Annotated in this window: 48 protein-coding genes and 1 pseudogene; 17 read left to right on the top strand and 32 right to left on the bottom strand. The window is 60.2% G+C overall.

Annotated features, from left to right (window positions below; genetic code table 11):
- Nucleotides 1-226: 226 nt before the first annotated feature.
- From FJ941_RS29710 to FJ941_RS26165, 4 genes are all read left to right on the top strand, one after another.
- Nucleotides 227-784 carry an SH3 domain-containing protein gene (locus FJ941_RS29710; protein WP_140510191.1) on the top strand — a complete coding sequence of 186 codons (558 nt, stop codon included), beginning with the start codon at nt 227-229 and terminating at the stop codon, nt 782-784.
- A gap of 237 nt (nt 785-1,021) precedes the next feature.
- Nucleotides 1,022-1,510 carry an invasion associated locus B family protein gene (locus tag FJ941_RS26180; protein WP_140510190.1) on the top strand — a complete coding sequence of 163 codons (489 nt, stop codon included), beginning with the start codon at nt 1,022-1,024 and terminating at the stop codon, nt 1,508-1,510.
- 924 nt (nt 1,511-2,434) lie between these two features.
- Complete coding sequence (locus tag FJ941_RS26170; protein ID WP_140510186.1) at nt 2,435-2,968, top strand: sigma-70 family RNA polymerase sigma factor; 534 nt, start codon at nt 2,435-2,437, stop codon at nt 2,966-2,968.
- A complete protein-coding gene (locus FJ941_RS26165) occupies nt 2,955-3,740 on the top strand; it encodes a hypothetical protein (RefSeq protein ID WP_140510185.1) in 786 nt (261 codons plus the stop codon). The genes FJ941_RS26170 and FJ941_RS26165 overlap by 14 nt, the downstream gene beginning before the upstream one ends.
- A gap of 659 nt (nt 3,741-4,399) precedes the next feature.
- Here the strand turns inward: FJ941_RS26165 and FJ941_RS26160 are convergent.
- From FJ941_RS26160 to FJ941_RS26125, 8 genes and pseudogenes are all read right to left on the bottom strand, one after another.
- A complete protein-coding gene (locus tag FJ941_RS26160; protein ID WP_140510183.1) occupies nt 4,400-4,612 on the bottom strand; it encodes a hypothetical protein in 213 nt (70 codons plus the stop codon).
- 374 nt (nt 4,613-4,986) lie between these two features.
- A pseudogene (locus tag FJ941_RS26155) lies at nt 4,987-5,286 on the bottom strand (SOS response-associated peptidase family protein); the annotation flags it as partial.
- Nucleotides 5,287-5,574: 288 nt separating this feature from the next.
- Entirely contained in the window at nt 5,575-5,775 is a 201-nt protein-coding gene (locus FJ941_RS26150) for a DUF982 domain-containing protein (RefSeq protein WP_246674014.1), read from the bottom strand.
- An 11-nt stretch (nt 5,776-5,786) separates the two neighbouring features.
- Complete coding sequence (locus FJ941_RS26145) at nt 5,787-6,023, bottom strand: hypothetical protein (RefSeq protein WP_140510180.1); 237 nt, start codon at nt 6,021-6,023, stop codon at nt 5,787-5,789.
- 412 nt (nt 6,024-6,435) lie between these two features.
- Nucleotides 6,436-7,359: a VOC family protein gene (locus tag FJ941_RS26140; RefSeq protein WP_140510178.1), complete on the bottom strand. Its 924-nt coding sequence runs from the start codon at nt 7,357-7,359 to the stop codon at nt 6,436-6,438.
- Entirely contained in the window at nt 7,356-8,258 is a 903-nt protein-coding gene (locus tag FJ941_RS26135; RefSeq protein ID WP_140510177.1) for an SMP-30/gluconolactonase/LRE family protein, read from the bottom strand. The genes FJ941_RS26140 and FJ941_RS26135 overlap by 4 nt, the downstream gene beginning before the upstream one ends.
- Nucleotides 8,259-8,262: 4 nt before the next feature.
- Nucleotides 8,263-8,706: a cupin domain-containing protein gene (locus FJ941_RS26130; protein ID WP_140510176.1), complete on the bottom strand. Its 444-nt coding sequence runs from the start codon at nt 8,704-8,706 to the stop codon at nt 8,263-8,265.
- A complete protein-coding gene (locus FJ941_RS26125; protein WP_140510174.1) occupies nt 8,703-9,173 on the bottom strand; it encodes a DoxX family membrane protein in 471 nt (156 codons plus the stop codon). The genes FJ941_RS26130 and FJ941_RS26125 overlap by 4 nt, the downstream gene beginning before the upstream one ends.
- A 270-nt stretch (nt 9,174-9,443) precedes the next feature.
- Between FJ941_RS26125 and FJ941_RS26120 the strand changes: the two genes are divergently transcribed.
- The 5 genes from FJ941_RS26120 to FJ941_RS26095 all read left to right on the top strand — a co-directional run bounded on the left by FJ941_RS26120 (nt 9,444) and on the right by FJ941_RS26095 (nt 15,850).
- On the top strand, nt 9,444-10,253 hold the full coding sequence (locus FJ941_RS26120) for an SDR family oxidoreductase (protein ID WP_140510172.1): 810 nt from the start codon (nt 9,444-9,446) through the stop codon (nt 10,251-10,253).
- Nucleotides 10,254-10,259: 6 nt separating this feature from the next.
- Entirely contained in the window at nt 10,260-11,825 is a 1,566-nt protein-coding gene (locus FJ941_RS26115; RefSeq protein ID WP_140510170.1) for a GMC family oxidoreductase, read from the top strand.
- On the top strand, nt 11,822-13,273 hold the full coding sequence (locus FJ941_RS26110; RefSeq protein ID WP_140510168.1) for a glycosyl hydrolase: 1,452 nt from the start codon (nt 11,822-11,824) through the stop codon (nt 13,271-13,273). Before FJ941_RS26115 ends, FJ941_RS26110 begins: the two co-directional genes overlap by 4 nt.
- The gene (locus tag FJ941_RS26105) at nt 13,270-14,574 is read left to right on the top strand and encodes a glucoamylase family protein (RefSeq protein ID WP_140510167.1); all 1,305 of its coding nucleotides are present in this window, start codon (nt 13,270-13,272) and stop codon (nt 14,572-14,574) included. Before FJ941_RS26110 ends, FJ941_RS26105 begins: the two co-directional genes overlap by 4 nt.
- Nucleotides 14,575-15,238: 664 nt before the next feature.
- The gene (locus FJ941_RS26095; protein WP_140510163.1) at nt 15,239-15,850 is read left to right on the top strand and encodes a TetR/AcrR family transcriptional regulator; all 612 of its coding nucleotides are present in this window, start codon (nt 15,239-15,241) and stop codon (nt 15,848-15,850) included.
- Nucleotides 15,851-16,513: 663 nt separating this feature from the next.
- Here the strand turns inward: FJ941_RS26095 and FJ941_RS26090 are convergent.
- The 13 genes from FJ941_RS26090 to FJ941_RS26025 all read right to left on the bottom strand — a co-directional run bounded on the left by FJ941_RS26090 (nt 16,514) and on the right by FJ941_RS26025 (nt 33,982).
- A complete protein-coding gene (locus tag FJ941_RS26090; protein WP_140510161.1) occupies nt 16,514-18,049 on the bottom strand; it encodes an FAD-dependent monooxygenase in 1,536 nt (511 codons plus the stop codon).
- A gap of 2,704 nt (nt 18,050-20,753) precedes the next feature.
- A complete protein-coding gene (locus FJ941_RS26080; RefSeq protein WP_140510157.1) occupies nt 20,754-21,956 on the bottom strand; it encodes an FAD-binding domain in 1,203 nt (400 codons plus the stop codon).
- Nucleotides 21,957-22,122: 166 nt separating this feature from the next.
- The gene (locus tag FJ941_RS26075; protein ID WP_140510156.1) at nt 22,123-24,420 is read right to left on the bottom strand and encodes a glycogen debranching N-terminal domain-containing protein; all 2,298 of its coding nucleotides are present in this window, start codon (nt 24,418-24,420) and stop codon (nt 22,123-22,125) included.
- A gap of 179 nt (nt 24,421-24,599) precedes the next feature.
- Nucleotides 24,600-25,325 carry an ABC transporter ATP-binding protein gene (locus tag FJ941_RS26070; RefSeq protein ID WP_181169996.1) on the bottom strand — a complete coding sequence of 242 codons (726 nt, stop codon included), beginning with the start codon at nt 25,323-25,325 and terminating at the stop codon, nt 24,600-24,602.
- Nucleotides 25,326-25,330: 5 nt separating this feature from the next.
- Nucleotides 25,331-26,065, bottom strand: a complete 735-nt coding sequence (locus tag FJ941_RS26065) for an ABC transporter ATP-binding protein (RefSeq protein WP_140510153.1) — start codon at nt 26,063-26,065, stop codon at nt 25,331-25,333.
- The gene (locus FJ941_RS26060) at nt 26,062-27,009 is read right to left on the bottom strand and encodes a branched-chain amino acid ABC transporter permease (protein ID WP_140510151.1); all 948 of its coding nucleotides are present in this window, start codon (nt 27,007-27,009) and stop codon (nt 26,062-26,064) included. The genes FJ941_RS26065 and FJ941_RS26060 overlap by 4 nt, the downstream gene beginning before the upstream one ends.
- On the bottom strand, nt 27,006-27,869 hold the full coding sequence (locus tag FJ941_RS26055; protein ID WP_140510149.1) for a branched-chain amino acid ABC transporter permease: 864 nt from the start codon (nt 27,867-27,869) through the stop codon (nt 27,006-27,008). Before FJ941_RS26055 ends, FJ941_RS26060 begins: the two co-directional genes overlap by 4 nt.
- 29 nt (nt 27,870-27,898) lie before the next feature.
- Nucleotides 27,899-29,110, bottom strand: coding sequence for an amino acid ABC transporter substrate-binding protein (locus FJ941_RS26050; RefSeq protein WP_140510147.1), 1,212 nt, complete (start codon nt 29,108-29,110; stop codon nt 27,899-27,901).
- A gap of 183 nt (nt 29,111-29,293) precedes the next feature.
- On the bottom strand, nt 29,294-30,568 hold the full coding sequence (locus FJ941_RS26045) for a TRAP transporter large permease (RefSeq protein WP_140510145.1): 1,275 nt from the start codon (nt 30,566-30,568) through the stop codon (nt 29,294-29,296).
- An 11-nt stretch (nt 30,569-30,579) separates the two neighbouring features.
- The gene (locus FJ941_RS26040; RefSeq protein ID WP_140510143.1) at nt 30,580-31,131 is read right to left on the bottom strand and encodes a TRAP transporter small permease; all 552 of its coding nucleotides are present in this window, start codon (nt 31,129-31,131) and stop codon (nt 30,580-30,582) included.
- A gap of 74 nt (nt 31,132-31,205) precedes the next feature.
- Nucleotides 31,206-32,192 (bottom strand): sialic acid TRAP transporter substrate-binding protein SiaP, encoded by a 987-nt coding sequence (locus FJ941_RS26035; protein WP_140510141.1) that lies wholly within the window; start codon nt 32,190-32,192, stop codon nt 31,206-31,208.
- A 45-nt stretch (nt 32,193-32,237) separates the two neighbouring features.
- On the bottom strand, nt 32,238-33,032 hold the full coding sequence (locus FJ941_RS26030; protein ID WP_246674010.1) for a GntR family transcriptional regulator: 795 nt from the start codon (nt 33,030-33,032) through the stop codon (nt 32,238-32,240).
- Nucleotides 33,033-33,268: 236 nt separating this feature from the next.
- Nucleotides 33,269-33,982, bottom strand: coding sequence for a Crp/Fnr family transcriptional regulator (locus FJ941_RS26025; protein WP_181169990.1), 714 nt, complete (start codon nt 33,980-33,982; stop codon nt 33,269-33,271).
- Between the two features lie 227 nt (nt 33,983-34,209).
- Here FJ941_RS26025 and FJ941_RS26020 point away from each other — a divergent pair, with 227 nt between their 5' ends.
- The 4 genes from FJ941_RS26020 (at nt 34,210) to FJ941_RS26005 (ending at nt 39,149) form a co-directional block, all read left to right on the top strand.
- A complete protein-coding gene (locus tag FJ941_RS26020; protein WP_140510136.1) occupies nt 34,210-35,565 on the top strand; it encodes a substrate-binding protein in 1,356 nt (451 codons plus the stop codon).
- A 152-nt stretch (nt 35,566-35,717) separates the two neighbouring features.
- On the top strand, nt 35,718-36,593 hold the full coding sequence (locus FJ941_RS26015) for a branched-chain amino acid ABC transporter permease (RefSeq protein ID WP_140510134.1): 876 nt from the start codon (nt 35,718-35,720) through the stop codon (nt 36,591-36,593).
- Between the two features lie 10 nt (nt 36,594-36,603).
- Complete coding sequence (locus FJ941_RS26010; protein WP_140510132.1) at nt 36,604-38,454, top strand: branched-chain amino acid ABC transporter ATP-binding protein/permease; 1,851 nt, start codon at nt 36,604-36,606, stop codon at nt 38,452-38,454.
- Complete coding sequence (locus tag FJ941_RS26005; protein ID WP_140510131.1) at nt 38,451-39,149, top strand: ABC transporter ATP-binding protein; 699 nt, start codon at nt 38,451-38,453, stop codon at nt 39,147-39,149. The genes FJ941_RS26010 and FJ941_RS26005 overlap by 4 nt, the downstream gene beginning before the upstream one ends.
- A gap of 221 nt (nt 39,150-39,370) precedes the next feature.
- Here FJ941_RS26005 and FJ941_RS26000 read toward each other — a convergent pair whose 3' ends face one another.
- Complete coding sequence (locus tag FJ941_RS26000) at nt 39,371-40,588, bottom strand: cation:proton antiporter (protein WP_140510129.1); 1,218 nt, start codon at nt 40,586-40,588, stop codon at nt 39,371-39,373.
- Nucleotides 40,589-40,823: 235 nt separating this feature from the next.
- Between FJ941_RS26000 and FJ941_RS25995 the strand changes: the two genes are divergently transcribed.
- The 3 genes from FJ941_RS25995 to FJ941_RS25985 are packed head-to-tail and all read left to right on the top strand — an operon-like array spanning nt 40,824 to nt 44,595.
- On the top strand, nt 40,824-41,573 hold the full coding sequence (locus FJ941_RS25995) for a gluconate 2-dehydrogenase subunit 3 family protein (protein WP_140510127.1): 750 nt from the start codon (nt 40,824-40,826) through the stop codon (nt 41,571-41,573).
- Nucleotides 41,574-41,578: 5 nt separating this feature from the next.
- Nucleotides 41,579-43,345, top strand: a complete 1,767-nt coding sequence (locus FJ941_RS25990) for a GMC family oxidoreductase (protein WP_140510125.1) — start codon at nt 41,579-41,581, stop codon at nt 43,343-43,345.
- Nucleotides 43,342-44,595 (top strand): cytochrome c, encoded by a 1,254-nt coding sequence (locus tag FJ941_RS25985; protein WP_140510124.1) that lies wholly within the window; start codon nt 43,342-43,344, stop codon nt 44,593-44,595. Before FJ941_RS25990 ends, FJ941_RS25985 begins: the two co-directional genes overlap by 4 nt.
- Nucleotides 44,596-44,874: 279 nt before the next feature.
- On the opposite strand, the gene FJ941_RS25980 is transcribed toward FJ941_RS25985, so the two are convergent.
- The 10 genes from FJ941_RS25980 to FJ941_RS25935 form a co-directional block, all read right to left on the bottom strand.
- On the bottom strand, nt 44,875-45,597 hold the full coding sequence (locus FJ941_RS25980; protein ID WP_246674009.1) for a DUF4396 domain-containing protein: 723 nt from the start codon (nt 45,595-45,597) through the stop codon (nt 44,875-44,877).
- Nucleotides 45,598-45,734: 137 nt separating this feature from the next.
- Nucleotides 45,735-46,199, bottom strand: a complete 465-nt coding sequence (gene cyoD / locus FJ941_RS25975; RefSeq protein ID WP_140510122.1) for a cytochrome o ubiquinol oxidase subunit IV — start codon at nt 46,197-46,199, stop codon at nt 45,735-45,737.
- Nucleotides 46,196-46,903, bottom strand: coding sequence for a cytochrome (ubi)quinol oxidase subunit III (locus tag FJ941_RS25970; RefSeq protein ID WP_140510120.1), 708 nt, complete (start codon nt 46,901-46,903; stop codon nt 46,196-46,198). The genes cyoD and FJ941_RS25970 overlap by 4 nt, the downstream gene beginning before the upstream one ends.
- Nucleotides 46,900-48,903 (bottom strand): cytochrome o ubiquinol oxidase subunit I, encoded by a 2,004-nt coding sequence (cyoB, locus tag FJ941_RS25965; protein ID WP_140510119.1) that lies wholly within the window; start codon nt 48,901-48,903, stop codon nt 46,900-46,902. The genes FJ941_RS25970 and cyoB overlap by 4 nt, the downstream gene beginning before the upstream one ends.
- Nucleotides 48,893-49,906 carry a ubiquinol oxidase subunit II gene (gene cyoA, locus FJ941_RS25960; protein WP_140510117.1) on the bottom strand — a complete coding sequence of 338 codons (1,014 nt, stop codon included), beginning with the start codon at nt 49,904-49,906 and terminating at the stop codon, nt 48,893-48,895. Before cyoA ends, cyoB begins: the two co-directional genes overlap by 11 nt.
- A 158-nt stretch (nt 49,907-50,064) precedes the next feature.
- The gene (locus FJ941_RS25955) at nt 50,065-52,161 is read right to left on the bottom strand and encodes a pyrroloquinoline quinone-dependent dehydrogenase (protein ID WP_140510115.1); all 2,097 of its coding nucleotides are present in this window, start codon (nt 52,159-52,161) and stop codon (nt 50,065-50,067) included.
- Nucleotides 52,158-52,532 (bottom strand): hypothetical protein, encoded by a 375-nt coding sequence (locus tag FJ941_RS25950; RefSeq protein WP_140510113.1) that lies wholly within the window; start codon nt 52,530-52,532, stop codon nt 52,158-52,160. Before FJ941_RS25950 ends, FJ941_RS25955 begins: the two co-directional genes overlap by 4 nt.
- 161 nt (nt 52,533-52,693) lie before the next feature.
- On the bottom strand, nt 52,694-53,521 hold the full coding sequence (locus tag FJ941_RS25945) for a DsbA family protein (RefSeq protein WP_140510111.1): 828 nt from the start codon (nt 53,519-53,521) through the stop codon (nt 52,694-52,696).
- A gap of 4 nt (nt 53,522-53,525) precedes the next feature.
- Nucleotides 53,526-54,506 carry a manganese catalase family protein gene (locus tag FJ941_RS25940; protein WP_140510109.1) on the bottom strand — a complete coding sequence of 327 codons (981 nt, stop codon included), beginning with the start codon at nt 54,504-54,506 and terminating at the stop codon, nt 53,526-53,528.
- A 1,485-nt stretch (nt 54,507-55,991) separates the two neighbouring features.
- Nucleotides 55,992-56,648 (bottom strand): GntR family transcriptional regulator, encoded by a 657-nt coding sequence (locus FJ941_RS25935; RefSeq protein WP_140510108.1) that lies wholly within the window; start codon nt 56,646-56,648, stop codon nt 55,992-55,994.
- Between the two features lie 280 nt (nt 56,649-56,928).
- Here FJ941_RS25935 and dctP point away from each other — a divergent pair.
- Nucleotides 56,929-57,671: TRAP transporter substrate-binding protein DctP (gene dctP, locus FJ941_RS25930; protein ID WP_140510106.1), on the top strand; the 743-nt coding region annotated here is incomplete at its 3' end.

Below are 57,671 nucleotides of genomic sequence, written 5' to 3'. Positions count from 1 at the left end.
GCGCATGTCACCCGTAAAACCTGATCTGAGGCCCGTGGTGACTTGAAGTGCGGTGGCCCGAGCCAGACGCTACCTGGACGACGAATCGTGCATCTTCTCTCGGCATTGAAATCAGCTCGCCTCAAAGCGCGGCGGGCTTCTACAAGAGCATAGGACGGCGTCCGGCAATCAACGCTCTCGTTTGTTGCTATGCGAGATTGCCGTTCCACATTCCGTGGCAGATTGCATGAAGTCGACGGCGAATCTCGGCCCGAACGTCCTCAGCAAGGCCGGGCATCACTGGTCTATCTCTCTTGCTCGGTTCATCCTGATAGCTGCATCGCTCGCAGGATCCGCGACGGCGACTGGACTCCGCTCCAAGGCTAATCTTCTCGTTCTGCCTCGCTTTGCCACGCTTAGAGCCTCATCAGCCAACCTTCGTGTCGGGCCTGGCATGGGGTATCAAGTTGAATGGGTCCTTATGCGCCCGGGAATGCCGCTGGAAATCTACCAACAGTATGACAATTGGCGACGGGTCAGAGATTGGGATGGAACTAGCGGATGGATTCATGGAGCGCTCCTGTCAGGCCGCAGGGCGGCCGTTGTCGCGCCCTGGGCCAAGGACAACGTTGCGCTGCGGGACAAACCGTCCACTGGCAGTTCGGTTGTGGCCTGGCTGCAGCCTTGCGTGCGGGTAGAACTGACCCGATGCGACGGACAATGGTGTGCTGTTGGACTGGGCCCCAAATCCGGCTTCATCAGGCAGACCAGTATGTGGGGCGTCTATCCCGGCGAGGTGCTTTGAAGCGACCCGCACGGGTCGAGTGGCTTGCGGACGATCACAGGCAAGCATTCCAGAGGACGGATTGTTGAGCGACCCCTCTTGTGAACAACGTGCTGCCTGTTGCGGGCCCGATCCTTCCACTCACCATTTCGTGAATCGTGGTGACGGCAGTCACGAACTCTCGAAGAGCCGAGAGCGAGATTTTTTCCGGGCGAAGGCCTCGGGGACACTATGGCGCTGCTAAGCTGGAAGGAAATAATGGGCATCAAATCAGTTGGAGCGGGCATCGCATGTTTGCTGGTTTCTACCACTTGGGTGCAGGCTGCCCCAAGACTCCTCTCGCGGCACGGCGCTTGGGGCGTCTATTCTTATCGTGCCGACACGACAAGGTGCTATGTCTTGAGTGTCCCCGTTTCCAAACTGCCGGCCGGTGTCGATCATGGCGAAAATTTTGTAACGGTCTCGCGCACACCGGTCGAGGAACAGCCCGAGGCAATCATGGGGTATCGGCTCAAGCCAGGGTCGAATATCAATGTGGTGATCGCAGACCAGCGCTTCTCAATGTTCACGCAAGATAACAAGGCCTGGCTTCAGAACGCCGGTGAGGATCGGTCAATGATCAGTGCGATGCGAGCCGGAAGCAACATGAAGCTGTTCGCCACGTCCTGGAGGGGCACCCAAACCCAGTACGTATATTCCCTGATGGGATTGAGCGCCGCATTGCAGGCGAGTAGCGCTTGCAAATAGAAATTCCAATGGCCCTGCTTGGTACTGCCAGAGGCCTTGCTGGCTCGACATCGAATAGGAGCGACTGCTCAGTCATCAGGCTCACTCTCACCATCTTGAATGGGAACCCATGAGAGAGATTTTGAGGACTGCTATCGTAATCGCATTGATCGCGGTCGCAGTTGTCCTGCTTTTGCTGGCACCAAGAGGTTTTCGCGCCGGTCCGTCCGATCCGATTGTTAGTTCCGGTCATTCTCGCTTGCGGCTTGCAGACATCAGCCTCGGTTTGCCGGCAGCCTCGGATAGAGCGGCCTGAGCTGGTCTGATCTTCAGCTTGGCGCCACCCATTCACACCCAATGCCAAGCGCGACCCCTTGAAGCTCTCGGGGCGCTAATCTCTTTAGCACCCGCGCCGGCCTCCCGTCCCCGAGAAGGAGATACAGCTGTGATCCGTCGCGGCCTTTGGGCGGGCAAAAAATCCGGCGGCCTTGGAATAGTTTCCGGTGCTGTCCGGTATAGTCCAGGACAGGCAAGCTAGTCGCCCCTCGCCTGTCAGGCCCAGCAGGCCCCTCCTTGGTTGTCCCTTAACTGCTGGGCCTCCCTCGCCGAAAGGATCATCCATTGTCTGGCGCCAGGAATGACACGGCCGGCCACGAAGGAGCGGATTTGCAGCGCTCGGACCTGCGCGCAGCCTTCATGTGGCGAAACGCGCTAAGTGTGCCACTGACGCCAAAAACTGCAGACGGGCTGGCAACTCTGGCGAGCCGGATGAATGTCAGTCGCGATGATCTCATTGAGAGAGCTCTGAGCGAGTGGCTGGAAACACGGTTGATGGATTCAGTCCCAGGCGACGATTTGATCCCATCGACAGGATCGGACCAGCGGTCAAGCAAATTGAAGTCAGTGGGGTTGGAATAGTTTCGGCTCCCGGTCAGTATATGGGCCATGAAGGTGAACTTCGACATCACTCCACACTTGGAGGACCTGTGGCGCTATAGCAGGGTGCTCACAAAAAATGACACCGACGCGGATGATCTGGTGCAGGAGGCGCTTGTTCGGGCACTCGGGTTGTCGCGCACCTACGACGCCTCGCGCCCGCTGATGCCGTGGTTGATCACGATCGTGCGGAACACATTTTTCACCAGCGCTGTCCGAGTTGATGCTGAGCGCCGTCGCTTGGCTGCTTATGCCCAACAATGCGACCCGTTGCTGATGCCATCGCAAGAACACTGCGCGGAGCTTTCCAACGTTCAACGGGCGCTAGAGGGACTACCGCCTGACCAAGCCGAAGTGCTTCATTTGGTCGCCGTCCTAGGCTTCACCTATTCGGATGCTGCCGCGGTGCTTGGGATTCCCGTGGGAACAGTGATGTCTCGTCTGAGCCGCGCCCGGACTGCCCTGAAACACGATATGGAAAAGACGAACGATGCCGCACGAGCTCAATTGAAAATAGTGGGAGGCCGTGATGTGGCCAAGTGACCGAATTTCCGAAGAGGAGATAAACCGGTTTCTTGACGGCGAGCTGTTGCCGTCCCGGAGGTCTGAACTCCAGGCGCGGCTTGCCCGCGAGCCGGAAGCAGCGGCGGAGGTATTCGCGCAAGCACAGCGCATGGAAGCGTTGCGCAATCTACAGCCCCAGCGGCTGTTTCCACCTCGAGCAAGCCTGGACGGGGCCCGGGACTTGGAGAACGCGTTCCGACGAAGGAAAGTATTTGCCGTGTTCAAGTTGCAGCTGGCTGCGGCGGCGCTGGTGTTCTTAGGCTGGTCAGCCAATTCGTTGACCGAGCCGCTTCGCCAAGGCGGTCAAAAGGCGGATGAGACGTTCATTCTCGCCGCGCGGGACGCCTTACGGGTCGCCCAGCTCAATGCCGGCCCTGAGAAGGGCAGCGAGCCGAAGCAGGATAAGATCGAACGGCTGATCGGGGCGGTAAACATAAGCATGCCCGCTCTTCCGACAGTCTGGCGGGTGAAGGACGTTCAGGTTCAACCCTGGAATGGGAAGCAGAGCCTGGTGGTGACGGCGGACACCCCAAGCGTTGGCCGTATTACGCTGGTGGCAGTTCCCATGAACGGCGAAGACGCCGTCCCCCCAACTCCGGCCACTGACGGTCGAGTGCCCACCGTGTACTGGCAGTCGGGTGGCACGGCATATGCGCTGATGGGTTCTGCCACGCCAGATCGCCTGGAGAAGGAAGCAAAGGACATGGAAGTGGCTAGCCGCAGAAATGTCGCCCCCAACGTCAGAGGTTAAGCTGCTGGCCGGCCGTAGCAGCGACGAACGGATGTCTCAGGAGCACGGCGTTGACGGCTTTGGACGCTCGACAGTAGGTGACTGGGAAATTCGAATTTGCGAGCAAAATCGGCTTAGTTTTCGGCGACATGAGCTTGCGCCGACAAGAGGCCTTGCAGATTCAGCGCATCGGTCGGGGCGCGCCAACGAATACGGTTGCCGCGGCGTTGCTGCTCTAAGCCATATCGATCGAGGAAGTGCGAACGCGTGAGGTCGCCGTGTAGTGCTTCAATGCCTTTGATGTAATCTGACGCCTGACAGACGCAGCTAGAGTCGTCAGCCCGTTGGCATACTCACGATCGTTCATCTCGGAAGGGCCGGGCCCTCCGCCCACGCTGCTTTCCGGGCTCGTTTTGTATCTAGCCGTTGTTGAGCGAATTGCTGTCGGTTTTGTTCGGACGACGAGAGCCCGTTTTCTGGAGCCAGGCTTTGAATTTGTCGGCATCGACGCGCACTCTGATAGCGGGAACGCCTGGCGGCGTTGCTCAGCTTCAGACGCTTTGAAACTTCCCGCCAGTCCTCCCAGGTCGGCCGCAGATCACCAATTTCCGAAAGCTCGAGGATAAGTGCGTAATCGCCAGGACTGTAGACCGGAGCGGCCGGCCATTGACTGGTGTCGGTCATCGCCTTGCCTTGCGCCACCCGGCCGACAGTACTTCGGCCTCGCTGCAGAACCAGCGCTCGCCTTTTAAAAGGCTGATCCGCGTCTCCGAGTAATATTCCTGGCCGGGGACATGATAGATGCGCCCGCCGCCATTGTAGCTGATGTTGCCCTTAATGTTGCAGCTCGTGAACTCGGGACCGATCTGGATCGCCAGGCCAATACCGAGCATTGTCAGCAGCGCTAGAACCCCCGCCCACCAAGGTGCGCGGGCCGGCGGCCGCCTATGGCCACATTATTGTCGGCGGTTGTACTCGTTGTCTGCAACATCGTGGTACCGCTTCCCTGCGGGACGACCATTCTGGGCTTTGTGTGGTCGCGAGCCCATTTACTTTGGACTGTTGCAGGCGATGCCGTCGTGATTGGCGTCCAGCCTGTTCGTATCGGGGCCGGAGATGGGCGCATTCGCCGGGACCACCGGATTATTTCCCTTCCCGCCGGCGCAGTCCAGATCCACCGCCGAATAGCCGCGGCGCCGACAGGCGTGGTGCGCCTAAAATGCCTACACCCAAATCGCGGCAGCATTCAGCAGCGCACCGCCTCACATCACCCGACCTGCTCAACGACCAGCGTCCCCGCCTGAAGCGGCTTGATCAAGGATTTGGCGGATACCAAGGGATCAAGCCAGCTCGCCCAATCCTTGCGCTCCAGGATCACGATCTGCCGATCGTGATATGGGGCGATGTCCGGACCGGGTTCCATCGTGAGCATGGTAAACGCCGCCCCGACATCGTCGGTTTCGCGCCAGATCCCGCCGATGCAGAAGATCGGCTCGTCACGCTTGGTGAAGAGCCACTTGTCCTTGCGCTTCTTCCCCTTCTCTGTCGGTTCGGTGAATTCGTAAAAAGCCATCGGCTGGGAGCGAACCGATATGTTGGCCAAAAGGTTGATAGCACGCGTGAGACTAGCGTCGCTAAAACTCGCTCGTTGGTCGGGCTCTGGTGGCACCAACTTCTCGCCAATCGTGGCTGCCAGAGCTCGGCCCATGGGCAGACCCAACTCGGCGCTGGTCCACCCACCACTAATCGCCGTTGGCGAGATCACAGCACTCTCAATCCGCATTGCGAAATGTGCTGGTAAGATAAAGAACTTGCGGCATTGCTACCACGGCCTGCCGCAATTTCCCTAGCCGTCTCAGTGGACATTCTCCCACAGCACACCCGCCTCCTTGGCTGCGAGACGGAACAGCCGCCGGGCCTCTTGCGGGGTCGCTTGATCGGCAAGACAGGCCATGCAGGCGCGGACTGCTTTCTCCCAGTGGGGGCCGCGTTTGTTCCATTTCAGTAATTCGGCAGCGGCGCCCTCAACGTTGGAGCAGTGATACGTGGAGCCCATCTCACCCGTTGTCACAGGGACTGCAGGGCTAAACCATCTGAGTGCCATCGGGGAGGTTCCTCGTAGAGGCTGGTTTCTTCTGCATGGTCCAGCCGTTCAAGGAGTTCTTTGAGTCTATCCGGGATCGTTTCGTCAACGCGGAAGATGGGCAAGGTCGCCGTGTAGTGCTTCAATGCCTTTGAGCTAATCTGACGCCTGACAGACGCAGTTAGAGTCGTCGGCCCGTTGGCATTCTCACGATAGTTCATGTCGGATTTGTCCCACAATATCCGCGGCCCAACACCTGAGCCGGCGAATCGTTCCGAAATTAATCAAAATTGTGGCAAGGACCCCGCCGCGACTGACCAGCGAAGAAGGCCGACTAGGCCAAGAGCCCAATCGACCTCCATCTTCGCGGGGGACTTGGAGGGGACCAGTCCACCCGGTTCGAACCTTCATTAAGCTCTATCTAAAATAGATCGGCAACCTACACCTTTGGATGGCAGCGCTGTCATTCTTCTCGATCCATGTCCCTCACAGTCCGTACCAATTGGCAGCGTTGTCACGGCAGGTCTGCGCAACGACGATCGGCCCTTTGAGTTGAACTTTGGAGACCACGCGACCTCCTCTCTATTCACGCTGATACCATATTCTTGCGTGGAGACTCGATCCTTCGCCAGCTTACCGCCTGCCGCTACTTGAGGCCACCGAAACGTCCGGGCGTGACGGCTCTATGACGTAAGCATGGTCATCCGGGTCGCGCATGGCACGCATTCTTACATCGTTATCCGCAGCGCTCCAAGGCCTGCCAATTTCGTATACAAGACGTGTGCTGGCAATATCATTGGCTTTTCGGCGAAATGCAGGATCGGCAAGCGGGCCCTGGTGGGGCTTGCGATAGCATAGCAACTCCAGATGCGGGGCGGGGCTAACCGGTGTGAGCGCGATGACGTCGACCTCGGCACCTTGTACATCATCGAGGCTTTCCTGCGCCGGCCCGTGGTTGAAGGTGCACGCGGACACGCTAAGGCCGAGGTTCTCGTAGTAAGCAACGCTGACGTGGGTGTCGGAGACCGTTATCGCCGAATGATCGATTCCCAGACAACATTCGTCAGGCGAGATTGTAGACCAACGCGAGTCGGCGGCTCCGGGGAATTTGAGCAATTCGAGCGGATGGCCGTCCGGATCTCGGAATTTGTACGCAGTAACACCACCGGACGACGCGGGCAGACGCTGTGGCCCGCCCCTGGAGATGGGCGTCCACCCCGCCACTGTTGAAAGGCGTTGAAAGGCTTGGCGGATGTCGGTGACGACGATCGCAAAATGCTGGAAGACAAGGTCTGAGGCAGACGATGCGAACGGATACGGTTCGCCCGGTAGCTCGAACTGCAGCAATTCGACGGTCTGATGTCCAAGGCCAAGTGTGATGCGATCCGCGGCACCGCTAACGCCCATCAGCCGCTCGAAGTGAGGGCCGCCGAGGCGATCCTTTGCTATCCGGCGACAGCCGAAGGCTTTTTCGTAGAACCGGGCGGCGCCTTCGGCATCGGCCGTCGTAAGGCTGAAACAGGCGATCCTCTCGACGGACGGCACCTCGGCGGTCATGGCCACGACACCCCGCGGCGATTGAGGAAGATGGCATAAAGCGTGTGAGAGCCGGCGATAAAGAGCCTGTTCCGGAACGGGCCACCGAACGTCAGATTGGAAACGCGGTAAGGGACGAGGATCTTTCCGAGCAGTTTGCCGTCCGGCGCGATGCAGTGAACACCGTCCGCCGCGCTGGACCAAAGGTTGCCGTCTCCGTCGACGCACAGGCCGTCCGCATAGCCGGGTTCGATCTTATGGAAGATTTCGCCGCTACCGAGCTCGCCGTCCGGCGCGACGTTGAAGGCCATGATGTATTGTTTAGGATCGTCGGTGGTCTGATCGCCGGTTTCGGTAACGTAGAGACGACTTTCGTCAGGGGAAAATGCGAGGCCGTTCGGACCGTCGAAATCGGCGGACATGACGGCGATCCGCTTGGTTTGCGGGTCGAACCGATACAGCGCCGGCGGCTGCTCGGAAGGCTGGCGGCCGCCTTCATAGTCGGTCTGAATGCCGTAAAGCGGGTCGGTGAACCAGATCGAGCCATCCGACTTGACGACCACGTCGTTCGGCGCGTTGAGGCGCTTACCGTCGTGCCGATCGACCAGCCGCGTGACCGTGCCGTCCCATTCGGTCCGAAGCAGGCACCGCTTGCGGTGCGAGCAGGAGATCAGGCGGCCCTGTGTGTCGCGCGCCTGCCCGTTGGCGTAGCCCGACGGAGCGCGATAAACGGATACGCCGGCGTCTTCGATCCAGCGCATGGTACGGTCGCGCGGCAGATCCTGGAACAGCAGGCAGTTTGCGTCGCCCATCCACACCAGCCCCTCCACCCAGCGAAAGCCGCCGGCGAGTTCCTCGAGCGGCGCATTTTCGAGGATATAATGGGCAAATCGCCGATCGATGATGTCGAAGCTCTTCATCACACTATCTGAATTGGCAACGCAGGAATGGTGCCGGCGCATCTTCCAATTGAAGGACCATCAACACGGCGGGCGTATCGCCGACCGTACCGGACCGATGTCCGCGCTTGTCTTCGATCTGCCGGCAGTTCTGATCACCGCCGAAAGACAATTCGCCTGGTCCCATTTCGACGCGCTCGCCGTCCATCGACTCGACGAACCAGCGGCCCGAGAGCGGAACGATCCATTGCGGCTTGGGGTTCTCGTGCCACGTGCCGATCCAGCCGACAGGCAGCACTGTGACAAGCGTCGTCATCTGCCCGGTCAGCCGTCTGCCCTGCCATTGCGGATCGGCAGGCGGCTTTATCGACGCCAGGGCGAATTCAGTGAGCGCGCAACGTGTCTGCCGGCTGACCCCGTCGCTGTCCGTCCAAAGATGCCAATAAGAAACTGTTGGGCTTGCTGTCATCCCACGTCTCCATGGGTCATCCGATAGGGATGTGACGAAGCAAGCGGATGGCGCAGGAAATGCTCGACGTCAGTGGTGTTGGAACCGAAGGCGAGGAGAAGAAAGCCGCCGGCAAGTGCGAAGTTCTTGAGAAATTCCCAGAATACGTCCCTGCCGCTGTTGTTGCCCTTCAGCCGAAAGCCGGGCTCGCGCCAGAACTGTTTCCACAACAGCGCCGTGATAAGGCAGTAGCCAGCCAGTATCAAGGCTGCAAGCCGATCGGCGACCCCCCCCAAGATCGCGAGCGACATGCAGACTTCGAGGCAAAATCCGACAGCGACTAAAGCCGCCGCCAGCAGGCGGTTTGGAACCGCCTGCGACGCCTGATCTATCGCCAGCCTGAAGTTCAGAGCTTTGTCCAACGCGCTGAATGGTAGAAACAGAGCTACTAATAAACAGCGCACCGCGAGAGCGATCAGGACGAGCATCGAACAACCTTTTTCGGTCACCGGCCGACCAACTGCGGACGCCCGCACCGTCACGTCGGACAGAGAACCCGATCCCTAGGGCAACGGGCCGCACCACGATGAATATACGTTCAAGCACCCAATTGGTTCGGAACCGCGCATCACAAAATTGTTCCTGAACGAGTACCCCGATGTCACGGAAACGAGCGGACCTTTTGCACTTTCGAGGCGTTCATTAGCGTCCGCGCAGTTTTCAGGGTCTGCGATTGCCGTCCGGTCCGAAAGTCCGCCATGCCCGAATTCAAGCCATTAGCCAGGCAAAAAGCCATCGTAACGGGGGCCAACTCCGGTATCGGCGAGAGCGTCGCCATCGCCCTCGGAAATGCGGGCGCCGATGTGGTGGTGAACTATGTCGAAGGCGACGATGCCGCGAACGCCGTCGCGGATCGAATTCGTCGGAGCGGCAGCAAGGCTATCGCGCACAAGGCTGATGTGTCGGCGGAGAACCAGGTCGAGGAAATGTTCGAGCGCGCCAAGCGCGAATTCGGCACCATCGACATTCTCGTCGCCAATGCGGGCCTGCAACGCGATTGCGCCTTTGCCGAGATGACGCTGGAAAAGTGGAACAAGGTCCTCGGTGTCAATCTGACCGGACAATTTCTCTGCGCCCGGGCGGCGACGCGCGAATTCCTGCGCCGCGGGGTCGTTTCGTCCGTTTCGCGCGCGGCCGGCAAGATCATCTGCATGAGTTCTGTGCATCAGGAGATACCGTGGGCCGGCCATGCCAATTACGCCAGCTCGAAAGGCGGCATCAAACTGCTGATGGAAAGTATGGCCCAGGAGCTTGCACCCAAACGCGTACGCGTCAACGCCATTGCGCCGGGCGCGATACGGACACCCATCAACACGTCTGCATGGGACACGCCCGAAGCCCTGAAGAGCCTGCTGACGCTGATCCCCTACGGGCGGATCGGGCTGCCGGAAGACATCGCACGGGCGGCGGTCTGGCTGTCATCCGACGAGTCCGACTACGTCGTCGGCACCACGCTCTTCGTCGATGGCGGCATGACCCTCTTTCCGGGCTTTTCGACCAACGGTTAAACGGCGATGACAGAACATTTTGACGTCATCGTCATCGGTAGCGGTCCCGGCGGGGCATCGGTCGCGCATCGTCTGGCGCCGACCGGGAAGCGCATCTTGCTCATCGAGCGCGGCGGCTATCTGCCGCGCTCGCGGGCCAACTGGGATGCGCGGACGGTTTTCGTGGATGCCGCCTATCAAGCGGACGACATCTGGTATGACAAGGACGGCAGGAGTTTTCGCCCCGGCCTGCACTACTATGTTGGCGGCAATTCGAAGGTTTATGGCGCAGCGCTCTTTCGAATGCGCGAACGCGATTTCGGCGAGCTCCGCCACAAGGACGGCATATCTCCCGCCTGGCCACTGGGATATGAGGCGTTCGAACCCTATTACGCCGAAGCCGAACGGCTCTTTCACGTTCACGGCCAACGCGGTGAAGACCCGACCGAACCGCCGTCGAGCGGCCCGTTTCCCTATCGGCCCGTTTCACACGAGCCGCGCATCCAAGCGCTGCACGACGCTTTAGCCGCCGGCGGATTGCGACCGTTTCATTTGCCGTTTGGCATCCTTCTCGATGAGGAGGATGGCAAGGTCACGCCGACCAGCACGTGCATTCGCTGCGATGCGTTTGACGGATTTCCCTGTCTCTTGAACGGCAAAGCGGACGCGCAGGTCGCATGCGTCGATCCGGCGCTCAAGTGGCACCCCAATCTGATGCTGCTCACCAATGCCTACGTCTCCAGGCTCGGAACGGACGCGACTGGCAGGAAGATCAATGACGTGGCGGTGGCTCGCTACGGCGAGCTAGAGCATTATACGGCCGACATTGTGGTGGTCGCTTGCGGCGCGCTATCTTCGGCGCTGCTTCTGCTGCGCTCCGCGAACGACAAGCACCCCAACGGCCTGGCCAACGGCTCCGGCCAGGTCGGTCGCAACTACATGCGGCACAACCAGTCCGTGCTGATGGCTCTGATGCTTGAGCCGAACGAAACCATTTTCCAAAAGACTCTCGCCGTCTCCGATTTCTACTTCGAGTCAGAGGATGACTGGGGCTACCCGCTCGGCCTGATCCAGATGTGCGCGACATCGCATGGTGCCCAAATCAGGGGCGAAGTACTGCCGCAGTGGCTGGAGTGGATGCCGAAGATGCCGTTCGACGAAATGGCGCGGCATTCGATGGATTTCTGGCTGTCGAGCGAGGATCTTCCGCGCCCGGAGAACCACATTCACTACGATGGCGGGCGAGTGGTGCTGGACGTTGCCGACGGCGACCTGGAAGCCCATCGCCGGCTCCGGCACAAGCTCAAGCAAATCTTGGGCAGGACCGGGGCGCATCCGCTGCTGTTGGAACGCAAGCTCTATCTCAGCCAGGACATCCCGATCGCGGGAACCGCGCACCAGGCCGGCACCGCGCGCTTCGGCACTGATCCTGCGGCGTCGGTCCTCGATGTCGACTGCAAGGCGCATGAGCTCGACAATCTCTACATTGCTGATGCGAGCTTCTTTCCGTCGATCGCCGCAGTGAACCCCACACTGACCATCATCGCCAACGCCCTTCGCGTCGCAGACCTTATCAAGGAGCGGCTCCCATGACCGCTATGTTCTCGAGCGACCTGAACGGGCCAGCGACCAATTTTCCGCACTTCTGGGAGCACACCGTAGGCAGCGGCCATGCTACGCTTGCGCTGCGCGCCGACTGGCGAACTCAGTTGAAGCAAACGCATGACGAGCTGGGCATGCGGCATGTCCGCTTCCACGGTATTTTGTGCGACGGCATGGGGACGCTCGTCGCCGAAGGCGACACCTTCTTCTATTCGTTTTTCAACGCCGACCAGATTTTCGACTTTCTTCTTTCCAATGGCATGAGACCCTTTGTCGAACTGAGCTTTATGCCATCCGCTCTGGCATCGGGCGATCAAACCGTTTTCCATTATCGTGCCAATGTCACGCCACCAAAGGATCACGCGCAATGGGCGGTGCTGATCCGAAAGTTAGTGAGCCACTGGGTGGACCGCTACGGCCTGGACGAGGTGCGGCAGTGGTTCTTCGAGGTCTGGAATGAACCGAACCTCACTGCGTTCGGCAGCGGAAAGCAGAGCGACTACTTCGAGCTGTATCGCTACACCGTCCAAGCGATCAAAGGCGTCGACAAGATGCTCAAGGTCGGCGGGCCTGCGACGGCCGATAATGCCTGGATCGAGGATTTTCTGACTTATTGCCGGACCAGCAATCTTCCAGCCGATTTCGTCAGCACCCATCACTACCCGACCGATGACTTCGGCAAACCGGGCGACGACACCGAGGCACAGCTCGCCGCGAGCAGGCGCAGCGCCTTGCGCGATGAAGCGCGTATCGCACGCAAGCAAGCGGGCGACCTGCCCCTTTACTATACGGAATGGTGCACATCGTCCAACCCGCGCGATCCCATGCACGATGATGCCTATGCCGCGGCATTCATCGTCAAGACGGTTATGGAAGCGAGAGGGCTGGTGCAGGGGTATAGTTACTGGACGTTCTCAGACGTTTTCGAGGAGAACTACTTACCTTCGGTCCCCTTCCAGGGAGGGTTCGGACTGCTCAACATTCACGGGATCGCCAAGCCCGCCTATCGCGCATTCCAACTGCTGCACGAACTGGGCACGCAGTTGCTGCCGGTCGAGGGAAGCCATGAAACCGTCGATGCTTGGCACGTGCGCGGCGACCGTGGCTCCACCGTGGTGCTGACGAACTTTGGACTGCCGCGCCACCCGATTGAAACGGAGCAGGTTCTCTTCGCGCTTGAATCTGCGCCGTCCGCGATGGTCGCCTCGGTTCAGCGCATCGACATCGAACACGCCAACGCAAAGCGCCGCTGGGAACAATTGGGCAAGCCGAAATATTTGGATGCGGCGACCGTCGATGAACTCAAGAGACTGTCAGAGCTCCACGCCGAGCCGGTTGAGATCAAGAGCGACGCCAACACGGCGCGCTTCGAGATTTCGATGCCGCCGCAAGCGGTCGCCGCAGTGACGATTGGTCTTCCACCCAGGCTGGTTGAATGAAGGCCGCCCCGGACCAGACGACGCTCGGCGACGACCTGCTGGCGGCGCTCCAGCGCAAGTCATTCGCCTATTTCCTCTACGAAGCAAATGAGGCGAACGGGCTGGTTGCCGACAGATCGAGAGCAGGCTCCCCCGCCAGCATCGCGGCGGTCGGCCTTGCGCTCACGGCATATGCGGTCGGCGTGGCGCGGGGCTTCATGACACGCGCGCAGGCGTGCGCCAGGACGCTGACCACACTGCGCTTCTTCTGGACGAGCAAGCAAGGAACCGGAGCGGATGCCACCGGACACAAGGGGTTCTATTATCATTTCCTGGACATGGAGACGGGGCGGCGCGTCTGGCGCTGCGAACTGTCCACAATAGACACGGCGCTTCTGATCGCCGGCATCCTAACGGTAGGCGCGTATTTCCGGGAGAACTCCAAGGATGAAAATGAAATCCGCACCCTGTCTGAGGCGCTTTACAAGCGCGTCGACTGGAATTGGGCTCGCAATGGCGGCGCCACCGTGACGCATGGCTGGACACCGGAAAAGGGCTTCATCGGCTACCGGTGGGAAGGGTACGACGAAGCCTTGATCCTCTATGTACTCGGTATCGGCTCGCCGACGCATTCCCTGCCGCCAGAAAGCTACCAGGCGTGGCTGTCGACTTACCGCTGGAAGAACATCTACGGCCACGAGTTGGCCTATGCAGGTCCGCTTTTCATCCATCAGTTGTCCCATGTCTGGCTCGACTTCCGCGGCATTCGCGACAGCTTCATGCGCGATCACAACAGCGATTACTTCGAGAACAGCCGGAAGGCGACTTATGTTCAACGCGAATACGCGTCCCGCAATGCGATGGAATTTGCCGGCTATCACGAGAACAGCTGGGGCGTGACTGCCAGCGACGGGCCAGGATGGCAGACGCGACGGATCGGGGGTATCGAGCGGCGGTTCTACGGCTATCGTGCTCGTGGCGTGCCGTTCGGACCCGACGATGGCACTCTGTCGCCTTGGGCAGTCGCGGCATCACTTCCTTTCGCTCCGGAAATCGTCCTGCCCGCGCTGCGCAATTTTCACGATATAAAGCTCCACCTTAACAATCCCTACGGCTTCAAGGCGAGTTTCAACCCGACGCTTGCGGCAGATAACGGAGATCCGACCGGTTGGGTGGCCCCAGACCATCTTGGGCTGAACCAAGGGCCCATCGTGCTGATGGTGGAGAACCACCGATCCGCTTTTCTTTGGCAGCTGATGCGCGGCTGCAAACATGTGGTTCGGGGCCTGCGCGCAGCCGACTTTCGTGGCGGATGGCTCTAAGGCTGTCTGCCAGCAGGTCGACCATCGGAGAGTTAATGAGACCGTGACTCAGCCGCTGCTCAATGAGCTAGTGCCCGACTTTGTCCACAAGCACCCCAATTCGGGCGGAGGCGCGACCCAGAAAATTGCTTCCGGTGCGCAGCCGTTTGCTTGCGAAGCGCCGAAAGGCCTCGAGACAGGCCTCTTCGAAGGTCTCGCACCATTCATCCGCGCCGTCATAGCCGAAGGTCGGCCTGCTATAGCGACGCTTCTCATGTCGCTCTTGGTGGGTCCGGATCGAAGCAACGGACGGCAGCCCGGCGCAACGAAAGTCCAGCGTTGGACCGACGGTCCGCTGGCCCAAGAAGCAATTCTTCATCTGGCGGGCGCCGATGTGGACTGAAGTCTCGGGGACGCATCGTGGGGACATTCACGATTGAATCACTCAGAGGACCGCAAAGCGTGCGTCATCAGGAGGAAGGCGACAGTCGCCTTGGGCAGCCCGACGCATGTCAGAAAATTCGCGGACTGCACGAAGCATGCATAAAACTGGGCGGCAACTAGTAACCGGCCCGGAAAGCGGCGAGAACATGGACCGATTGGCCGCCATGAAGAATATGCATGGACGTCTTTCCGTTTGAAAATTTTGCTATTACAGCAGGAAAAATTTCATCCTGGGAATTGAATGACGAAAAGGCCCTATGTGAGCGAGTTGCGCGCAGCTGCGGCGGCGCAGAAGCGCGATCACGTGGTCGAAGCGGCTCAGCGCCAGCTGAGGGAGGCAGGCATTGCCGGTTTTTCGCTGGACTCGGTGGCGAAAGCGGCAGGTGTTACGCGGCTCACCGTCTACAATCACTTCGGTTCCCGGAGAGGCTTACTCGAGGCCGCGTTCGACGAGATCGCACAGCGGGGTGGTTTGTCGCGTCTGAGCGTCGCCACCGGTAATCCGGATGGCCGTAAGGGCGTCGAGCAGCTCGTCGACATCTTTTGCGCTTTCTGGGGCAGTGATCCCGCTTTGGCGTCCCTCCACGCCGCAATGGCCATTGACGACGAGTTCGCGCAGGCGTTGCTCGAGAGAAACGAGCGTCGCCGAGGTAATTTGTCCACCTTGGTAGACCGCATCTTGGACGGGGGTACCGCCAAAACGGCGCGCGCCGAAGCGATCGACCTGATGTTCGGCCTAACGAGTTGCGCGATGTACGAGCATCTCATCAAGGGAAGGTCGAGCAGGGCAGTGGCGACGATTATCAAGAGGGCCTGCAACAACGCCATCGACCGGCTATTAGGCGCGGCTTGATCCGAGCCCAACCGGCCCGGTTCTCAACCCGCAGGTACCGGGCCGCAGCACATTGCTCGGTCGGGCTAAGGGCCTGCGGCAGCCTTGCTCGAATATGTCAGCCCTATTAGGGCCGCTATGCAGCGGGGCCGCCGGTGCGTGATTGTTGAAGACGCTGTCCTCGGAGCGGCGCGGCATCAAGAGATCGGCGTGTATAGCGGGGAGTGGGTTCGAGATCAGAAATAGCGGCGCCCTGGAAACAGGCTCGGGATCTGCCGATGTTCGGAGGCGCGTGAGCCCGATGGTAGGCAGGACTCGGGCACGGCAGAGCGAGTTACTTCCGAACAGCTATTGCGACGCTTGGTGCTGTACGAACTCGCACGGTGGCTGATAGCCGGCGCACTGCTGCCGTACGCACGGGCCGTCGAACGTTTCCCGCTGCCCGAGCGTTTTCTCAGAGCCATCTCGAGACACTATCGCTGAACTAGGCAGCGCCTGACGTCCATCCACCGCCCGAGCATCTTTAGACTCAATTTAACATAGTGTATACCTGAATTCGCGGCTGGTCGGATCTCGCTTGAATTGCGGATTTTCATCGTCCTGCTAGCGGCCGATGTCGAGCGCGCCACTCTGCCACGACCGCGGCAGGCTGAGCGCGCGGCGGCGCGACGCCTCACATCGACATCAATGGTTCTTCACCTGGAGATGAGCACCCAGCCAATCGATTGCTTCGGCGACGCGGGAGATCGGCCCGACCTTCGCGACATAAGCGTCAGGCCGAATCAGGACGAAAGATTTCTCCAAGTCCTGGTGCTCGTCGCAGTGCACAGACCGTGCGCAGATCAGTTGGGCAATCTGCTTGGGAACAAGCGCTGCGATGCTCGCACCCAAGCTGCTCACGTCGCTGTACGAAACCAGAAGGAGCTTGAAATGCGCTCCATCCAGCAGCGAATAGAGCGGCCTGGTTCCCTCACCTTCCAATTCGACCTCGGCATCCGGCATCCGGTCCCCGGCCGCCAATCCTTCCAGGAGGCGCCCGCGCCGATAATTGATGCCGATCTGACTTATTGTTTTGCGTGCGACGCTTTGTACCAAGCGGGTGCGAGCGAGCGGCGGTACGATTAAATTGCGGGCATACGGCAACGGCGGCGCTCGAAGCGACACCATTTTGGTGAGGATTTCCGTTTTGCGCAGAACGCCTTGCTCCACAGGATACCGCTCCGACTGGTAGGTATCGAGCAATTCAGGCGCGGCGTCGCCCCGCAGAACGAACGCCAGCTTCCAGGCAAGGTTCAAGGCGTCCTGTATGCCTGTGTTCATGCCCTGCGCGCCGGCCGGGCTGTGGATGTGCGCCGCATCACCGGCAAGGAATATGCGCCCTGGTCGCAGTCTCGTCGCCAGGCGACTGTTCACTTGGAAGAAAGACGACCATCGCAGATTGGACAAGGTCACCTCGACCGCCGTGCGCTGTGCCGCAATCTCCTGGAGCTGCGACAGCGTAGGGCCGGTGGCAGAGGCAGTGGGCTCTTTGGGCGTTTCTGCGATCAGCCGATGCCCGCTGCGCATAGGAAAAATTGCCATCAAACCTTCTGGCGACGTAAAGATATGGAATTGATCGTTTGGCAGCTGCCATCGCACGTCGAGGTCTGCCAGCATGAATTTCTGGCGCAGCGTTTTCCCGGAAAAGCCGAGATCTAGACCATGCCGCGTAACACTATGCGCACCATCGCACCCCACCATATAGGCGTAGCGGCTGGCCACTGGTCCGGCCCCGCTCTGAGAGAGCTGCACATCGACGCCCTCGTCGTCCTGCTTGAACGACAGCAACGCGACGTCTCGTTCGATCTGCACTCCCTTTCGAACAATCGCCTCCGTCAGGAGGCGCTCTGTTTCCGTCTGCTCGAGCAGGAGAACGAAGGGATAGCGGCTTTCCAGACAGCTAAGATCGAGATGAACGAGTTGGCGCGACTGTGCGTAGATATTGCCGGCACGTGCGCGAAGACCGAGTGAGACGAAGGTTTCAGCCAAGCCGAACAGGTCGAGGAGTTCTAAGGTGCGGGCCTGAATACCTATGGCTCGTGAGGTGGTCGAAGGGGCGGCCTTGCTGTCGACCAAGCGGACCGGAACTCCTGCCGTTGCAAGGCCGAGCGCCAAGGCGAGCCCCGTAGGGCCCGCTCCTACGACCAGCACCGTCGATCGTGGGCTCAATAACGCGGGCATTGCGGCCTTTCCTGATTCATGACCCTCCGCACGTCAGGTCACGCCGTGACGGGCGCAGGAGCCGTTTGCGATCCCGCTCATTTCAAAATCACGACCTTCAGCACGATGCGGGGCCATGCGGCTTTTACAGGCGTCAAACTATTACACTATACATATGGTATATCCAAATGCTCGCAAGCGTCTGATCACAACTCCCGCTGCCGTGACATCCCTCGCCGCCTTCGGATGTCAATATATGTTGTTGCCGCTGGGTGCTCTGGTCCTGCGTTGTCTGAGCTCGCCATCGGCTTCCTGTGGGGCTGCGCTCGGCGGCAGATGAAGTCCGCTTTAGGGACGTCGCCGAGACACCCTGACCGGCCGACATGGTGCGCAATCCTACCGGGCCGTTTCTGACGGGAACGGATCCGGAGGGTGGCAGCACGAACTTTGCTCTTGGGCTTCTCGGTCGGTGTGGGAATGCGCATAGTCACGCTATAGCGGGTTTATTTCAATCCCGGCGCCGCTCGTATTTGCACGGTGGCTAATATTGAGCCATGATCCGTTCTGCCGGGAGGAACTCCGGCATGGGCCGGTTGCCGGCCCCCAAGCCAAGCACACCCCCGGCAACCGGGCCGCCCGTCTATTAGCAACAGCTTGACGTAGCCACCCGCTGCGCGGAATCATCGTATGGCCAAGGGCAGCATCAAGGTTGGCGAGGAGGTCGCCATCACCGCGACGATGCGCAGGCGAGTGACTGAGGATCGGGTGAACGCCTTAATCCGATCAAGCAACCAGACACATTCCATCGTGGATCGAATATCGAAGTTGCCGAGGAAAGCCGATCTAGGTCTAGTTCCGCCGCGTCGATGACGACACGGTGACCTCTCGCCTGATGCGGTGCGGCTGGAGCGAAGTATGTGCGGCCGAAGCGTAAGACGCCGCTGGGCCAACGAGCCGACGTGAGCATTTGGAGCAAAAGGATTGCAGGTTCGCAGTAGGCGCCTGGCCTGGGACTGCGGTATGGCTGAATTTTTTTATCCGAACGTTTCGTCCGTTAGCAACGAGGCATATATTATCAGCCAGCCGGCGGCCCGTCCCCCGCCCCCGCCGGTTAGGCCCGGCACGTTCCTGGTCCCCACCAAAGATGCCGGGCCGCTTTGCTGCCCACGCCGATGAAGCCGCGTCCGGCTCTCCGCTATGCGCGTCGAAAACGGAATTACGCCGCGCTCAAAATTGGGAACGGAAATGGGCCAAGTTTGGAACTTTTCATGACGCAGGCCCCAAAAGCCCGTTGCCCGATAAAGCCGACTCGAACTGGCCAAAACAAGCACGTTCCTTGCCCGCCTGGAGTTCTCGCGATTTGAAACAAAGGTACCGTTCGTCGCTCCTTCGGAAGACGCCGCCAGTCAGGCCGGCGACTAGCCCCCTCAGTCGCCGTGCCGTAGTATTTCTTCCGGGGTGGCTGACGCCTGCTTGCTAACGATCCAATCCATAGGGCAGCTTCGACGCGCTCGCACCCGGTGAACTCGTGGACATCCGAGCGAGAGCGCGGGGACACTTTGGCGCCCTCGTCCCAGACCAATCTGAGACGTTGCATCCGCACCTACATCGAGAGGCTTGTGGGGTTTGCCCGAACTTTGTTGGGGAACACATCCGGGACGCCGAAGTTCCCGATGCAATGCAGATGCAAAATGGAATGCCCAAACCTGGGACCAAACGCGAGGCGCTGACATGCCGTGTACCAGTGATGATGCCAACCTTGGGCCCGCTACTCGCAGGTATCATCATCATCGTCGCGAGCTTGCCCTTCGGCATTTGGGCCGCAGGAGGACATCGTTTCATGAAAACGCCTGTGGGCGACTACGTGATCGCATGGGCATTGCCCAAGCCAGGCGAGGTGGAAGCCACGCAGTGATGATCCAGGCCCGGCGCGACGAGTCTCGAGCGATCTGCATAAGCAAGCGGAGGCAGACCGCGCCGGCCGCTTTCCCCGAGGGTGTTAGCGCATGCGGCGACTACAGCAGAAGTGGGGTCATTCAGCTCATTGCCCGAGACGCTTCAGCAATGCCAAGCCACCGCGTTGGACTTCTCGGCAGCATTCCCGCTGTGTCAACAACGGCTTGCCGTCTCCGGTTCTTCGTTGATGCAAGCCACCAGAGGGATGTTCCGCGAACCCACAGCCCGGTCTCGGGCCTGAGAAAGCCACAGCTGTCTGTACTCCTGGGAGATACCTTTCATTACAGAGCGCGCGGCGCCGGTGATTTCGTAAGCCCCGCAAAGGCCGCACTGGAATTCGCACAATTGCGGAAGGAGATCGGCTTCGAGTGCCGTTCCCGCGCAGACCGGGCAAATAGACGAGTAATATCTTCTGCTTCCGAGCACCGTATCCATGGTCAAGCTGCCCATCTGTTCACTACATGCGGACCGGCCCAGCGGCCAGGGAACAGCCGCTGGGCCTGATAGGAGCGCGCTCCTCCCAAAACGCGAAGCGCTGAGCTACCGAAGACTTAGCCCGCGCTGCCACTCCTTGCGGCCGCCGATGGCCCTCGAGGCACATCGAAACTTACTCGCACCCCATCTACTGAGCATGTCGGGAAACTATTCCATCCTGAAAGCCTGTTCGGGAATGTGCCGCGGCGGGCACTTACCTTGCTCGCGTTTGAAAGTGAGCTGAAGCGGCTTGATCGGGCAGCTTGAACATGCCGATGCGCAAGTCAGGCTCCCGTCAATCCACAGCGGCCGGCCACGGATAGTCGGGCAGTTCGAGCGAATCGGCAATTTCCCTGCTGACCGCCAGACGCGCCAGGCCGGGGATTGCAAATATTCTTATCACCAGATTCCTGAACCACAGGCCCACCTGCGTCTTGGGAGCAAGGGCTGTAGCAAACCGCTCGGCGCCCTGCTGTTTTCTCCCGATATAGTCGCGCAGGTATGCTTCGTATTTGGGGAAGGCTTCCTCATGACGTCCCTCAGCCCTCAACAGCTCGCCCGCCAGCACGTAGGCGGAAATCATGGCCAGGGCAGACCCTTGTCCCGCCAAAAGAGACACGCAAAACGCGGCGTCGCCGGTCAGGGCAATGCGGCCGTTCGTCCACCTGTTCATCCTGATCTGGCTGACGCTGTCGAAGTAGAGTTCGGTGGTTTTATCCAGCTCCTCCAGAATGCGAGGGCATTCCCACTTTGCATCGCGATAACGTTGTCGAAGCATGGCCTTTTGTGCGTGAAGCCCAACGGGAGTGGGGTCATCCTGCGAGGTAAAGACGAACAGAAACAGGCTGCGGTTGTCGCGAAGCGTAAAGCGTCCGACCAATTGCCCGGGTCGGCCGTACATCACATACGCGTCCTCCTCGCGGGGACGATAATCGTGCGTCTCGAAGGCGGCGACCGCATAGCCGAGTTTCTTCTCGAACTCGTGTTCGGAGCCGAAGGCAAGCCGACGAACGGCCGAATGCAATCCGTCGGCGCCGATCACCAGATCGAACTGGCGCTCGCCGCCCCGTTCGAGCCGAGCGCCCACACCATTTGCCAGTTCCTGAAGCGCGAGGATCTCCTCGTCAAAAATAACTTCGGTCGTGCGGCTGATCTTTTCGAACAGCAATCGCGACAGGTCACTGCGCCCGAGGGTCACATAACGGCCATCAGTCACCTCGCTGAAGACTCTGGTGCCAAAACCCGTAATCCGGCTGCCGTGATCATTGACGATGCGCACCTCGCGCACATGGTAGCCAACGCGCTCTATATCCGCGCCAAGCCCCATGCGTTCGGCGATGCTGTATCCGAGGCCCCAGAAATCGATAACATATCCGCCGGTGCGCAGAGTTGGCGCTCGTTCAATCAAGGTTGGCTGGAATCCGGCTGCATTGAGCCAAAAGGCCAGCGCTGGCCCAGCAATTCCGCCACCGGAGATCAGTACGGTACGGGTGGTCATGATCGGAAGCTAGAGGCTGTTGCATCCTGGACAAGAGGATCAATCCACCTCAGCGGTTTCGCTCGGTGACCGACCAGGCAGGAGCACTACCGAGTCCGGACCAGTTTCGAGCCAGAACAAAGCACAGTGAGAGCTGTGTCCTTGCTTGAGCCGACCGGATTGTAGCTTATCCCTCGATGTGGACGGCGAGATCGCCGCTGACCCGCAGGACCTTCGCCGTAACTGCATCGGCGGTCCTCGTGAATTGCAGATCGACGCTCTCTCCACCGACGCGCAAGCCATGCAGCTCGATGCGGCTCACAAAAGTGGGAAGGCGCGGTCGTATGATCCGCAAAGTACGGGACAATGCCTCCGGCTGCAGCCCAAGGCAGGTGGTCAGGAGAAATGGTACGGCTCCCGCCGCCCAGGCCTGCGGATGGCAGGCGACGGGATAGTGAACCGGTACCTGAAAATCCTCCCGTCCAAACCCTGCAATTGCTTCGGGAAGCCTTTGATGCCGAAAATGCATCGCCGCCTCTGCAATGGCGGTGAAGACCCGCAACGACGCCGTGTCCTCGCCATACTGCCGGCATCCGGCCGCCAGTAAGGCATTGTCGTGCGGCCAGACGGTTCCGAGGTGATAACCAACTGGATTGTAGCGCCGCTCTCTGGTCGACAGGGTACGCACGCCCCAGCCCCCGAACATATCGTCCTCCATCAGTCGTGCGACCGATCTTTGGGCCTTGTCCGGGTCTGCGATGCCGGTCCACAGCGCATGTCCGGGATTCGAGGACACCACCGCAACTTGATGCCCTCCTTTTTCGAGCGCGAGCACGAACAAACCAAGATCCTCGTTCCAGAAGTCGTGATTGAAGCTGGTCCGCAACAAGTCGGCTTCGCTTCGAAGCTGCCTGGCGCGATCGATCTCTCCCTCGCGCTCGCAGAGGTCGGCCATCGCGCGTTTAGCGGCAAAAACGTAGCCCTGCACCTCCACCAAGGCTATCGGCGGCTGCGCGATACTGCCGTTCGCGCGCACGATAGCATCCCCGGAATCTTTCCAGCCCTGGTTGACCAGACCCTTTCGCGAAGCGCTCCGATACGCCACGTAGCCGTTGCTGTCCGACGCATCGGCAATCCACGCCAATGCGCGATCCACGGGATCTCGTAGCTCCCGGAACAGTTCAAGGTCTGCTGTCCATGCCACATATCGGCCCAACAGCAGAAGGAACAGCGGGGTCGCATCCACGCTGCCGTAGAAGCGGGCATGGGGAATGTCACCCGCTCTGGCCAATTCCCCGACGCGCAGCTCATGAAGAATTTTGCCTGGTTGTTCGTCACGCCAACGGTCCACGCGCTGCCCTTGGTAGCTAGCAAGGAGGCGCAGAGTCTGGGCGGCGATGTGCGGCTGAAAGGCGAGCATTTCGAGAGCCACGATCAGGCTGTCGCGGCCAAACAAAGCCACGAACCAAGGCACTCCGGCGGCAAAATACTCGTCACGCCCCAGCCGCGACCGCAAAATTCCCAGGTCGCGCAGCGAGCGATCAACGATGTTGTTCAAAAGCAAGCTGTCGCTGATGAAGTTTGTATGTTGCTCCAGGCGCTGCTTGGACCCATTTCGCGGGTTTGCAAGGCCCATCTGCCTTGCTCCATTCGGCTGCTCCTCGGGATCATTGTGTCCGGGCTTCTCGCAGGTTTCGGTCAGCTCGATTCCAACCGAAATGGTCCGGGTGTCCCCTGGGGAGATCCTGATCCTGAACTCGGCGGTGGTGTCATGGCTGGCGTGAGGTGGCGGGGAGAAGGCGATTGCCGTCGTTCTCCGAAAGCCGTCGGCGCCATGATATACGAACTGGAGTTTGCCGCCGCTCCAGCGCGGCGGCTCGGGTTTGCCGCGCGTCTCGCGCACCAACCCGCGCACGTTGAATATGTCTTCGAAACCCGCGCGGAAGCCCAGGGTAAAAGAGAAGTGGTGCGCCTTATGGCCAAAGTTCCGGAATGAGATGGTCTCGCGCACGCGCGTTTGATCGGCATCCAGAACCCGTTCCCAGCGGAGGCCCAACTCTTCCTTGGGGATCAAAGTCCCCTGCCCCACGTGCAAGTCCGGATTGGTGAGTTGAAGAAGCGCGATGTGGCCCTCCTCTGCAGTCGAGGCCAACACGATGGGGGCCACTCCAGCAAGCAACATTTCATAGCCGCCGAGGAACCGACAATCATGGAAATAGAGCCCGAACCCGTGCTCATCACTCAGTGGTATCTGCGCATCCGGGGCGACGACGTAATAGAGGTTGATGTCCTTAGTGGTGATGGCGTCGGCGATGCTGCGTACGATGGCCGGATGGCCTTGCGTGAGCACACGCCGTTCCCGCTCCCGTTTCGCCTTAGGGGCCTGTTGCGCCTTTTCCTGTTCGCGTGACGATTGCGGGACCTGCGGGAGGGTGGCCCTGCCTGGCTTCTTTTTTTCGGCTGGTCTCTGCCGTGTCTTCGTCATCGATGTTCCTCGGCAATCGCGCTGCCGGCGCGCGCTCGTGACTTCTGCCGGGCATCGCTGGGTTCACGATCGAAGCAAATCATCGCCGTTGGCGGATGCCCGAAGTACCGATTGAAGGCCGAGTTGGTCGACGCGGCGAATAAAGCGGACCGCTTGAACGCTGGACCCAACATGCCTGATCAAAGTCCCAGATAGGCGCGGCGAACTTCGGGATCGTCGATCAGGTCCTTGGCCGCGCCCCGGTGCACGATCTCGCCGGTCTCCATGACATAGCCGCGATCGGCGCCCGACAGCGCCAGATGCACATCCTGCTCGACCAGAAGGATCGTCACACCCTCGTTGCGAATGGTTGCCAGCACCGACATCAACTGTTCGACCACGACTGGCGCCAGGCCAAGGCTCATCTCGTCGATCATCAGTAGGACGGGTGCCGCCATCAGTCCGCGCGCCATGGCGCACATCTGCTGCTCGCCGCCCGACATCGATCCGGCAAGCTGCTTCTTGCGTTCGCCAAGGCGAGGAAAGAGGCCGTACATACGCGCGAGATCGCGTTCCACGACCGCCCTGTCGATACGCCGATAGGCGCCCATCAACAGATTGTCCTCGACGGTCATGCGGTCGAACAGCTGGCGGCCTTCCGGCACCTGCACCAGCCCTGACGCAAACGCTTCGTCCGAAGTCATCGGCACCAGATCCCGGCCGGAGAATTCGATCGTTCCGGTGGCGGCGATCACTCGCGACAAGGCGCGGAGTAATGTCGTCTTGCCGGCACCATTGCCGCCGACCAGGGCGACGATCTCGGCCTTGTGCACTTCAAGCGAAACGTTGCGCAGCACCGGCATGCCGCCATAACCGGCCCCAAGGTCGGTAACTTTCAAGAGCGGCCCATGCCCGTTGTGCGTCACGGCATTCATGCGCGCCTCTTGCCAAGATAGGCCTCTACCACCGTTTTGTCGGAGAGCACCGCATCCGGCGCGCCGTCGGCGATCTTTTCGCCATGGTGCAGCACCAACAGCCGGTCAGAGAGGCTCTTGATCGCCTTGATGACGTGTTCGATCACCAGAATGGAGATGCCTTGATCTCGCACCTTGCGGATGACGTCGATCACCTCCTCGATCTCGACATGGTTCAATCCCGCCATCACTTCGTCGCATAACAGAAGCTTCGGCTCCATGGCGAGCGCCTTGGCGAGTTCCAGCCTTTTGCGTCCTGGACCGCCAAGCTCGTCAGCGCGTTGATCGGCCGATTTGCCAAGTCCGACGAAATCGAGGTAGCCACGGGCCTTTTCGCGTGCACGGTCGAGATCGGCTTCGCCGCCGCCATGGCCGAACAGCGCGCCAACAGCTACATTGTCCAGCACCGACAGGCCGGGGAAGGGGCGCATGATCTGGAAGGTTCGGCCAATGCCAAGGCGCGCGCGTCGATAGGCAGGCAGTCCTGTGATCGATTGCCCGGCGAAAACAACGTCGCCGGAGCTTGGCGCCAGCGTGCCGCTGATCAAGCTGACCAGTGTTGTCTTGCCGGCGCCGTTGGGGCCGATAACGCCGAGGATTTCGCCCTCATCGAGCGTGAAGGAGACATCGTTGACGGCGATCAGCCCCGCGAAACGCCGTGTAATGTGGCTGATTTCCAGAATCGGGCTCATATGCGGTGGACCCGGATGTTTTCAACGAAATAGCCCCATCCCGATTTGCGGAAACGACGCACCACATCTGCCAGCCCACGCGGCATCAGCACCACGGCGACCACAACGACGATACCGAAGAACAGGCCGGCGACGCTGGTGACCTCGCTCGAAAGGAACTCCGAGACCGCAGAAAGGGTGAATGCGCCGACGATGGGCCCGAGGACGGTGCCTGGCCCGCCGAAGACCGCCATGATGATCATCTTCACGTTGAGACTGATATCGAAGGCGCTTTCAGGATCGAGGAAGGTGATCCAATAGGCGTGAATGCCCCCGGCGAGAGCGCTGAAGATGCCGGAGAGGGCGAAGGCCAGCACCTTGTAGAGCGTCGTGTTGACGCCCATCACGGCGGCACCCTCCTCGTTCTCACGGATGGCGATCAGCCCGAAGCCGAAGCGGCTTCGCGTCAGCCAGAAAACCGTCAGGGTCGCCAGCACCAGCAGCCCGAGAGCCAGCTCATAGAATAGCAGGTCGTTGTTGAGCGGCGGCAGCACGAGGCCGATGTTCTGGCCGGCCAGTTCGATATTGGATACAATGGCGATCATGACTTGCGCCAGCGCCAGGGTCGCAATCGCGAAATAATGCCCCTTCAACCTCAGCACCGGAAGGCCGAGCAGAAAGGCAAAGGCGACCGCCAAGGCGACGCCGAATACCAGCCCGGCCGCGAAAGGCAACTGCCACTGCACCATGGCGATGGCGACGCCGTAGCTGCCGAGTCCGTAAAAGACCGAATTGCCGAACGAGGCATAACCGGCATAGCCGCCGATGATGTTCCAGCCTTGCGCCAGAACGCCCAGCAGCAGCGCGTTGATACCGAACTGGACCAGAACGTCGGAGCCGAACCACGGCGCGGCGGCGAGCGCCGCGACCACGACTAACGCGATGGTTATGCGGAGAGCGCTCATGCGGTTTTGCCCAGCAGGCCGCTCGGCCGCGCTATCAGCACGGCAACCAGTACGCCGAAACTTGCCACGTCGGCGAAAGTCGCGCCGATGTAGAGCACCGCCAGTGACTCGATGGTGCCAAGGAACAGCCCTCCGACCAGGACGCCCAATGGGTTGTCCAGTCCGCCGATGATTGCGATGGCGAAGGATTTGGCCGTCAATGCCGCGCCGATATACGGATTGATCTGCGAAACCGTGCCATAAAGCCCGCCGGCAGCACCGGCAAGTCCGATGCCAATGCCGAAGGTCACAGCATAGAGATGACGCGGTTCGACGCCGTAAAGCCTTGCTGCGACGAGGTTCTGCGCGGTAGCGCGTATAGCGCGGCCAAGCTTGGAACGCAGTAGGAAGGCCCACATGGCAAACGTCAGCACGATCGCGACGCCGAACGCCATCAGCCGGGCCTGCGGCAGCACGACCGGACCGAGCGCGATGCTGTTGCCGGCATAGGCCGGGTTGATGGTGCGGAAATCGGCAGAGAAGGCAAGCTGCGCCAGATAGGTCAGCACCACCTCCAGCCCGAAGGTGATGAGCAGCGTGTTGAACATCGGCCCGCGCGTCACCAGGTTGAGCAGCCCCCGCTGCACCGCGTAGCCGAGCGCGAACATGATTATGGCCGTGATCGGCAGGCCCAGGAATGGGTCTATGCCGAGATAGGTGTAGAGATGCCAGGACAAATAGGCCCCAAGCATGATGAAGGCGCCGTGCGCCAGATTAACGATATTGAGCACGCCCCAGACAAGGGCGAGCCCGAGCGCCATGATGGCGTAGAGTCCGCCAAGCAGGATGCCGTTGATCAGGATTTGCGCAAGCAGATCCACGCCGGTCTCCCTAGCTTGCCTCTATAGCCTCAGCGTTTGTCCCAAGCCGGCATCGGGTATTTCGGCTTCTCTACGAAACCCTTGGCGCCATAGATCGCCTTGAGGTCCGTGCCCTGCACCTGGATAACGGTCTGGGGCAAGTCGATCTGGCCGTTATCGGCGAAGGCGATCTTGCCGTAGAGACTGTCGAGGTTGAGTTTGGCCAGCGCATCACGGACCTTGGCGGGATCGATGCCGCCGGCATCCTCGATCGCCTGCGCCAATGCCTCGACGTCGGCCGCACCCGAGGCGGCATGGTAATCGGGATCATAGTGATATTTCGCCTTGTAGGCCTTGGCGAAGGCGGCAGCATCGCCGAACCATTTGTCCTTCAGCTCCGCCGAAGGCAGCCAGGCAGTCATGCCGAAGGCATAGTCGGCGTCCGCACCGAGCGCCTTGCGGAAATCCTCGCTTGGCACGCCGACGGTGAAGGAATAGAGCTTCGGCGCGACGGCCAGGCTTTTTGCCTGGCGCACGAAATTGAGGATTTCGGTTTCGTGGCCGGCGACCAGAACCACCTCCGCGCCATTGCTCTTGATCTGCGACAGCAGCGAGTTGAAGTCACTTGCATTGGAACTGTATTTCTCGTCCATAACGATCGTCAGCCCAGCCTCCTTCAGCAAGGGCCGCGTGCCATCCGCGACCGAGACGTCGAAGGCATCGTCTGCATAGAGCAAAGCGACGGACTTGGGTGCGGGATCGAGCTCCTTAAGCATCTTGACCGTCGATCCGAAATAGTTGCTGGCCGGCGCCAGGGTGCCGAATATGTATTTGAACTTGCGCGAGAAGATCTGGTCCGACGCGCCGCCGCCTTGCACCATGGGAACCTGATATTTCTCCGATACGGCGGAATCGGCCAGCGCGAAATTCGACGCGAACGGCCCGAGCAGCAGCGCGACCTTATCCTGCGAGACCAACTGCGTGTACTGCCGCACGCTCAAATTCACATCGGATTGATTGTCGTAGATTTTCAGCGCCAGCTTGTGCTTCTCGCCGCCCACCGCGACGCCGCCGGCGGCGTTGATCTTGTCGATCGCGAACTCGTAGGCGTCCTTGTAATAGCGGCCTGTATTGGCTGAGGCGCCGGTCAGCTGCACCGATGCGCCAAGCACGATATCGTCCGCGCATGCCGCGCCCGATGAAAATCCGAAGGCCGCGCCGGCCAGCAAGGCGCCGGCCAGATGAAGCATTTTGTTTGACATGATGTTTCCTCCCTAAGCGTCTTTGCCGCGCCACCGGCTATCAGCGGCAGGCTGTCCAATGGAACGGGTCTCCTCAACCAAATCTGTTCGGTCACTGGCTAATCCTTGAAAGCTGGAGTTTGGAGGCTCCAGGGCAAGAGGGGTGCTGCGACATTCGTGCAAGGCAGCGCCCTGGCGGACAGCTCACCGGTACCACATCGTCGGCAACCAAAGCGTCAGTTGCGGGATCACCGAAACCAGCACCAGAACGATCAGCAGCGGGATGAGAAGCGGCAGCACCGCCATGACCGTGCGGTCGAATGACAGCTTGCCGACGCGCGACAGAACGAACAGCACCATGCCGACAGGCGGAGTCAGCAGACCGATCATGAGGTTGAGTACCATGACCACCCCGAACTGGACCGGGTCGATACCGACCTGATTGACCACCGGCATCAGGATCGGCACCAGGATCGAGATCGCGGCGATGGTCTCCATGAAGCAGCCGACGACCAGCAGGATGACGTTGATGATCAGCAGCAGCAGCAGCGGGTTGTCGGTGATCGAGAGCAACCCGGCGGCTACATGTTCCGTCACCCGTGTGGTGGTCAGCACCCAGCCGAACAGGGAGGCGCCGCCGACGATGATGAGCACGCTGGCGGTGGTCTCAATGGTCTCCAGCGTGATGCGGTAGAACTGTCGGAAGGTGAGCGAGCGGTAAAGGAAAATTCCGAGGAACAGCGCCCAGGCACAAGCAGCGACGGCCGCTTCGGTCGGTGTGAAGGCGCCCGTGGTCATGCCACCGATGATGATGACGGGGGTCAGCAATGCGGGAATAGCGCGGATGAAATCACGCCCAAGCGCGCGCCAGCGGAACGACTGGTCGCGACCCAGGCCGTTGCGTCGCGCATACCAACTTACGTAGAGCATCAGTGCGGCTGCTACCACGAGGCCGGGTATGATCCCTGCGGTGAAAAGCTGACCGATCGAAACGTTGGCCATGACGCCGAACACCACCATTGGCAGCGAAGGCGGGATAATCGGTCCGATGGTGGAGGATGCGGCCGTGATGCCGACCGAGAATTCATGGTCGTAGCCGTGGTCGCGCATCGCCTTGATTTCGATGTTGCCGAGCCCTCCGGCGTCGGCCACGGCAGTTCCCGACATGCCGGCAAAGATGATCGAGGCGACGACGTTGACATGCCCGAGCCCGCCGCGCAGCCAGCCCACGGCGGAGGCGGCGAAATCGAAGATGCGGTTCGTGATACCAGCCGTGTTCATGAGATTGCCGGCCAGGATGAAGAATGGCACCGCCAGCAGCGGAAAGGAATCGACGCCGCCGGCCATGCGATGCAGCACCACGAAGTCGGGGATGTTGGACAAGAACACGGTGTAGACAAGAGAGGCGCCGCCCAGGGCAAGGAAGATCGGCGCACCGATCAGCAGCAGGGCGAAAAACGCTAGGAACAGGAGCCACATTTTGTCCGGCCTCAATCGATGATCAGTTCTGTGCGGCTCGGATCAGGACGCCAGCCGCGCCTGGCGCCGGCGAGGAAGCGCCCCGCCGCGCGCCACAGCATCAGGAAACAACCGATGGCGATGCCGCCATAGACGATGCTCATCGGCCATGGAAACACGGTCATGGTCTGGATTTGCATGAGCCGTGTGATCGCGATGGAGAACCAGCACAACAGTCCCACGAAGCCGATCACCAGCACGTCGATGATGAAGTTCAAAACGCGTACGGCCGGTGCGGGGAGAAACATATGCGCCACCTCGACGCTGATGTGGGTGCCGCGCCGCATGGCGATCGCGGCGCCGACAAAGGTGATGATCATCAGGAGATAGCGGGCGATCTCCTCGGTCCAGGCCAGCGAATTGTTGAGCACATAGCGCGTGAAGAACTGTAGGAAGACGATGATCGCCATGCCCCAGAAGATGGCGAAGGCAAGCCAGTCCTCGACATGATGCTCGATTGGAGCATCGGGCTCCTCTTCGGAGACGCGAATGCGCGCCGCGTCGCCCTGGCTGTCTTGCGTCATAGCGGTTTCCCTATTCCTAGCCCGCAGTTGCGGATAGCAGACCGGGAGGCGAGGCCCCCCGGGGCGGGAGGCGACTACTTGAGAGCCTGCAAAGCGTCGTACTGCTCCTTCGTCCACACAGCGCCGGAGTCGGGATCGTTGTGCAGCGGCTGCGCCGCCTTGATGAAGGCCTCGCGATCGACGTCGACGACCGTCTTGCCCATAGCGCGGAACTTGTCGGCGAGCTCGCTTTCCTGGGTGCGGATCTGGTCGGTGCAGCGCGAGGCAGCTTCCTTCAGCACGTCGGTGAAGATTTTCTTGTCCTCCTCACTCATCGCGCTCCAGACATGACCGCCGACGATGGTGACCAGCGATTCGGTGATGTGGCCGGTCAGCATGATGTGGCTCTGCACTTCATAGAACTTCTTGGCCATGATGGTCGGCAGCGGATTTTCCTGGCCATCGACCGTGCCTTGTTGCAGAGCGAGATAGACCTCGGAAAACGCGATCGGCGTGGCGTTGGCGCCGACCGACTTGGTGAACATCTTGAACAGTGGCGCCGGCGGTACGCGCAGCTTCATGCCCTTCATGTCCTCCGGTTCCTTGATCTCCTTGTTGGCGGTGACGTCGCGCTGGCCATAGTAGGTCAGCGAAACGATGTGGTGTCCGGTCTTGTCGTCATAGCCTTTGGCCAGATCCTGGAAGAGCTGTGAATCGCGATAGGCTTTCCAGTGGTTGAAATCACGCAGGATGAACGGGGCATTGGTCATCGACAGCGGACCGTAGATCGAGCCGGCGAAGGCGACGCCAGTGTAGATCATGTCGACCGTGCCAAGCGTCAGCGCCTCGTTTATCTGGTTTTCGTTGCCCAGCTGCGAGGCCGGGAATACCTCGATCTTGTATCGGCCGTCCGTGCGTTTGGCGATTTCGTCAGCGGCCCATAGCGCCTGGATGTGATAGGGCTCGCCGGTCTCGTAGACATGCGCCCATTTCAGCACTGTTTGGGCCGATGCTGGCCCGGTGGCAAATGCCGAAAGCACCGCGAAAGCGGCGACGGCCAGCCTGAAAAGTCTGGTGATCATGACAGTTCCTCCCTGTGTTCAACCAATTCGGTGCGGACACCCTCCCTATCCGCCGCTGCTCTCCCTCATGTCCGACCTGCGGTCGGCATCGGTCTCGTCGGTGAAATAGTCCGGATAGAGACTTCGGATCGCCCCGATATCGAGCCTCAGCTGGTCGATGTGCGCGGCCATGGCAGCGGCGGCGGCGGCGGAATCACGCGCTTCAAGTCCGGCCAGGACGGCCTCATGATCCTTCTGGACGCGCGCCATGCGCCCCTTCTGCGGCAAGGTAAGGCGGCGATAGCGGTCAACCTGCGCCTTCACCTGCTGGACCAGCACCCAGATACCGGGATAACCTGCCGCCCGTGCAATCTGTGCATGGAAAGCCTCGTCCGCGGCATGGAAGGCGGCTTCATTTGCCTGTTCGGCGGCCTCCCGCTGGCGCTGGATCAGCATGCGCAAGCCCATAAGATCGCTGATGCTGGCGCATTCGGCGGCGGCCCGGGTGGTGATGTCTTCCAGCGATTTGCGCACCAGGATAGCTTCAGGCAGCCGTGACGCCGGAATCCGCGTAACCCGCGTCCCCGACTTCGGCACAACTTCGACCAGGCCTTCGTCGGATAGGCGCAACAGTGCTTCCCGGACCGGCGTTCGCCCGATGCCGTAGACAGTCGAAAGCTCATTTTCCGAAACGACCGTCCCGGGCTTGAGCGCAAGCGACAGGATGTCGTCGCGCAGGCGTCGATGAACGAGAGTCGCAATCTTCTGCGCACTGCCGGAAATGCCGAAAGCATTGCGACCCGCACCGTCACGTGGCGGCGGGGTTGCGGCGGAAAGCAGCGCTGTCGTTTCGTCCGTCAAACCGTCCTGCCCAGTTTCTCGAACACGATCATACGCTCTGACATATCTAACATACAAGGCCATATGGGCAGCGCAGATCTTAGTAGTGCGACCGTGCCAAGCGCCTGGCCAACGACAAACAGCTCAACCAGAGGCTTCCAATCAAGCTGCTTGCGCGACGCAATATCAGTCTCGCGCGGCTGCGGCCCTCGCGTGTCTACATGCCTGGCGACTTGCCCTGAAGCGGCAGCCAGCACTCAGCGCAGACGATCCGGCAGGGCGATCGGGGCGAGGCCTAGCGGTTCATACTGGGCCAGGGTTTGCAGAGCGGTGGCGTCCGTCAATTCGATGCGACGCGCGTCGGTCGTAATCAGTCGTTGCACGCGCAACTGCTGCATGACGCGGTTGAGATGCGGCACACTTAGCCCTAGGGCGTCGGCCATGATCTCCTGCGAGAACGGGAGATCAAAGCGTGTTTCGGTGGCACGTCCGACCTGCGAAAGGCGCTCATGAAGTTCGAGCAGGAGGTGGGCCAAGCGCTCTATCGGCCTGCGCCGGCCAATGTTGACGATATGCTCGGCATAGCCTGCCGCTTCCTGCGCGGCAAGCCAACTCAGAACAAGTCCGAATTGCGGTTGCTCGTAGCACAGGAGGATATAGGATTCGAGCGAACAGACCGTGCAGGTCATTTCAGTGAGCGCCACGACGGTATAGGTGGATCGATCGAAAAAGCTCACCGGAAATCCGATGACGTCACCCGGCAGGATGAGCTTGAGGATTTGACGCCTTCCGCTTCGCAGCACCCTGTAGCGAATTGCATATCCGTCTGTGACAAAGCACAAGCTGCGGAAGGGCGAGCCGTGGATGACGAGTTCCTCTCGCTTCCCGACGGTAACGTCTCGCTCGAAGAGGGCTTCAAGACTGGCGAGGTCAGCTGCCCCAAGTTTCATGACCTGCGTCAGTCTGGCCATCACTGCGTGACCGTTTAGGGGCATTCCACGTCCGCGCGGTGAGAGTTCCATCTGCCGAAGCAATTTGCGGTGGCTTGTTAATCTAGATCATTAATCCAAATCATCCAACCAAAGTTGCATTGACCGAACCTCTCGTGCGGTTGCGAATGCCAACGCGATCCGATTTCTGCCCGAGCGCGGGCAGCAACGAGTGCTCCAGAAGCGCTTGGCCAAGGGAGGAACATGCAATGCAATTCAACGACCATCAATCGGCCGGCCTGTCCCGGCGCACCATGCTGCGGGCCGGCGCCGGCGTTGCCGCCAGCATGATACTGCCAGCTTCATTCCTACGTCCGGCCTTTGCCGCCGACGACAAGCCCGCGCTCGGCACCTGGCCTGTAGGCTCGCAGGGAGACACCGTCTATATCGGCGCTTCTGTCCCGCGCACGGGCGCCTATGCGGTACAGGGCGAGGATGAACTCAAGGGCATGCAGCTGGCGATCGAGCACATCAACGAAGGCAACGATCTGCTCAAACAGATCGCGCCTAAGATCGAGAAAGGTGTACTGGGCAAGAAGGTGGAACTGGTCGTCGCCGACTCAGCCGCCAAACCGAACAACGCCGTGCAGGAACAGCAGACTTTCATCAACGACAAGAAGATCATCGCCATGACGGGCTCCACGTCCTCAGCGGTGGCCGTCGCACTCAACAAATTCGCCCAGCGCGAAAAGATCCTCTACCTTGTGGCCATCTCCGGCTCGAATGACACCACGGGCAAGGACTGCGCGCGTTACTCTTTCCGTCAGTGCGTCTATGGCGAAACCTGCGCCAACGCCATCGGTCCGGTGCTGCTGAAGAACTTTGGGAAGGGCAAGAAGGCCGCGTTCATGACGCCAGACTATACCTACGGCCACACCGTCACCAAATCGGTCAACGACTATCTGACTTCGCAGGGTGGCTGGCAGATGGTGACGAACCAGGTGTCGCCGCTCGGAACCCAGGACTTCAGCCAGTATCTTACCAACATTGCCAATTCCGGCGCCGAGTTCATCGTCAACGTCAACTGGGGCCGCGACGCCGTGCTGTCGGTACAACAGGCCAAGCAGTTCGGCCTGACGCCGAACATGAAGATGGTGATCCCATACCAGATCCCATTCCTGGCCAAGGAAGTCGGGGCGGAGCTGACTGAAGGCGTGTTTGCGGCCACCGATTTCTGGTGGACGATGGAAGACCAGTACCCCCTGGCCAAGGCTTTCGTCGATGCTTTCCAGAAGAAGTACAACTACCGGCCTGAATGGGGCGCCGAGAATGGCTACATGCAATTCGCCATCTGGGCACGCATGGTCTCGGAAGCAGGAAGTTTCTATCCACCCGACGTAATCAAGCAGTATGAGAAGGGCGAGACCTTCCTATCGATGGTCGGCGATGTGAAATTCCGTGCAGAGGATCACCAGCTCATTCGTCCCGTCGTGATCGTTCGTGGCAAGGCCGCCAAGGACATGAAGAATGAGGAGGATTTCTGGGACGTCGTCGAGATCGTGCCCGGCGAAGGTCTGATGCAGAAGCCCGACGCTTTCGGCTGTCAGCTCGGCGACTATACCTGAGGTACGCCCTGACGCCTTTTCCGCGCATGGAGCGCGGAGAAGGCCGGCGCTCCCGCTTTCGACCCGCGGCCCGAACGACCTACGTTACCGGATGGCTCGTCCTGGCAGCGACGGCACGGACTATTCCTTAACCTCGGACGGCGGGCGGCAGCGTGATCAACTGGGCCAATTTTATATCGCAATGCTTCAACGGCTTGGTGCTGGGGGCGCTGCTGGCCCTCATTTCCTCCGGCTTGACCATCATTTACGGGACACTCGGTGTGCTCAACCTGGCGCATGGCGCGATGTTCATGCTCGGCGGGTATGCCGGCTACGTCGCCTATGATTATACCGGCTCTTTCGTCGCTGCGGTGGTCGCCGGTTCGCTCTTCGTCATGCTGGTCGGCCTCCTCATGGAGAAGCTCATCATCAGGCATTTCTATTCGCGACCCTATGAGGATCAGCTACTCGTCACGTTCGGACTGGGCATTGTCTTTGTCGAGGCGGTGCGCTTCTTTTTCGGCGGCCTGTCGAAGACCGTGCCCCCGCCCGGGCCGCTGGTCGGCATCACCCCGCTCGGTTTCATGATGTATCCCACGTATCGCCTGGCTCTGCTGGCCATCGTCGCCGTTGCGCTGCTCGCGCTCTACTTCGTGCTCTACCGCACCCGTATCGGCATGATCGTGCGCGCCGGCATTGAGGACTCTGTGATGGTCAGCTCGCTTGGCATAGACGTCTACAAGATCTTCACGCTGGTGTTCGGCATCGGGGCGATGGCGGCCGGTTTTGCAGGTATCGTAAACGCGCCAGTGGTGTCGATCGCGCCGGACGTCGGCGAGTCGATCCTGGTGCAGACCTTCGTTGTCGTGGTCATCGGCGGCGTAGGATCTTTCCCGGGCGCCGTTGTCGGTGGCCTGATCGCTGGCGAGATCATCTCCATCACCTCGATGTTCAACCCGGGCTACGCCTATGTCATGCTTTTTGTGGCGATGACTCTCGTACTCGTGCTTCGCCCGTACGGGCTGTTCGGCACGGCGGGCCGTGAATGACCGGTGCGCCATGAACAGCAAAAAACCATTTCTGGTCGAGGTGCTGACGGCGATCGCGTTGGTCGGAGCGCCATTCGTGCTGCCACATTTCGGCTTTGCGCCGGCGACCATAAATCGCATTCTGATCTGGGGCCTGTTCGGATTGGGATTCGACATCCTCTTCGGCTACACCGGGCTGCTTTCGTTCGGCCAGTCCGCTTTTTTCGGCACGGGCGGCATGTTCGCGGCCTATCTGATGACCGAGTTAAACTTCCCCCACGTGCTGGCGTCCGTCTGCATCGGCGCTATTGTGGCCGGCCTGGTTGGTTATCTGGTCGGATTGATCGCGCTGAAGCGGACAGGCATCTACTTCGCGATGATCACGGTGGCGATTTCGGAGGTGTTCTTCTTCGTCGAGTTCAATCCGCTATCGGCTTACACTGGTGGCGAAAACGGCCTGCCCGGGGTGCCGACGCCGAGTTTCGACCTTGGCTTCACCACACTCGAATTCGATACCGATCGAACGATGTATGTCTTCCTGGCCTTCTGGTATTTCGTTGGCCTGATGATCGCGATCCGGATCGTGCGCTCGCCCGTCGGAGCGATCCTCTCGGCCATCCGGGACAACCCCCTACGTGCCGCGGCGCTGGGTCACGACATCCACCGCTACAAACACGCCGCTTTCGTGATTGCCGCCGTTTATGCCGGCTTCGCCGGCGGTCTGCTCGGTGTCATGCAGGGCTTCATGCCGCCCGAGTCCTTCATGTTCGACACCTCCGGCCAGCTCGTCATGCAGACCGCAATCGGCGGCGCTGGAACACTGTTCGGGCCCTTGGTCGGTGCCACGGTGTGGCTCTTTCTGAGCGACTTCTTCCAGAATACGCTGCATCTTGGGGCGATCTGGAAGCTGGTGCTTGGCATCGTCTTCGTGCTGCTCGTCTGTTTTCTCAGGCGAGGCATCGTTGGCGCTATCATCGACCTCTATGAATGGGGCACGGGCGGAAAGAAAGCCGCGCGGCCGGCACAGTTGTCAGACGCACTACCCTCGAGCAACCACTCTAGGTTCCCCTCCAGCGCGGAGCTGATGCCGACAAGACACCGCCCGACAGACTCCGCGGCCGGACCGATCCTTCGCGCCATCGGATTGAGCAAGCGCTTCGGCGGCCTGTTGGCCAACAGCGACATCGACTTCAGCGTAGAGCACAGTGAGGTGCGGGGCATCATCGGTCCAAATGGTGCCGGCAAGAGCACCTTCTTCAAGATGCTCACCCGAGAGGTGACGCCGACATCCGGCAGGATCCTGTTCCAGGGCCGTGACATCACCAAGTTGGGCGTCGCGGATGTATGCCAGCTCGGGCTGACGAAGAGCTACCAGATCAACCAGCTCTTTGATCGGTTGACGGTCAGGCAGAATCTTACGATCGCCGCGTTGGGCGAGCTTCGCGGCAGATTCAGGCTCGATCTCTTCCGCAACATCCGCGCAATCCCAGGTCTCGAAGAGCAGGTGGAGCGCACCCTGGCGCTGGTCAACCTCACGCACCGGCGCGAGACCCCAGTGTCCGAACTTGCCTATGGTGAGAAACGCCGGCTCGAGATTGGCTTGGCGCTGGCGACCTCGCCCAGCCTGCTGCTGCTGGACGAGCCACTTGCGGGGATGAGTCCACAAGAGCGCGTGGAGACCGTTGCACTGCTGAAGTCGGTCGCGCGCGGCCGCACGATGATCATAATCGACCACGACATGGATGCGCTGTTCGAACTGGTCGAAAGGGTGACCGTGCTGCAGGAGGGCCGCGTCCTCGTGGAAGGGACGCCAGATGAGATCAAGGCCAATGTAAAGGTGCAGGAAGCCTATCTCGGCGGGATCCACGAGGAGTTAGCATGAGCCTGCTCGAGGTCGCCGGGCTGAACAGCTACTACGGTGATAGCCACATTCTATTCGACGTATCGCTGCGTGTTGAAAAGCACGAGGTGATCGCGCTGCTCGGGAGGAACGGCGCCGGCAAGTCGACGACGCTAAAGAGCCTGATGGGAGCCGTGACGCCGCGAACGGGCAGTATTAAGCTCGATGGTGAGGAACTGGCAGGCAGGAAGGCACACAGCATAGCTCGACGCGGAATGCAGCTGGTCCACGAGGATCGCCGCATCTTCGGCAGCCTGAGCGTCGAAGACAACATCATCCTGGCTGGATTGACCGCAGACAACAGATGGCCGCTCGAGCGCATATACGAGATGTTCCCGCGGCTGAAGGAAAGGCGCGGCAGCCGGGGTACCGATCTTTCGGGCGGCGAACAGCAGATGCTGGCGATCGCCCGCGCTCTTGTTCGCGACCCAAAAATCGTCCTGCTCGACGAGCCGTTCGAGGGCCTTGCACCTGTCATCGTACAGAATCTCGTTCGCACCTGCCGCGACCTGGCCGAAGCCGGCCATACCCTCGTTCTTGTCGAACAGAACCTGGCGGCAACGCTTTCGTTGGCAAAGCGCGTCTACATCATTAACAACGGCCATATCGTCCACGAAGGCCCTGCCGCGGAGATCAAGGCGCAGCCCGAACTCTTGCAACGCTACATCGGTGTTTAGCCCGGGCGACTGCTGTTCCTGGTCGCCCCGTAAGCGGGGGCATGCGGCTGGCATCAGGTCCCGCAACGCGGGCCGCGCGTCGTCATTGCGCCCTTTGCATGATCTGCTGGACAGGCATGCGTCCGGCGCAGCCCGAGCGGCAACCGAGTGGCAGGGCTTTCCAGCCCTGCTGACATCACAGCGCCTGAGCAGTCGAGAACCCGAGAACGGCCGCGACTTCTTCACCGGTTGCGGTCGGGTGTGGACGAACCCGCGCGTTCGGCGGTCAGCCCCATCCGTCTGATAAGCCACGGCATGCTCAACCCCTGGACAAAGATGGAGAAGGCAACAACCGCGAACGCGACAACGATTATTTGACTGCGCTCGGCGACGTTTTCAGGAAGTGCAAGCGCCAGGGCCAGAGCGAGCGCACCGCGCAGCCCGCCCCATACCAGAATGTGCTGATAGCTGGCATCCACCTTCAGGGGCGTCGCAGCAAGCAGGGCACAGAAAGGATAGATAGCCAATGTCCGGCCAACCAGCACCAGGATGATGGCGATCGCCGAGGTGCCTGCAAATATCCCAAGTGGCTGATGGGCTTCATGGCCGCCGATCAAGATGAACACGATGGAATTTGCCAGGAAGGCCGCGTATTCCCAAAACGCCAGAACGTGACTTCTGGCATTGGCGGAAATAGCGCCTTTCCATCCGACGTTGCCGACGATCAAGCCTGCGGTGAGAGTAGCCAGCACGCCCGACATCCCAAGATCCTCAGCAAGCAGAAACGAACCATAGGCCGCGATGGTCGTCAGGGTTATTTCAACAAGATGATCTTCGGTTCGGCCGGCAATCAGAAGCAGCACAGCTGCGACGGCGGCGCCGGAGGCAATCCCACCCGCAACCGTCCAGAACAGCGACGCAGCAATGCTCAGGGGCGTCGCTTCGGCGCCTGCCGCGATTGCCGCGAGGATGCCGAAGCCAACCGCGGCCGCGCCGTCATTAAGCAGACTTTCCGATTCGACAAGCAGAGCCAGGCGGGGCTGAACCTTCATCTCCTTGAAGGCTGCGATGACCGACACCGGATCGGTCGCCGCTATCAGCACGCCGAATAGCCCGGCTCCGATCCACGTCCATCCCAGCAGCAAATGCATGCCAGCCGCAACCACTGCGGCGGCAATCGCGACCCCGGGGAAAGCGAGCAGAACTGTGACCGGCAGATTCAGGCGAAAATGACGCCATTCGATCGCAAGGGCCGCCTGGAAAATCAGCGGCGGCAAAAAGACCGTGAAAATCAGATCCCGACTGAGCGGAAGTTCGACAAGGCCGGGCATGAAGCCAAGGGCGATGCCTGCCGCAACAAGCCCGACGCTGTAGGGAAGTTGCAGCCGTCTGGAGATCATCGCCACCAAAGAAGCGGTGAGCAGGATCATCCCCAGGGTGAGTATTGGAAGATCGTTCATGGCGGCCCCAGGTAAGGTCTGATCAGGACAAATAGGGCTGTAAGGCCCCAGTGGAACGGCCGTTGCGAAGAAGTTCGCGTGATCCGAAGGGGAGATGTGACCAGAGCAGATCCGGATGCGCCCTAGCCGATACGCCGCGCCACCATGTTCCCGATCACAAACGCGTCAGAAGCGGAACATTTCGGGATGAGGAGGGTTGCGGGTCGAATAAGCCCACAACTGCTGGATCTCCGCCATGATGCCGAACTTGTTGAGCCGCCGTAAGTTTCTCACGGCAGGTGCGACAGTCACAGCATCGGCCACGATTGGGGCGGCTTCGGCGCGAGACGTCAAAGGCGGCGACGGTGACAGGTGGCTGCCACATCAGGCGGACGCGCCAAACCCGCTTGAGTCGGCTGACTATAAATTCTTCACCGCCGACGAGGCCGCCTTTGTCGAAGCCGCGACCGAAAGGCTGATCCCTGAGGATGCTCTCGGCCCGGGTGCCCGCGGCTGTGGTGTGCCGCTGTTCATCGACCATCAGCTCGCTGGCGCCTATGGACGCGGCGGCAGCTGGTACATGCAAGGCCCCTGGGACAAGGGCGAGGACACGCAGGGCTACCAATCGCGCATGACGCCTTCCGCGCTCTACCGCGCAGCGATCGCTGCGATTGACCAGCATGCAGTCGCTTCGCAAGGCGGCAAGCGTTTCGCGGAGCTTGCGCCCGAAGCGCAGGATGCACTCCTGTCTGATCTTGAGAAGGGCAAGCTTGATCTCGGCGGCGTCGATGCCAAGACATTCTTTAAAATGCTGTGGCTGAACACCAAGGAGGGCATGTTCAGCGATCCCATCTATGGCGGCAACAAGGACATGGCCGGCTGGAAGATGCTCGGCTTTCCGGGCGCGCGTTACAATTATCTCGACTGGGTCGACCGCCACGGGGACCGCTACGATCAGCCCCCTGTCGGCATTCGTGGCCGGCCCGCTTGGGACAGCAAGGGTTAGGCACGATGGCTCAGAAGCTTCCTTCGGTTGATGTCGTGCTGGTCGGATTCGGCTGGACCGGCGCCATCATGGGACACGAACTGACCGAGGCTGGCCTCGAAGTCCTTGCGATCGAACGTGGCAGTTTGCGGGAAACCAGCACGGATTTTGCCCCAACCTTCATCCAGGACGAGCTGCGCTATCGCTACCGCGGTCATCTGTTCGAACAGACCGCCCAGGAGACGCTGACGTTCCGCAATACGTCCGACCAGAAGGCGCTGCCGATGCGGCGCCTGGGGTCATTCTTACCCGGAACCGGCGTCGGAGGTTCGATCCTACACTGGAATGGTCAGGCCTGGCGCTTCCTGCCTTATGACTTCGAGATCCGCAGCCAGACGATCGCACGCTATGGCGAAGGCATGGTTCCGCAGGACATGACGCTGCAGGATTGGGGCGTCACCTATGACGAGCTCGAGCCGTACTATACCCGGTGGGAAGAACTGTGCGGGATCGCCGGTCAGGCCGGCAACGTAAACGGACAGAAAAAATCGGGCGGGAACCCCTTCGAGGGACGGCGTTCCAAATCCTACCCCACGCCGCCGATGAAGCAGACCTATGGGCCGACGTTGTTTGCAGAAGCGGCAGGCTCGATCGGGCTGCATCCGTTCCCATGCCCTTCCGCCAACATGTCACAGGCCTATACCAACCCGCTCGGTGTCAGTCTGGCGCCCTGCACCTATTGCGGGTTCTGTGAAAAGTTCGGCTGCGGCAACTATTCCAAGGCGAGTGCGCAGACGACGATCTTGCCCGTCTTGATGCAGAAGAAAAACTTTGGTCTTCGCACCGAAAGCGAGGTCACGGCGATCAATCTCGACAGCTCGCGCAAACACGCCACGGGTGTCAGCTACGTCGACATGCACGGGAACGAATACGAACAGCCCGCCGACCTCGTGGTTGTGTGCGCCTACATCACCCACAACGTGCACCTGTTGATGACCTCCGGAATTGGGACAATCTACGATCCAAGTACCGGCCAGGGGACGCTCGGCAAGAACTATTGCTATCAGATTACCCCTTCGGTGGACGTCTTCCTTGGCGACAAGGTCCTCAATCCGTTTGTGGGGGCCGGCGCTTTGGGCATGATCGTCGACGATTGGAACGGCGATAACTTCGACCATAGCGGGCTTGGTTTCATCCACGGCGGCTACATTGCCGGCTACGTGACCACCGGCCGGCCAATCGAGACGGAGTTCCTGCCGGAAGGCACCCCAAAATGGGGTGCCAAGTGGAAGAAGGCCTTCATCGAGAACTATCTGACCTCCATGTCGGTTTCGTTGATGGGGGCGGTAATGCCGAACGCGGCCAACCACCTGGATCTTGATCCAAGGTATCGGGACGTCTACGGCCGCCCGCTGATGCGCATGACCTACGACTTCAAGCAGAACGAATTGAAGATGCAGGATTTCACCATGGCCAAGATGGTCGACATTGCAAAGGCGATGAAGCCGCGCGAGATCAAAAAGTCGCCGCGGGGGCCGCATTATGACATCGAGCCCTATCAGTCGACGCACAACACAGGTGGCGCCATTATGGGCGCCACTCCTCAGCAAAGCGTGGTCAACCGGTATCTGCAGCACTGGGACGTGCCTAACCTGTTCGTGGTCGGCGCCAGCGCCTTTCCGCACAACAGCGGATACAACCCAACCGGGACAGTGAGCGCACTTGCGCTTTGGGCAGCGGACGCGATCCGCAATCAGTATCTCAAGCGACCAGGTCCTCTGGTGCAGACATGACGAAGCACACGCTCCTCGCCCTGGCTGCAACCACCGCCCTGATCGGCGGGTGGTTGGTTTTTCCCGGCCCCTTCGCCCAGGCGCAGATCGGGGACTTCGCCAGGCAGGAGCGCGGGCGCCGGCTGGCGGCAGCCGGCGATTGCGTCGCCTGCCACACGGCGGATGGCGGCAAGCCCTTTGCCGGCGACCGGCCCATCGAGACGCCATTCGGCACTATCTACTCAGCCAACATAACCCCCGACCCCGAGACGGGCATCGGCGCGTGGACCGAGGAGCAATTCTACCGCGCCATGCACGAGGGGATAGCCGCAGATGGCCACCGTCTCTATCCGGCATTTCCCTATCCCTGGTTCACCAAGGTTTCGCGCGCGGACGTTGATGACATCCGCGCTTATCTGCGTACGGTTGAGCCGGTGCGGGCACCGACGCGTGCCAACGAGTTTACATGGCCGCTCAACCATCGGATCGCCATGGCGGGATGGAACGAACTGTTCTTCACGCCCGGCGAATTCCAGCCTGACAAAAGGCAGTCGGCGGAGTGGAATCGCGGCGCGTATCTGGTGGAAGGTCTTGGTCACTGCGGGGCCTGCCACACACCCAAGAACATGTTCGGCTCGGCCAAGACGGACCAAATGTATCAGGGCGGGGAAATCCAGAACTGGTACGCGCCGAGCCTGGCAGGCGACCGGCGTCAGGGCCTGGCATCGTGGGACACAGAGGACATAGCCCGTTTTCTCAAGACTGGCCGCAATGACCGCACCACCGCCTATGGGCCGATGGCCGAGGTGATCAAGGACTCGACATCTAAAATGAGCGACGAAGATTTGCAGGCGATCGCAACGTATCTAAAGTCGCTTCCGGCTACCGCGCGGCAAGGCTCGGAAGCTCCAGACCAGGACGTCGTTCGTGCCGGACAGGCGATCTATGCCGACCAATGCTCTGCTTGCCATCAGTCAGGAGGCGTCGGCGTGAAAGGACTCTTTCCCTCCCTCAAAGGGGACGCAGTCGTCCAATCCCACCAGCCGCTGTCGGTTTTACGCATAATCCTCAACGGCGGGCACGCTGCCTCGATGCCCGAAAGTCCGAACCCACTGTCGATGCCGTCATTCGGATGGAAGCTTACTGATGGCCAGATTGCGTCAGTCGCTACCTACGTCCGCAACGCCTGGGGCAACAAGGCAGGCGCGGTGAGCTCCGACGAGGTGCGAGACCTGCGCAAGTCGGTCGAGTCGGCGGCGAGCGCGTATTAGGTGTTCTGCACCGCCTCCGGCGGCCGTAGCGAAAGCGGTGTTAGGCAACCTTCCAGAGCTGGCGGCGTGCCAAGCGGTCCATTTTAAAGGCCTGCACAATGCTACCGCCGCGGCAGCGAGGATCGACCAAGCATCGGGTCCGGGGCCGGCGGAGTGTCGGATGGCAGGGGCATGCGCTGGGGCGGCGCTAAGGCTGAGCGGCGCTGCGGGAATGGCCGCATCGCCAGGCAAAGGTTTCTCCCGCAGGGAGCTGGGGCAGCTCTGGTGAGGGGCGCAGCCCTACATCAGTTCCTTTATGCCTTTCCTGAGGAGCCACCAATTTACGGGGTAACTGGTTGCAAAGCCGGCCAGCATGGCCAGTTGCATCAAAAACCAGAACTCAGGCGTGTTGGCTTCCAGTTGCGTCCCGAAGACCGGTTTGAAGATCAAAAACTGACCGACGCCCATGAGGCCATACATACCAACCTGCCATGCTGTCAGCGACAGAGCATCAGCCTTGAGGGCTTGTAGGAATCCTTGCTTCGCGGACAGCTGTCGCATCGGCTTTATCGTAAAATACTGGAAGGCGATGCCCAGCCCAAAGGCGAAGATGTAGTCCAGGATCCAGACCGAAATCGTCCTCTCCGCAAACAAGCTTTTCCAGCCCAGCCACAACAGGACAGTTGGGAAGGCAAGGGCAGCATTTCGGCAATGACATCGCCCACAGTGCAGCCGGCTCCGCAATGCAATGCTGCCTTTGCGATCGCCGTCGGCGAAAGAGCTGTCTTGTGCGAGCCTGAGTTCTTTGCGTCTCCGGTTCGCCGCTCGACTGTGCCCTTGGAACTTGGCCGGCCGGAGTGCACATAAAAGAAAAGAACGAAGCCATATCCGAAGAGGGCACAGACCGGCCAAACGAGGTTCATGATCCACATATCCTGCGGGGCTCGGAACTCGTCTAATGCAATCCAGATCGAAGACAGAATTCCGGCCAGCAAGGAAAGCACGGCCACCCAATGTAACCATTCGGGGATCGTATTTTCCTCCTCTTTCGCTGTCCTTGGGCCGCGCTGTTGGGCCGCTCTATTGCATTCAGATGCCGCCTGCCATTCTGGCCGCCAATTTGATGCGCCGGCTCACGAGACTGAGGGGAACAGCTTCGATCAGCCCACCGCGCCGGGCAAAGCCGAGAGCAGCCGAAGTCGTTCGGCAGCCCGGGGCGTCAGCGACGCAAGCGGTTGCGGGTTCATGGGCGCCATGTTCTGGTCGAGGTGTCGCATGATCCAGACGGAACCGAGCACAATCAGGACAACGATCAACACTCCAAAAGCGAGGGCCAAAATGTTGTTTGTGTTGTCTGGTCCGGTCGTCAGATGCAGGAAGAAAACCAGATGCACGCCGATCTGTGCAAGGGCCAGCACGACCAGCGCAGAAATGACGGCCGGCTGATAGATCAACTCCGTCTGCGAGGCGATGAACGACCCCACTGTCAACAGGAGCGCGAGGCCGTAGCCGAGCAGATATCCCCGCAGTCCAGCCGCAGGCTCGTTGCGCGTGATCGTCTCCTCGCCAGGGGCGGCATCGCGGGTGTCGACGGGGGCCTCGGATGGGGCGGTCTTATCTGTCACTGCGATACTCCCAGCAGGTAAACGAGGCTGAAAATCGCGACCCAGATGATGTCCAGGGCGTGCCAAAAGAGGCCAAAGCAGTGAAGCCTGCGCAAGATGTCGGCGCGAAAGCCCTTCACCCAGAGCTGGGCCATCATGGTTCCGAGCCACAGGATGCCAAGCCCCACATGGACGCCATGGCACCCGACCAAAGCGAAGAAGGCCGACAGGAACGCGCTTCGGCCGGGACCGGCATTGTCCCCGATCATCGTGATGAATTCCTGTCCCTCGAGAAGCAGGAACAATGCTCCAAGGATCCCAGTGACGACCAGCCACGACTGTGCGCGAGGCATCGAACGACTTTCGACCGCCAGCGATGCGAGCCCTGCGGTAAAGGTCGAGGTCAACAAGAGCCCGGTCTGAATGGCAACGCGTGTGAGGTCGAACAGCTGCTTGCCTGTCGGCCCGTTATCGGTTGCGTTCGCGAGCACCGCGTACGAAGCGAAAAACGCCGAGAACATGATGATGTCGGACAGGAGAAAAACCCAAAATCCGTAGGTGACGGTTACAAATTTCGAGGCGGGACCGCCCTCGCCGTGTCCGGTGGCACCCTGGTGTCTTGAGCGCCCTTCTCCCTGCCCGCTCGAACGGCCCACCATGTAGGGGTCGCGTCTGGTACTTCCAGCGGTGATGTCACTGGGCATCGTATCGAAGTGGTCACTCATGTCACTTGCTCCCTGCGCCGGAGCCAGGCGATTTGCGCGGCGGTGCGGTCGCGGTCGATCCGTTCGACCTCTTTGGCAGGGATCACGATTTCGGCCTGGTCTCGCCAGGCGAACACGACAAATGTGGCGTAGGCGCCGAGGAACCCGAGAATTGACAGCCACCAGATGTGCCAGATGAGTGCAAATCCGATAACCGTTGCGAAGAATGCAGTCACGAAGCCCGTTGGGCTGTTCTTTGGCATGTCGATCGGCTCGTACTGCATGACCGTCTTTGGGTCTTGGCCTTCGATCACGCGTTGTTTCATGCTCCAATAGGGCTCCTCGTTTTCGACATGCGGCTGGTGCGCAAAGTTGAACGGAGGTGGTGGCGACGGTGTCGACCACTCGAGCGAGCGCCCGTCCCAAGGGTCGCCAGTCTCGTCGCGAAGCTGGTCACGGTCCCTGATTGACAGGAAGAGCTGCGCGATCTGGCAGGCCGCACCTAAAAGCATTACCGCGATACCGCTTGCCGCGATGACGATCCAAGGCGCCCAAGCATCCACTTCAATGTGCTGGAGCCGGCGCGTCATGCCTTCCAGACCAACCACATAGAGAGGTGCGAAGACGAGGATGAAGCCCAGCAGCGTTAACCAGAAGGCCGCCTTGCCCCAGCCCTCGTGCAGTCGAAAGCCGAACGCCTTTGGGAACCAGAAGGTAAAGCCGGCAAAAGCGCCGAAGAGAACGCCTGAGATAATGACGTTGTGGAAATGCGCCACCAGGAAGAGCGAATTGTGCAGAACGTAGTCGGCTGGCGGCACTGCAAGCAGGACGCCGGTCATTCCCCCGATGGTGAAAGTGGTGACAAAGCCAAGCGCCCATAGCATTGGAGTGTCGAAGCGGATTCTCCCGCCATACATGGTGAAGAGCCAATTGTAGATCTTCACCCCTGTTCCAACAGCAATTACCGAGGTGGCTATGCCGAAGGCCGTATTTACGTCTGCGCCTGCGCCCATGGTGAAGAAGTGGTGCAGCCAGACCATGAACGACACGAGACAGATGAACATCGTCGCCGCCACCATGGAGCGATAGCCGAACAGCGGCTTGGACGAGAACGTGGAGAAGATCTCGGAGAACACGCCAAAGGCGGGAAGCACCAGGATGTACACTTCTGGATGGCCCCAGGCCCAGATGAGGTTGACGAACATCATCTGGTTCCCGCTGGCTTCGTTGGTGAAGAAGTGAAAGCCGAGGTAGCGGTCGAGCGTCAGCATCGCCAGCGTCGCCGTAAGGATCGGGAAGGCAGCAACGATCAGGAGATTGGAGGCCAACGATGTCCAGCAGAACATAGGCATGCGTAGATACCCCATTCCTGGGGCGCGCATCTTCAAAATGGTGGTTACCAAGTTCACGCCGGTAAAGAGCGTTCCGACCCCGGAGATCTGGATCGCCCATAAATAGTAATCCACACCCACGCCGGGCGAATATGCGAGTTCGGAAAGCGGCGCATAGGGCAACCAGCCGGTCCGCGCGAATTCCCCGACAACCAGAGAGATATTGACCAGCAGGGCGCCGGTCGCCGTCAGCCAGAAACTGACCGAGTTGAGCGTGGGGAACGCAACATCACGTATTCCCAATTGCAGCGGCACGACGAAGTTCATCAGGCCGATCACGAACGGCATCGAGGCGAAGAAGATCATGATCGTCCCGTGGGCCGAGAATATCTGATTGAAGTGCTCGGGCGGCAGGTAACCCGGTCCATGAATCGCAAACAGCTGCTGGGTGCGCATCATGATTGCGTCGACGAAGCCGCGCAGCAGCATCAGTACGGCAAGCACAATGTACATAACGCCAATGCGCTTGTGATCGACGGACGTTATCCAGTCGTGCCATAGATAAGGCCAATGCCCCTTTACCGTAATCCAGCCCAGCACACCGAGGCCGGCAAGAAACACGATCAAGGCCGCTCCAAGTGGGATCGGCTGGTCAAAGGGGATGGCGGACCAGTCGAGCTTACCGAGCATTGTGCGCCTCCTCTCGTTGCTTCGTCGCCGGGTTCGCCGAAGCGGTGGGCGACGGCGACGCCTCCGGCCTGATGCTCGGTTTGCTGCCGGACTTGTTGTCGGCTGGACCGGGGCCGGGAGGCAGCGCCTGATGCACGATTGCATCAAACAAACCCGGTTGTGCATGACCAAACGTGGTCGCCGAAACATCGCTGCCCTGTTGCGCGAGCTTGAGGTAGACGTCGGCGTTCAAGACGCCGGTTTCGGCTCTCAAACCGGATACGAAGGCGTCAAATTCTTGTGCCGGGATCGCGTGCACCTGGAAGTGCATGTCCGAAAAGCCGTCGCCACTGAAATGCGCCGATTGCCCGTAGTAGGTACCCACGTGGTCAGCCTGCAGGTGCAGGTCTGTCTGCATACCGTTCATGGCGTAGATCATGCTGCCGAGCTGCGGCACGAAGAAAGCATTCATGACGCTGGCGGAAGTCAATGTGAAATGTATCGGCACGCCAGCCGGGATGACAAGCTTGTTGATAGTAGCGACTTGCTGGTCGGGATAGATGAAGAGCCATTTCCAGTCGAGCGCCACGACTTGGACATTCAGCTGCGGCTTATCTGAAGCTATCGGCGTGCGGGGATCCAGGTGATGTGATCCGTAGTAGATGAGTCCACCAAGGAAGAGAATTGTCAAAGTTGGAATCCCCCAGACGATCAGCTCTATGCGACCGGAATAAACAAACTCGGGGTCGTAGCGGGCCTGACTGTTTGTGGCTCGGAATTTCCAGGCGAAAAGGAGCAGCGCGACCAATGTAGGGATCACGATGACCAGCATTACGGCCAGCGAATTGACCAGGATCTTTGTGTTGCCGGCCGCGATTGGTCCCTGCGGATCGAATACGCCTCCCGAACACCCGGTCAGAACCGCGCAGGCGGCCGACAGAGTGGCCACGGCTCTTGCGATGACCGGTGCGGCGCGCTCGATCCTTTGCGAGGTGCCTTTTTGGACTTCGCCCTTGCCTCGCATGCACGACGACGTCTTTGCGCTTTGGCAATTCCCAACTCTCATTCGAAGTAGCCTTCACAGCTTCCTGGATGTGGCCGATGGTGCATCTTGAGCAAGACAGTCACAGCGGCAGCGACCGGACCTGCGACCAAAGCTTTGCCGGTGGTGGCGTTTGGCCGTTACGGCCCGGGAAGGGCATAAGCGGCAACCTGATCGCCGACCTGGTCTTTTAGAATGGTATTTCCGCCTGCGACGAACACCACGTATTCGCGGCCGCGGTACTCGTACACCGCGGGATTGGCCACCGCGGGCGCCTGGACGATGTCGGACCAAAGTTCCTGTCCGTTGGCGAGAGAATATGCGCGCACCTTGGCGTCCATCGAACCCCCGATGAATATCAAACCACCCGCCGTCACGGCCGGGCCACCAATGGTCACCGACCCGAGTGATTCAGGCATATAGAAGCCCCACTTCTGCGATGCTCCCATCGGCCGGCGCCATTTGATGTCACCGGTGGTCATGTCGATGGCGGCGATTTCCCCGAAGGGGGGTGCCCAGCAGGGCATGCCAAGCCAGTTGAGAGCGTTATGCAGCGACATGCCGTAGGGTGCGCCCTCCTGCGGATAGTAGCCCTGCTCATTGCCGGAATCGCCGGCGAGCCGTTGGTATTCATCGCGGGGATAGAGCTTGATGGATTGGACGACATGCGAGAAGTTGACCACCGCCGTTTGGGTGCTTGGATCGAAACCCACCCCGCCCCATTGCACGCCGCCCGCCGAATCCGGGTAAGCCAGCACGCCTTCGCCCTTGTGTGTCGGGGGGCTGTACATGCCACGATAGGAGAGGTTGTCCCATAACCGGGAGCACTCGCCCATGCCCACGATATCAGCTATACGCCAGATTGCCGGCTTTTTGGACTGGTCCAGGAGCGGTGCGGGTTTGGTCGGGAAGGGCTGCGTGGGAGCGTAGACTTCCCCTTGAATCGTACCGTCGCCGCCAGGTACCGGGCGTTCATCGATCGGCCAGACGTCCTTTCCGGTGCGCCGATCGACGACGAACAGAAAGCCCATTTTCGTTGCCTGCATCAGGGCAGGAATTTGCTTGCCTGCCACAGTGATGTCCATAAGCGTGGGCGCGGAATTGATATCGTAGTCCCAGATGTCGTGATGGACCCACTGTCGCGACCAGACGACCTTGCCAGTTTCGAGATCCAGCGCGGTGGTCGATGTCGCAAGTGGTATGGGGTCAGCACGGTTGCCGCCCCAGTAGTTCGGCGACGGGCTGGAGACCGGCAGGTACACGAGCCCGAGCCCTTCGTCCACGGACATCGCCGTCCAGACATTGGCGGTGCCGGTCCGTTTTGCGATCTGCGCAGGCAGTGCCGAAAACGACCACTGTCGCACGCCCGTCTGCGGATCCAACGAGAACACCGTCCCGGGAGGAGCCTCGGCATAGGCCCAATCCTTACCAGCCCAGCCGATGATGACGTGGTTGCCCGCCACGGTGGGTGGCTGCAACAGCGAAAGCGGGTACTTGGCGTTGATGTCGTTCCACTGGTTCACATCCAACACGCCACCCGAGCCAAATTTCTTGCAGAGCTGTCCGTTGTCGGCATCGAGCGCAAAGAGGTGCGCATCCATGGTGCCGAGATAGACGATCTTCTGACAGCCTTCGCCGGCTATCGAATTCTTGCTCTGCCAATAAGCAACGCCACGGTTCTTCAGGGCTGGCTGTGTCAATGCTTTCAAAGTGGATTTGGACTCGAACTTCCACTTGATCGCCCCTGTGCCCGGATCGAGTGCCAGCACCCCGTAGAAGGGTGTCCCGATATAAAGCGTGTCGTTGGCGAAAATGGGGGTTGCGGACCAGACGGAGGCTGGCAATGCCCCTGAGCCGTCCGACATATCACTGGTGTGCAGCTCCCATACTTTACGCAGCGAGCCGACGTTTGCCGCGGTAATCTGGGTGAGCGGCGAGAACTTTTGGCCATTAAGCTGGCCATGAAAGCTGTTCCAGGTCGGCTGCGGCGGGATCAGAGGGATTGGCTTGGGTGCAGGGAGCGGGGCCGTAGTCGCCTCCATCGGCGAACCCGCGCCCGCGGCCGAAGGGCTGGCGCCTCCGCTCGTGTCGTTCGGCTGTTTAACGGCATCCGGTATGCCGCCCGGTTGTGACGCGGGTGAATTATCGTCATTCTGGGCAGAGACTGAATGTATGCCGACCCCCATCAACAGGACGACGGCAAAGGCCAGGCTCGAGCGGAAATTTGCAGTTCTCATTGGGACGTATCCCGAATCTTGGTCTGACGGAAACCCAGCGTGATCAACAGCCCGGCCAACACAACGGCCACGGCAGCCACGAGCCACCAAGCATGGAGAAAGACGGCGGCGGTGAACGTGCCGAGTGCTCCTAGAAGGCCCAAGATCCAGGCCAGGGTGAAGACGACACCACCTCTTCTGAAGCGCAATACGAGGCCATCCAGCGCAAGTGCCAGGCTGGCAACGAGCACAAGCATGGCTCCGGGGGTTCCATTTACCCCAGTCAGTGGGGCGGCGAAGTAGTAGAAGGCGATTGCGCACGCGAGCACGGCCGCCGTGATGACGACGAGCGGGCCCCGATGATTGATGTTCGGCAGTTGCTGGGTTTTCATGATCGTTCCTGCGACGTCTCTTTGAGCGACCCCCAAAAGGGGGCGTCTTGCGGGACGGAGCACTTTGCTAACCCGAGCTTGGCCGGTCTGTTCCAACCGCGGCTTCACCATCGCGTGAGCGGCGGAAGCTCGACGCGTGCGGCGGAACGCGCAGCGCGTGCCTAGCGAAACGCAGCTTTGTTGGCCATCGTGCCGTCGGGATTGCCTGTTGTGCCCTCAGCTTCCCGGGGCGTCATCCCACCCCAATAAAGTGTATACGCTTCAGCACTGGGCGGCTCCCGCGCCGCCCCAACGTCGGGCGCATAGGCGAGCAGTCTGGCGAGCAATTCATCCCAAGGCAGCCAACCGACTATCCAGGCGCGATCCGCTCCCGGCCGACTGAGGCTGAGGCAGGGAAATCTGCCGACGCCTCGGAATCTGGCTTCGCGCACATCCTCCTCGAGCGCGGCTCGCGCCTCGGCTCCGGTTGCGTCCAACTCGAGCCGCTTGGGCTCGAGCAAATCAGGGCGTGCTTTGGCAAGCTCATGTGCGATGTCGGCCAGCACCTCTTCTTTCGCGATGTTCCGGCCTTCAACCATCACGGCTTCGCGAATGCGGCGCAGATAGAGGTCGGCGGCGGCGGCCGACTGGAGACCCGCCGCCTTGACCGCGAGACAGGAAGGCCACGAAGAGGCTGGCGGATCGCGAGCCCATATCGTCGGCTCGAATGGCATGCCAGTAATACGAGCCGCCTGGATCCAGATCGGACCCATCTGCGCCGGGCGGTGAACGTCGTTTAGTGGATCACTGAACCTGTCCCAGCTGCCGATCATGCCGCCCAAACGCAACCGCAACGCAATCCGACCAGCGAAGCCGTAGCGTAAGCGTCTCAGTTGAGGCTCGAAGCCCCAGCTCCAACAGCACAGCGGATCCGTGAAATACGAGATCTCGAGAACCGGCGTGTTATTGGGCCGGGGTTCGGGCGAGGCTTGGTTCTCGCTCTCACCCACGTCGTCAGATTCCCGTGGTTTGCGCTTTCACCGGGCTGTCGATCGAGTCCTGCGGATAGGAGGACCACTGGGTGGGAGCAGAGGTTGTTTTTGCTTTGACCTCGGCGCTGCGTTTGTGGGAGAGCTCCTTGTTCTTGGCCTCCACCTGCTTTTGAGTGATGTTGACGCTCTTTGGTTCGTGGTTGATCTCGCCCTGGGTGTCGATGACGTGCTTGTGAGGCTCCTTCACATAGTCCCAGCTCTCGCCGGCGCTCCACGGACCCTGTCCCTCGTTCCAGGGACCCCGCGCCTCGGCTCCGTTCGAGAGATTGAAGTATGTGTGGGTATGCCGCGGGTCTCCCTGCAGGATGCCCATTGGGAAGTTGGGTTGAATGGTCTCCAACGCTGCCCCGAACATCTGGAAGTGGGCGATCTCGCGAGTCATCAGGAATCGCAGGCTGTCGTGGACAAGAGGATCGTCCGTGAATTTCATCAGGTATTCGTAGGTGATCTTCGCTCGCGCCTCGGCGGCCATGTCCGAGCGCAAGTCCACTGTCAAATCGCCGTTGGCGTCGATGTAGCTGCCGGAAAACGGCACGCCTTGGCTATTGGTCAAGGTCGGTCCGCCAGCTGATTGAACCAGAAATTGTGGGTTGGTCAACGCCTCATGGAGCACATCCTCCTTGCCTGCCTTACCTTTCGTCAGTTTGTTCAGGGGGCTTGCCTCGGCCGCATTCTTCAGTTCACCGTTGACCCCGTCCAAAAGCATCGTGATGGTTGCCCCGACGATCTCGAGATGGCTGAACTCCTCCGTCGCAATGTCCATCAGCATATCGTACTTGTCGGGGTAGGGTTTGCGGGTTGAGAAGGCCTGGGTAAAATACCGCATCGCGGCGGCCAGCTCGCCATTGGCGCCGCCGAATTGTTCAAGCAGCAGGGCAGCGAATTTCGGGTCGGGTTCAGATACGCGCGCGTTGAACTGCAGTTCCTTGACGTGGTGAAACATGATTGTCTCCGTTTTGGGGGTGGCCGATCCGACGTCCATCCCAGAGGGCACTCACGTCGGGCTCACGTGCAACACCGGGGCGCAGCACCTCGGGCCGAACTGAAGGCGCAGAGTTTTGTTCCTCTAACCGGGACTCCTTTTCGCGGTGTCGTCGTGAGGGCAAGGAACTGCCCAGGAGTTCGCGGCAGCATGCCTTGTCCGAGCGTTTGTGGCGCGGAATGACTGGGCACACCGCCTCGCCGGCATCTCCATGGCGTGGGTTTCGTCTGCTGAGCTTGACGCGTCGGCTAATTACTTCTTCATCGAAGCATTTAGCACGATGCGATCAGTCCATAGGATGGGCAGACCCGGCGTTTAACGGTCAGTTGCTCGGCAACAGATGCGCTTCCGGGGCCGCTTCGATGAATGCCAGTCTGGCTGCTTCCGCCTCTAGCCCTTCGCGCACCCTCAGCTACACAAGCGCAGAATTTTGAGGGCACCCGGTGACCATGTTTCGCAGCGCGATAGGCGCGTGCTGTTCACCGGCGTCTCCGCGTCTCTAGCAGGCTCTTGTCGCTATGGTGTTTCCCGCTCGTCGCGCCGCATTTTGCGGCTGACACTTGTCCGGCCTCGCTGGAATTGCAAGGCGCTGAGCCCGAACATTGCCCCGAGCGCGGCCCACAGAAGGGTGCTGAATGTAAGCGGCCTGGCGAGCCATTCCAGCATGGGCACGGCATCGCCCGGCCAAGCATAGGCGAGATAGCCGAGTGCAGTCGACAGGGCGACCCCAGCAGCGACAGCGAATATCGTTTCGAAGATCGATCTCGTCACAACGCATCACGAACGCTAAAAAAAGATGCCGATCAAGAGCGATAACGCAATCGTGCAATCTTATCCCTCATACGCTCCAAGCCTCGCAATGTGAATTGCTGCCGGGGCGCCATTCCGACTATCTGACGCCTGTGAACATCTCGAAACTGATAATCTGGATAATGCTGGCGATGTTGCTGGCCATCGGCATTTACCTGTTCGTTCAGGCGGACGCATCCGACTGGTCGCAGCGACTTTGACCTTCGCCGGGAAATCGTCGACGTTTTCGTGAGCTGCGGGAGAAGAACGAGTTTCTAAGGAGCCTTAGCCTGAGGAGGAGAGCATTCCCCAGGATTGCACTTTGGTGCGTTTGGTGCGCCGCATTTTTCGAAGATTTCAGGCGTGCTCGATCGTTCTGTGCCGCCACCTCGTTATCCCGTTGAAGAGTTCCGCGGGTAGGCACCACTCGGGGTGCCTCTGACCCGTGTTCACAAATCAGATTGCGGGGCATCATTGTTCGGTGCTGAGATTTGCTCGCCGGCGATGCCGTGCGAACAGGCGCGCGGCAATCTGTATCGGGCCTACACATAGGTCGCACCGGAAGTTGGCGCGTACATGAGACCGCGATATAGATGCGCCGATCTCTGGGGCCGACCAACGGGATGAGCCGCGGTGTGCTACCGCAAGGCATTCCGCTCAGGCGGTCAAACCATGCTCGACGCCCGCCTCGACATGCCGGCGCAGCACCATCTGCGCCGTCGCCACGTCGCGGGCCAACGCTGCCTCCAGCAACTGTCTGTGTTCGTCGGCCGCGATTTGCCCACGAAAGGTCAGCGAAATCATCTGATACCGCAAATATTTGTCAAAAACCGCGGCATGCGTTTCCATAAGCGCGCGAGACCCGCAGGCGGAAATCAGCGATTGGTGGAACTCCCAGTCGTAGCGTTTCCAGTCCTTGGTTACCGACCGGTCTCCGCCGATCATCCTGATTTCCATCTGGTGCAGTTTGTGGTGGGCCGAAACCACCTTACCCTCCCATTCCACATCCCCGGCGCCGAAGGACAATTCCATCGCGTGGCATTCAAGCAGCTGCCGCAGCGCCGCGATTTCCTTCAGATCCTCTGGTGAAACCGGCGCGACTTCGAAGCCCCGCTGTCCTTCTGCCACCACGAGCCCATCGGAGGCCAAACGGTTGAGTATTTCCCGCAGGGTTGAGACGCTGGCTCCGTAGAGGCCCTTCAGCCTTTCGAGCTTGAGCTTCTCGCCGGGAACCAGTCGGCCAAAAATTATGTCGGCCCGTATCTGCCGATAGGCGGTATCCGATATCGTTGCGTCGGAAGCGTTCATAAGCATTTGCCAGGAATATCATGAATTTCTCGAAATGCCATACGTCTGTCATGCCGTCGCGACCATCCTGAGGACCTTGAAGCTGCTCACGCTGGGCGAGAGTGCTGTCAGACACTGGCTGTGCGGGAGACTGCGACCCAGCGGGGCGCTAGAGATCTTGGATCGTCATACAAAATGGTGATTATCTGGCGTCCTCCGCTACGTGGGTTGAACGAGGAAGGCTGTCGTGCGATGCTCGATTAGCTGGGCACAACGTCGCCCCACATGCAATTCAGGGAGGAAAAGCATGACCACTGCCACTTTCGATCGCCGCAGATTTCTCCGCACGACCGCTTTCGCCGTAGCCGGTGCCATGTACGCCTCACGCGTCAACCGCGCCCTGGCGGAAGACAAGATCACACTGAGGCTATCGTCACCGGCAACACCGGGCGACCAGCGCGCGGTGGCGCTAACCAGCGTGTTCGCCCCAGCGGTGCGCGCCTTCGCCACGTTTGAGCCGCACTGGAACGCCGAACTGTTCAAGCAAGGCACCGAACTGGAAGCAATTGCCCGTGGCAATCTGGAAATGTCGATCACCTCGGCGCAGGAATTGGCATCGCTCTATCCCGAATGGGGTATTTTTACCGCCGGCTATCTTCATCGCGACGCCGAACATCAGAAGAAGGTTTTCGCGTCTGACTTCATGGAGCCGATGAAAAAGAAGGTGGAGGATGAGCTCGGCGTCAAGCTCTTGACGGTAATGTATCTCGGCCGCCGCCAATTGAACCTTCGCATCGACAAAGAAATCAAGACCCCGGACGATTTGGCCGGCGTCAAGCTCAGAATGCCCGGTACCGATGCCTGGCAGTTTCTTGGCAAGGCGCTCGGCGCCAATCCGGTGCCAGTGGCGTTTACCGAAATCTACACAGCCCTGCAGACCGGCGCGATCGACGGCCAGGACAATCCGCTGCCGTCCGACAAGGACTCCAAATTCTATGAGGTCACCAAGCAGATATGCCTGACCAGTCACCTCGTGGATCTGAACTACCT

The organism is Mesorhizobium sp. B2-3-13, from assembly GCF_006442195.1.
In the GTDB taxonomy this organism is placed as follows: domain Bacteria; phylum Pseudomonadota; class Alphaproteobacteria; order Rhizobiales; family Rhizobiaceae; genus Mesorhizobium; species Mesorhizobium salmacidum.
Note: the sequence above shows the minus strand (reverse complement) of the source record. Positions and strands in the feature narration are given on the sequence as shown.

Excerpts from the sequence above, each read along its gene's own strand:
- FJ941_RS29710 (WP_140510191.1), top strand. The coding sequence starts at position 227 with ATGAAGTCGACGGCGAATCTCGGCCCGAACGTCCTCAGCAAGGCCGGG.
- FJ941_RS26180 (WP_140510190.1), top strand. The coding sequence starts at position 1,022 with ATGGGCATCAAATCAGTTGGAGCGGGCATCGCATGTTTGCTGGTTTCT.
- FJ941_RS26170 (WP_140510186.1), top strand. The coding sequence starts at position 2,435 with ATGAAGGTGAACTTCGACATCACTCCACACTTGGAGGACCTGTGGCGC.
- FJ941_RS26165 (WP_140510185.1), top strand. The coding sequence starts at position 2,955 with ATGTGGCCAAGTGACCGAATTTCCGAAGAGGAGATAAACCGGTTTCTT.
- FJ941_RS26160 (WP_140510183.1), bottom strand. The coding sequence starts at position 4,612 with ATGCTCGGTATTGGCCTGGCGATCCAGATCGGTCCCGAGTTCACGAGC.
- FJ941_RS26150 (WP_246674014.1), bottom strand. The coding sequence starts at position 5,775 with ATGGGCTCCACGTATCACTGCTCCAACGTTGAGGGCGCCGCTGCCGAA.
- FJ941_RS26145 (WP_140510180.1), bottom strand. The coding sequence starts at position 6,023 with ATGAACTATCGTGAGAATGCCAACGGGCCGACGACTCTAACTGCGTCT.
- FJ941_RS26140 (WP_140510178.1), bottom strand. The coding sequence starts at position 7,359 with ATGACCGCCGAGGTGCCGTCCGTCGAGAGGATCGCCTGTTTCAGCCTT.
- FJ941_RS26135 (WP_140510177.1), bottom strand. The coding sequence starts at position 8,258 with ATGAAGAGCTTCGACATCATCGATCGGCGATTTGCCCATTATATCCTC.
- FJ941_RS26130 (WP_140510176.1), bottom strand. The coding sequence starts at position 8,706 with ATGACAGCAAGCCCAACAGTTTCTTATTGGCATCTTTGGACGGACAGC.
- FJ941_RS26125 (WP_140510174.1), bottom strand. The coding sequence starts at position 9,173 with ATGCTCGTCCTGATCGCTCTCGCGGTGCGCTGTTTATTAGTAGCTCTG.
- FJ941_RS26120 (WP_140510172.1), top strand. The coding sequence starts at position 9,444 with ATGCCCGAATTCAAGCCATTAGCCAGGCAAAAAGCCATCGTAACGGGG.
- FJ941_RS26115 (WP_140510170.1), top strand. The coding sequence starts at position 10,260 with ATGACAGAACATTTTGACGTCATCGTCATCGGTAGCGGTCCCGGCGGG.
- FJ941_RS26110 (WP_140510168.1), top strand. The coding sequence starts at position 11,822 with ATGACCGCTATGTTCTCGAGCGACCTGAACGGGCCAGCGACCAATTTT.
- FJ941_RS26105 (WP_140510167.1), top strand. The coding sequence starts at position 13,270 with ATGAAGGCCGCCCCGGACCAGACGACGCTCGGCGACGACCTGCTGGCG.
- FJ941_RS26095 (WP_140510163.1), top strand. The coding sequence starts at position 15,239 with ATGACGAAAAGGCCCTATGTGAGCGAGTTGCGCGCAGCTGCGGCGGCG.
- FJ941_RS26090 (WP_140510161.1), bottom strand. The coding sequence starts at position 18,049 with ATGCCCGCGTTATTGAGCCCACGATCGACGGTGCTGGTCGTAGGAGCG.
- FJ941_RS26080 (WP_140510157.1), bottom strand. The coding sequence starts at position 21,956 with ATGACCACCCGTACCGTACTGATCTCCGGTGGCGGAATTGCTGGGCCA.
- FJ941_RS26075 (WP_140510156.1), bottom strand. The coding sequence starts at position 24,420 with ATGACGAAGACACGGCAGAGACCAGCCGAAAAAAAGAAGCCAGGCAGG.
- FJ941_RS26065 (WP_140510153.1), bottom strand. The coding sequence starts at position 26,065 with ATGAGCCCGATTCTGGAAATCAGCCACATTACACGGCGTTTCGCGGGG.
- FJ941_RS26060 (WP_140510151.1), bottom strand. The coding sequence starts at position 27,009 with ATGAGCGCTCTCCGCATAACCATCGCGTTAGTCGTGGTCGCGGCGCTC.
- FJ941_RS26050 (WP_140510147.1), bottom strand. The coding sequence starts at position 29,110 with ATGTCAAACAAAATGCTTCATCTGGCCGGCGCCTTGCTGGCCGGCGCG.
- FJ941_RS26045 (WP_140510145.1), bottom strand. The coding sequence starts at position 30,568 with ATGTGGCTCCTGTTCCTAGCGTTTTTCGCCCTGCTGCTGATCGGTGCG.
- FJ941_RS26040 (WP_140510143.1), bottom strand. The coding sequence starts at position 31,131 with ATGACGCAAGACAGCCAGGGCGACGCGGCGCGCATTCGCGTCTCCGAA.
- FJ941_RS26035 (WP_140510141.1), bottom strand. The coding sequence starts at position 32,192 with ATGATCACCAGACTTTTCAGGCTGGCCGTCGCCGCTTTCGCGGTGCTT.
- FJ941_RS26025 (WP_181169990.1), bottom strand. The coding sequence starts at position 33,982 with ATGGCCAGACTGACGCAGGTCATGAAACTTGGGGCAGCTGACCTCGCC.
- FJ941_RS26020 (WP_140510136.1), top strand. The coding sequence starts at position 34,210 with ATGCAATTCAACGACCATCAATCGGCCGGCCTGTCCCGGCGCACCATG.
- FJ941_RS26010 (WP_140510132.1), top strand. The coding sequence starts at position 36,604 with ATGAACAGCAAAAAACCATTTCTGGTCGAGGTGCTGACGGCGATCGCG.
- FJ941_RS26005 (WP_140510131.1), top strand. The coding sequence starts at position 38,451 with ATGAGCCTGCTCGAGGTCGCCGGGCTGAACAGCTACTACGGTGATAGC.
- FJ941_RS26000 (WP_140510129.1), bottom strand. The coding sequence starts at position 40,588 with ATGAACGATCTTCCAATACTCACCCTGGGGATGATCCTGCTCACCGCT.
- FJ941_RS25995 (WP_140510127.1), top strand. The coding sequence starts at position 40,824 with ATGATGCCGAACTTGTTGAGCCGCCGTAAGTTTCTCACGGCAGGTGCG.
- FJ941_RS25990 (WP_140510125.1), top strand. The coding sequence starts at position 41,579 with ATGGCTCAGAAGCTTCCTTCGGTTGATGTCGTGCTGGTCGGATTCGGC.
- FJ941_RS25985 (WP_140510124.1), top strand. The coding sequence starts at position 43,342 with ATGACGAAGCACACGCTCCTCGCCCTGGCTGCAACCACCGCCCTGATC.
- FJ941_RS25980 (WP_246674009.1), bottom strand. The coding sequence starts at position 45,597 with ATGGTTACATTGGGTGGCCGTGCTTTCCTTGCTGGCCGGAATTCTGTC.
- FJ941_RS25970 (WP_140510120.1), bottom strand. The coding sequence starts at position 46,903 with ATGAGTGACCACTTCGATACGATGCCCAGTGACATCACCGCTGGAAGT.
- cyoB (WP_140510119.1), bottom strand. The coding sequence starts at position 48,903 with ATGCTCGGTAAGCTCGACTGGTCCGCCATCCCCTTTGACCAGCCGATC.
- cyoA (WP_140510117.1), bottom strand. The coding sequence starts at position 49,906 with ATGCGAGGCAAGGGCGAAGTCCAAAAAGGCACCTCGCAAAGGATCGAG.
- FJ941_RS25955 (WP_140510115.1), bottom strand. The coding sequence starts at position 52,161 with ATGAGAACTGCAAATTTCCGCTCGAGCCTGGCCTTTGCCGTCGTCCTG.
- FJ941_RS25950 (WP_140510113.1), bottom strand. The coding sequence starts at position 52,532 with ATGAAAACCCAGCAACTGCCGAACATCAATCATCGGGGCCCGCTCGTC.
- FJ941_RS25940 (WP_140510109.1), bottom strand. The coding sequence starts at position 54,506 with ATGTTTCACCACGTCAAGGAACTGCAGTTCAACGCGCGCGTATCTGAA.
- FJ941_RS25935 (WP_140510108.1), bottom strand. The coding sequence starts at position 56,648 with ATGCTTATGAACGCTTCCGACGCAACGATATCGGATACCGCCTATCGG.